Below are 57,671 nucleotides of genomic sequence, written 5' to 3'. Positions count from 1 at the left end.
CTTCTGCGGGAAGAACGTGTACATATCCAGCTTGGTCTCACGGGTGCCGTAAGCCGGAGCGGACTTGATGAAGCCAGCGGCGACAATACGGAAGATGAGGTTGATGAGGATCACAAACGCGCAGAACATGTGCACGCCACGAGCCATGCCCATCAGGCCGGGAACAACCGGGTAGTGAATCTCGATACCCGAGAGGATAAGGAGAAGCATGCAGATGAGGTTGACCCAGTGGGTAAAGCGGAAGACGAACGGATGTGCCTCAGGATAGTGTACGAGATGTGCCATGATTATCGACCTCCCCAAGGACTCGTGTGCATCTTGAACTCGCGACCCGTCTTGGGCTCGACGATATGGACCGCGCAGGCAACGCACGGGTCATATCCGTGGACGATGCGCAGGGCGTTGATCGGAGCCTCGATGTTGGCAACAGGGGTGCCGATGAGGCCCTGCTCGATGGTGCCAGGCACGCCGTACTCGTCACGCGGGGAGATGTTCCACGTGGTGGGGACGACCTCCTGATAGTGCGTGATCGTATTGCCGGAGAGGGTCTCGGTGTGGTAGAGAGCGCCACGCGGAGCCTCCCAGAAGCCCTCGCCCAGGCCCGTGTCACGGACACGCTCGGCGAACCAGGGGTTGCCCTCGACGGCGCCGGCCTCGATGAGGCCGAGGAGCTCGACGAGCTCGCCGCACCAGTCGATCATGTAGCCAGCGACAGCGGAAGCCTCGACGGGGCGGGCGGCCAGGCGGCCAAGCGCGGAGTTGAGGCCCATGATGCTGGCCGGGGTCAGCGGAAGGTTGAGGCCAGCGAGAACGGTGTTGACGCCGGCGATGATCTCCGGGTTGCCGCTCATGTAGGAGACGAGCACGCGAGCGAGCGGGCCAACCTCCATGGGCTCACCGTCGTAGCGAGGAGCCTTGGACCAGGTGTACTTGTCGTTGACGATTTCCTCGGCCTCGTTCTTGTAGTAGCCGGGGAAGGTCTCGGGGAGCTCGGTTACGCCAACCGTGGGATGCAGCGGCTCGCCGCTGTCCTTGTAGTAGGCATGCGTCGTGCCCTCGGTGATGTAGGCACCATCGAACGGCTCGAGAACCGGAGCGCCGCTCTTCATGCGGACGATGCCCGCGGGGAAGAAACGGTCTTCGAGCTCACGCGACGGACGGTCGAAGACGCCGTAGGCCATGAAGTTGCCATGCTTGTTGTTACCGATGGTGGCGACGTCATTGAGGTAGACGCTCGCGATGGCGATGGCGTCGGGGATCATGACGTTGTCGACCCAGTCCTTGAGCTTCTTGGCACGGAACAGGATGTCATCGAGCTTCTCGACGCTCGGGTACCAGGCGGTGCCACCGGGAATCGAGGTCTGAACGTGCGGCATCTTGCCACCGATGATCGCGGAGATCTCGTCGGCAGTTGCCTGCATGTCGATGGCCTCGATGTAGTGCGCCGTGGCGATGAGGTCGACCTCGGCCGGAAGCTTGTAGGCTTCGGGTGCCAGGCCCTCCATGAACCAGCCGCCGGACAGCCAGGAGTACTGGCCATTCTCGGCGAACTTCGCGAGGCGATCCTTGAGCGCGGCGAAGTCGGTCTGAGCAAGACCGAGGGTCTCGCACAGGGCATAGGTCTTGTTGACGTCAGCCTCAAGTGCGTGCAGCGGGTTGACGTAGTCGAGCGCGCTCAGCTGATAGAACCACAGGATGTGGCTGTGCATGAACTGCGCACCCTCGATGAGATTGCGGACCAGACGGCCGCCCTCGGGAATCTGGATGCCGTAGGCCTCCTCAGCCGCGAAAACGGAGGTGTGGCAGTGCGAGACAGGGCAGACGCCGCAGACGCGCTGGGCGAGCATGGCCGCGTCATAGGGATCGCGACCCTCGGCGATGAGCTCGAGGCCACGGAAAAGGCCGCCGGAGACCCAAGCGTCAGTGACGACGCCGTTCTCGACTTCCATCTCGACGCGCAGGTGGCCCTCGATACGATCAACCGGATCGATAATAGAATGCTTAGCCATGTTTACTTACCCTCCTCAATGTCAACGATGACCTGCTCTTCGACGACAGGTACGGTGGAGGGTTCCTTCTTGCCGTGCTTGACGTCCCACTCGCGCTCCTTCTCGAACGGAGCACCGCCCTTGGTGCGGCCCGTAGCCTTCATGCCGATACCATGGACGACGAGGGCGGCGGTCAGAAGACCGGTGACGCCGAGTGCGATCGGGGTCGGCTGGAATGCGATGCTGCCGAGCCTGAGGGTCTTGAGACGGCCCAGGAACGGGGAGTCAACGTCGATCCAGTTGCGGACCGTGACGCGCGGGTCGCCGTTGCAGCAGCCGATGCAGGGAGCACCAGAGGCGACGCACCAGCTCACGCGACGGTTCCAGCGAACCTGCGGGCAGTTGGCCTTGGTCTGTGGACCCTTGCAGCCGAGAGCGTACAGGCAGTAGCCCTTGGCCTCTTCTTCGCTGCCGAACTCGTAGACGAACTCGCCGTTCTCGAAGTGGCCGCGACGCTCGCAGTTGTCATGGATGGTCTGGCCATACATGGAGCTCGGCATGTTGAACTCGTTGAGACCGGCAACGACGGACTCGGCTCCCAGCAGCAGGTACTGAACGATGACTGCAACCAGGTTAGCGGGATTGACGGGACAAGAGGGAAGGTTGACGACGGGAGTCGACACACCATTGTCCTTGAGGTACTTCTGGATACCCTCGGCATTGCCCGGGTTGGGATATGCCGCGCAGAAACCACCGTCGACAGCGCAGGAACCTGCGGCGATGACGGCAGCAGCGTTCTTGCAGGTGTGGAGCAGGTGGCTCTCGTGCGGAGCGCAGGTGGGGGCACCCGCGATGCGCAGAATCTCGCCATCGTAGCGGGTCATGACAGCACCCTCGATGACGACGACGTACTTGCCCTTAGCAGCCTCGATCGTCTCCTCGCGAGCTTCCTCGAGGGAGTAGCCAGCAGCGGCAGAGAGGGTCTCGGCGTAGTTGAGCGCGAGATACTCGAGGAGCAGCGTTGCCGGATCGGGGTTATCAGACTGGGCAAAAGACTCGGTGCAACCGGTGCAGGAACCAAGCTCCATCCAGATGACTGGTGCGAGGCCGCCTTGGCCCAAACCTCCGTTCGTACCGATAAGGGAGTTGCTCTCGATGGCTTCGGCAACATCGGCAGCCGTTACGCCTTCAATGCCGATTGCAGCTGCAATCGTGCCACAGAAGCCGAGAAAGGCGCGACGTGTCAAACCACGCGACTCAAGCGACTCGATAAACGAATCTTGCATAGATACCTCCATCTTCCAATCAAACTCGCCGCGCGTGCCCCTCACACGAAATCGCAGCGAAGCTATGACACCGAACCTACTATAAAGAAACCTCATTCTGTTGCAGAGATAAAACGATTCGCAAACAATTTACGGGCGGTTTTGAGCCGTAAACGGGGGATAGTATTCTAGAATGGCTTACATGACGTACGGATAAACATGACAGGCGGACGGCACGTGAAAAAGGAACGGACATATATCGCCAAGAACCGTAAGGCACTACACGATTACTTCGTCGAGGATCGCGTCGAGGCTGGCATCGTACTTACTGGTACCGAAGTACGCTCGCTACGAGAGAACTCGGCGCAGCTGCGCGATTGCTTCATCACGATCCGCAAAGGCGAGGCCTGGCTCAACGGCGTGCACATAGCCCCTTACAGCAACGGGTCCATCTTCAACGTCGAGCCCGAACGCCGCCGCAAGCTTTTGCTGCACAAGAAGGAGATCCTCAAGCTCGAGCAAGAGGCCTCACAGCAAGGCTATTCCCTCATTCCGCTTTCCATGTATTTCACCGAGGAAGGCCGCGTGAAGGTCGAGGTTGGCGTCTGCAAGGGCAAGAAGCTCTACGACAAGCGTGCCTCCATCAAGGAACGCGACGCCAAGCGCGAGATCGCCCGCTCCATGAAGGCACGTAACCGCTGAGGCGATGTGCCAAGAAGCAACGCGCCTGACTGCAAAGTGCCAAGTTACCGGGTCACTGACTCGCATCTTTGGCAAGATGCCAGATAATCTGGTCACTGACCCGCATCTTTGGCACAAAGACGCTATAGATGGTCACTGACTATGCATTCTTGGCAGCGTGCGGATGCGAGCGAAACCGCATTGCCTGAAGATCGGGTGCTGCTAGATTACATTGTCGCGTACCTGTTGCTTGAGGTCCTCGTAAGCGGGGCGTATACTGGGAAATCCGCTTGAGGCGGGTGGACTTTGAAAAGGGTTTGAAACTGGGGGTGACTGGTTTCGACAGGATAGTTTGAGCGAAGGGCAGCAGGCCGTGGTCTCCTCGCCACGTTAAACAGGGGTAAAGCCAATTAACTGGCAAAGTTGTTTCTTTCAAGGGTGCGCAGGCTCAGCCTGTCGCCCTGGCTGCCTAATTTAGGTTCAGCCCTCCCAACCAGCTGCTAAACCTCTGGCATCTGCACGGGATCATTTAAAGGAGGTTGCTCCCGGGGACGTAGACGGTATGCCCCGGGCTAAGACCGAACCGACAGGAAACCGTTTTCGCTTGTCGATGTGCTTGGCGGTTTCCTACTGAACATCGACTGAGCTTGGAGACACCTTTCGCAGGATTATCGTGGACCGGAGTTCGATTCTCCGCACCTCCACCAGTACAAGAAGATGACGAGCTATCTTCGTATGGGGATAGTTCGTCTTTTTATATCTACAATGTCTTGCAACACCAAAAACATTAGGAAAGCGGTGAATCATGGCTTATCAATCGCGTGATGAAATCGACGAGCGCTATCGCTGGGATCTTTCCAGCATCTATGCCGGTGACGAGGCGTTCCTCGTCGCACTCGAGGAAGCGAAAGGCTATGCGGCCACGCTCGCTGCATTTCGCGGCAAGGTTTCGAAGTCGGCCGAGGATCTGCTTGCCTATCTGCGGCTGAGCGACGAGGTGGGCATCGAGCTCGGCAAGTTCGTGAACTATGCGCAGCGCAAGCTCGATGAGGACACGCGCAATGCCACCTATCAGGATTACTCCGCGCAGGTTATCTCTGTCTACACTGAGGTCTCGTCTGCCACGAGCTGGTTTGCGCCGGAGATTCTGAAGCTCGATGACGAGCAGATCGAACGCTTCTACGCTAGCTGTCCGGACCTCGTGCTGTATCGCCGCGCGCTTGACGTCGTGTTCCGCCAGCGCGGCCACATTCTGGGCGATGCCGAAGAAGAACTGCTTGCCCGCGCACAGGACATGGCCATGCAGCCCGAGCACATCTTCTCGCTCTTCAACGATGCCGACCTCACGTTCGAGGACGCCATCGACGCGCAAGGCGAGACCCACCCCGTTACCCATGGCAGCTACGTCCCGCTCATGATGTCGGATGACCGCGTGCTACGTAAGTCGGCCTATACCTCCCTGTATGCAGCGTATACGCAATTCCGCAACACGGCAGCCGCGACGCTGGGAGCGCAGGCAAAGCAGCTCAAGTTCTACACGGACGCGCGCAAGTATCCCACGGCACTCGAGTATTGCCTCGACCAAAACGAGGTGCCCACCGAGGTCTACACCAACCTCATCTCCTGCGTGCACGAGCATTTCGCGCCCATGCACAAGTACGTCGAGCTGCGCAAGCAGGTACTGGGCGTCGACGAGCTGCACTTCTACGACCTTTACGTGCCCATCGTCGAGGATGTCGACATGGAGTTCACCTACGAGGAGGCATGCGACCTCATCCTCGAGGCGCTTGCGCCGCTTGGGGAGGACTACCTGGCCATCGTGCGCGAGGGTCTGTCGCAGCGCTGGATCGACGTCTACGAGACGCCCGGCAAGCGCAGCGGCGCGTATTCTGCCGGTGGCTACGGCATGCATCCGGTCATACTCATGAACTTCCAGGGGCAGCTCGATGACGTCTTCACGCTCATCCACGAGATGGGCCATTCCATCCACACGTACCTGAGCTGCAAGGGCCAGCCCGCCGTGTATTCCGATTACGTGATCTTCGTGGCCGAGGTCGCTTCGACGGTTAACGAGGCTCTGCTCACCCAGCATCTGCTCAAGACACGCACCGATTCACGCGAACGTGCCTACATTCTTAATCATTTCCTCGAGCAATTTAAGGGTACGCTGTACCGTCAGACGATGTTTGCCGAATTCGAGCTCGCCTTCAACGAAATCGCCGCCCGAGGCGAGGGCATCACTGCCGAGGCATTGGGCGAGATCTACCGCGAACTAAACGCCAGCTACTATGGCCCGGACATTGTCGTGGATGACCAGATTGCCGTCGAGTGGGCACGTATCCCGCATTTTTACTACCAGTATTACGTGTATCAATACGCGACGGGCTTCTCTGCCGCCATTGCGCTGTCGAACCGCATCCTCAATGAGGGCGCTCCCGCCGTGGCCGACTATCTTGGCTTCTTGTCCGGCGGCTCAAGCAAAACGCCCATCGAGCTCCTCAAGGGAGCGGGAGTGGACATGACTACGCCCGAGCCGACGGCGGCGGCGCTTGCCTACTTCGATGAGCTTATCGATGAGCTAGCTGATGCGCTAAGATAACGGGGTTATGAACAACGCCCCGATTGGCATATTCGATTCCGGCTTTGGTGGTCTCACCGTCGCGCGCGCCGTCCACGAGCGCTTGCCACAGGAGTCGCTCATCTTCTTTGGCGACACGGCACGTTGCCCCTATGGTCCGCGCGATTTGCGCGAGGTGCGTGGTTTCGTGCATCAGATTGGCAGCTGGCTTTCCCAGCACGATGTGAAGCTCATCATCATCGCATGCAATACGGCAACGGCGGCCGGACTCGCGCTTGCTCAGATGGAGTTTGACGTGCCGGTCATCGGCGTGGTCGAACCAGGGGCGCGCGGGGCTGTTCGCATGACGCGCAACCGCCGCGTGGGTGTCATTGCTACGCAGGCGACGATTGATTCGGGTATCTATCCGGACACGATTCGCAATCTCGATGCGGGAGTGACCGCGTTTTCCACGGCAACGCCGCGCTTCGTCGAAATTGTCGAGGACGGTATCCGTCGCTCCAATAGTCCCATCGAGCGGCTCACAGCCGAGGCAAGTGACGTGTACCTGCGCCCGGCATTCCAGACGATCGCGCGCGATTATCTCGATCCCATCAAGAAGGCCGGCGTCGACACGCTTGTCCTAGGCTGCACGCACTACCCGGTGCTTGCCCCGCTTATTCAGCAAGCCGTGGGTGAAAACGTCTCCATCATTTCCTCGTCGGAGGAGACAGCCAAGGAGGTCGTCGAGACGCTTTCCTATCGTGGTCATCTGGCCGACGGCTCGATACCGCAACATAGCAGTTTCTATACCACGGGTGAGGATTTGGACGATTTTCGCACCATCGGTGGGCATATCTTCGGCCAGCCTATCGAGGACCTTACCTATGTGGGTGTCAACGAACTCTAGACAGGAGAGAATATGACGTTCAATATCGGTTTGGGACGCTCCTACGGGCGCGGTCCCGAGGAGAAACGCCCCACTAAGATCACGCGGCACTTTCTCGATAACGTCCCCGGCTCGTGCCTCATCGAGACGGGCGCGACTAAGGTTTTGTGTGCGGTCAGCATCGAGGAGCGTGTCAAGGCGTGGCGCAAAGGCGCCGGTGCCGGCTGGATAACCGCCGAGTACGCAATGCTTCCGGCGTCAACTGCCAAGCGCACGTCGCGCGAGCACCTTACGCGTAAGGGCCGTAGCATGGAGATCGAGCGCCTCATCGGACGCAGCCTGCGCTCGGCAGTCGATATGACCGGCTTGGGCGGCGAGGTCACCTTCACCGTTGACTGCGACGTGCTGCAGGCGGACGGCGGTACGCGCACGGCGGCCATCACGGGGGCGTGGGTCGCGCTGCACGACGCGCTCGAGATGTGGCAGAACGCCGGCAAGATCAAGACGAGTCCCATCATCGACCAAGTCGCCGCCATCAGCGTTGGCCAGGTGGACGGACGCATCCTGCTCGACCTGGACTACCAGGAGGACTCGCGCGCCGAGGTCGACCTCAACCTCATCATGAACGCGCGTGGCGAGATCATCGAGGTCCAGGGCACGGGTGAGCAGTGCTCCTTCGATCGCAGCAAGCTCAACAAGATGCTCGACGTCGCGACCATTGGCATTGAGGAGCTGCTCGCAGACCAAAGAAGAGCCTTGGAGGAATAGGCATGGCTACGAAGAAGGTCGTTATCGCAACGAATAACGCTCATAAGCTCGAGGAGATTTCTCGCATGCTCGCCCCGGTCACGGGATGGGAATTCGTGAGCTTCAAGGACTGCGGCACGTATCCGGAGCCCGTCGAAGATGCCGATGACTTCGAGGGGAACGCCCGCATCAAGGCGTTGGCCGCGCGTGATAACACGGGGCTTCCCGCACTTGCCGACGACAGTGGCCTGGTCGTCGATGCGCTCGACGGCGCACCCGGCGTCTTCTCGAGCCGCTTCGCAGGCGAAGACGCGACCGATGCCGACAACAACGCCAAGCTGCTCGAACTGCTGGCAGACGTGCCCGATGACGAGCGCACGGCGCGCTTCGTCTGCACGCTCGTCTTCGTCGATACGGACGATTCCGAAATCGTGGCGCACGGTAGCTGCGAGGGAAGGATTGGCTACGAGGAGCGCGGCAACAACGGCTTTGGCTACGACCCACTCTTCTATGCCGATGCCTTTGACGGCAAGCTCACCACAGCCGAGGTGCCCTCCGAGCAAAAGGATGCTATCTCCCATCGTGGCGAGGCGCTGCGCGCCTTCATCCGCGAGTTCGAGAAACGCGACTAAGGACAACAGGGACGTTTTTTGTGATTTCGTGTAATCACGGGGGATCAGCTGCACGTTTTTTTCGATTATGTGTGATGGTTCGGATTCAATTACATGTTTTTTTCGATTATGTGGGATGAATACGCAGCGGCTCCCACACAATCGAAAATTATCTACACGCTGTTGGCTCCCGATTACACATAATCGCATTTTTTCTGCATGTTGCTTTTCTCGGTTACACATAATCGAAAATTATTTGCCTGCTACAAGCGAGACAGCCACTTGATTCTGATAAAACCTCCTCGTTACCAATTGCCGGGTTTGTTCCCACAAACGCACATGAGTCTGATAGACTGTGCAACTGCGCGAAACGCGTAGGCCGATGTAGCTCAGCTGGTAGAGCACCGCACTCGTAATGCGGGGGTCAAGAGTTCGAGTCTCTTCGTCGGCACCATCAAAAACCTGGGGCCCGCGTCGCGGGCCTTTTTCTTCTAGGAGGCATCTATGGCGTTCACGCTCGACGATCTTGCGGCATATTACGCGCAGCTTCCCGAGGCAGGTGGCCTCGATAGTCGCTGCGAGATGTTCGTTCCCGGCGGCTTGAACGATCAGACCGTCCTCGACTTGGCATGCCGCCGCGGCAAGGGCGCCTACAAGCTCTCTGATCACGTGGGTCCGGCCGGTCACGTCATCGGCATCGATTGGCGCAAGCCCTTCATCGAGCGCGCCCGCGAGGGTGAGGCTCATGCAGTCGAGAAGAACAAGCTCACCGAGAGCAACATGGAATTCGTCGTCGCGTATCCTGAGATGATCGACCAGATCGGCATCGAGGAGGGCAGCCTCGATTACGTCTATGTCAATAGCGCCCTCAACCTTTTCTACGATCCGGCGTACGTCATCAAGCTCATCGGCCGCCTGCTCGTACCGGGCGGCAAACTCGTGTGTCAGACGGTGCTCGCCACGACACCGCGCGACAAGAAGGTCATCGCCGAGGCGCGCGCAATCGGAAACGTCGTCCAGGCGGCCCCGAATCGCAAGAACTTCGCGCTCTGGCTGCATAACGCCGGTATGGACATGCCCACCTACGAGACGCTCGAGGCGCGTCCCATCCAGCCCTGCGACGCCGTGGCCGCAGACGGGCAGGCGCCCATTGTCGAGACGGACGAGGAGGCGCGCTTCACGAGCTGCGTCGTGAACGTCGAGAAGCTCGGTGGCTTCGACTACCAGGCCTTCCTGCTCAAGGACATGAGCGATTTTCGCTAGAGATGGGCTGGGGTAGGGAAATGCCGGTTATGACTGGTGGCCTTGACGCCGAAGGCGACGAGGAGTTCTCGAGAATCAAGGAAGTGGCTGTCGTGGCTCTGAGCGATGGATTGAGAAGCGTCGAGGAAGTCGAGCGCATGCAGGAGATCTTCGCGCGCAACCACGACGAACACGAGCGTCTCGTTCGCGAGGATGCGGCTGCGTGCTCGGAGGAGCGCGCGCTCATGCTCGATGACGGTACGCTGTGGGAGTACGTGACCGTGCATGACGAGTACGTGCGCATCATCGGCTGCAAGACCGATGCCACCACGCTCGAGATTCCCGCCACCATCGAGGACAAACCGGTGGCCGAGCTAGCCGTCGATGCGTGCTCGTATCTCGAATCGGTGCGCGAGATCATCTGCTCGCCGCAGATCGAGAAGATCGGCAACTGCGCGTTTCGCTCGTGCATGAAGCTCGAGCGCCTCGTCTTACCCCGCAACGTCGAGACCTATGACTCGTCGTGGGTTCGCGGTTGTCGTGAGCTCGCGGAGCTCGTCTTGCCCGGCATGCTCGCGCGCGTCACTTCGAGCATCTTCGACGAGGGTCAGCTGCGCACACTCGTCATCGGCTTTGCCACCTACGACTTCGCGCCGGGTCTCTTTGCCCAGGGCAAGCTCGAGAGCATCCGCATCGATGACGAGAACCCCTACATAACGACCGACGGGCAAGCCATCTTCGCACACGAGGGTGCGCACCTGCGAGTGCTGGCGCTGTCTTGCGAGCGCTACGTCGTGCCCGATGGTTGTCAGGTCATCGAGAAGAAGGCCTTTGCGAATCGCTCCGAGCTCTACGAAGTCGAGCTCCCCGACACCATCACCACGATCGAGGACTACGCGTTCTCCTATTCGGGTCTCGAGAGCTTCACGTCTCCGCGCGACCTGCGCACCATCGGCGAGCGCGCCTTCTTCCGCTGCCGCAAGCTCACCCAGGTCACCCTCGACGAAGGGCTCGTGTCCATCGGCGACGACGCGTTCACCGGGACGGGTATCGAGACCTTGCGCGTGCCCGCGACGCTCGAGACGCTGGGCAATAGCATCGCGGCCGACACCAAGCTCGGCTTTTCCGGGGATGATGCGGGCTTTTCCATCGCCGCAGGTGGCATTCTCGAAATCGACCGCGAGGGCGGTCTGTATCGCAACACGCCCGAGGGCAAGCACTTCGTGCATCTGCTCGATGACAAGGCACGTGAGTACGCGGTGCAGCCCGGCACGATCGAAATCGAGCCGCATGCCTTCGCGCATCATGCGCACGTCACGAAGGTCACGCTGCCCGAGGGCTTGCTGCGCATCGGGGATGCGGCCTTCCGCGATTGCCACGAGCTTGCCATCGCCGACTTTCCCTCGACGCTCGAGGAGGTGGGCGACGAGGCCTTCCTCGACACCTCGCTTTCGCGCGCCTTCATTCCCCGCAAGCTGAAGCGCCTTGGCAACACCGCGCTCATCACGCATGGCGCGCACAACGGTGACGAGGCCCCTTCCCTCACGAGCATCGGCGTCGAGGAGGGCAACGAGCGCTTCTATTCTGTCCCCGGGCTGCTCATCGAGCGCCATGATGAGGGTGGCTCGCACGTCGTCGTCTATGCCGATGGCGTTGAAAGCGTGAGGATTCCCGAGGATGTGAGCGCCATCGATCCCTATGCCTTTGGCGGCGCTCGTCATCTGCGTGAGCTGTTTCTAAGCGATCGCATTCGGCACGTCGGCATGCGCGGATTGAGCCTCGATTGCTTTGTGGAGCACTTCCACATCGATCTGGACGAGCCCCATGAGGGCCATGCAAGCTTCGATTTCTACTTTCCGGATGCCCCGCGTAGCGCGCACGAAATCCAGCTTGCGTTTAACCTGAGCAGCTCGGTCGACCTGGCGCGCATTTTCAAGCACTACGACAGCGCGATTGTCAACATGCACGAATTCGACAAGAAGACGAGTGGTGCGCACGATGATTTCGACGTATACGGGCAGGCCAAACTCGCGATAGAGCGCCTGGCTGATCCCATCCTCATGAGCAGCACCAACAAGATTATGCTCACGCAAGTCCTTACCAAAAACCTTGAGGAAGTGTGCGAGGCGATTACGCGCCATGACGATCGCACGGCAATTGACGAGCTTCTTGAATTGGAGATTCTGAACAAGGATAATCTGCTTGATGTCATTGACCACATCGGCAAGCTTCAAGATGCGGCAATGACGGGATACCTTCTTGAGATAAAACGGCGGCTGTTCCAACGAAGCGCCGTGGACTTCGACTTGTAAGGGGACGCGGCGTGGCGCACATTACCGACGAGAAGACCGAGCGCTTCAATCGGGCTGCGCGTCTCGCCACCGATATCATCGAGGAATGTCGCGTCCAGCTCATGCTCAAGTTCCGCTTTCTCGACCTTGCGTTATGGCGCATGGAGCTCGTTCCCGTGCACGCGCATGCCCGCTATCCACTCTCGACGGACGGCAAGAACATCTATTTTGAACCTTACAGCGTGTTGGCGCGCTTTGAAGAGTCCTTCGACGAGGCGGTGCGTGATTACCTGCACCTGGTCCTGCACTGCATTTTTCGCCATCCGTATAATCGCGACTATCTACGCAACCGAGAGGCATGGTCGCTAGCCTGCGACGTCATCGTCGAAAGCGTTGCCATGGAGATGTGCGCGACGCGCTTCACAAGCGAGCAGGATGCGGACCGCGAGCAATATCTCTCGCAGGTAAGGCAGACCGTGGGCACGCTCATGCCGGCCAAGCTCTACCACCTGTTCGACCGCATCATGAAGAATCCGGAGGGGACGAGCTACTTCAGCTACTCGAAGAGCAACATCGTCGAGATGCAGGCACTGTTCGAACGCGACAACCATGAGTCGTGGCCAGCCTTCAATGACCAGGAGGGCGAAGAAAAGCCTGGTGATATCGAGGAGATTGGCGAGGAGGACGACAACGCCGACGAGGTGGCGGATACGAGCGACCAGAGCCTGCAGTCGACGAGCGATATGGACATGAGCCAGTCCGATCCCTCCTCCGACCAGAAACAAGAAGGTCAGGATGATGGTGATGACGAGCAGGCTTCCGAAGACGACGATGCCGAGGACGCGAGCTCTAACGTCGATGGCTCGGGGCTCGATACGAGTGATGACGAGCTTGAGGGTTCGAGCAGCGAGACTGACACGGAACAGCAGGTCAACGACGAGAATGCTCACGAGGAAAAGGAGTGGGAGGAGATCAGTCGTCAGATCGAGATGAACCTCGAGACCTTCTCCAAGGAATGGGGCGACGAGGCGCGTGATCTCATCTCGAGTTTGGCTATCGCCAACCGCAAGACCTACGACTACAGCGATTTCCTGCGTCGTTTCGCGACAGTGCACGAGGACATGCGCATCAATGACGATGAGTTCGATTACATCTTCTACACCTACGGGCTGGAACTCTACGGCAATATGCCACTTGTCGAGCCGCTTGAGTACAAGGAGACGAAGAGCGTGCGTGACTTCGTCATCGCCATCGATACCTCCGAGTCTGTGAGCGGCGATCTTTGCAAGCGTTTCATCGAGCACACCTTTGACATTCTCATGAACTCCGAGGAATTCGGTACCAAGGTGAACATCCACATCATCCAATGCGATGCGCGCGTGCAATCTGACACCAAGATCACGAACCCTGAGCAGCTCAAGGAGTACCTCGCCAACTTCTATGTGCGGGGCTTCGGCGGCACCGATTTCAGACCGGTCTTCGATTATGTGTCCGACTTGCAAGACCGTGGAGAGCTCGAAAACTTGCAGGGACTTTTGTACTTTACGGACGGTTTGGGCTATTACCCCGACAAGATGCCACCGTATGACGTGGCGTTCGTCTTCATCGACAACGGCGAGACGCATCTGCCAAGTGTGCCGCCGTGGACCATGCGCGTCGTGATAGATGAGGACGGCATCAACCGATTCAAGAGCGCCGAGCGCGCCCATTCGTGATAAGACGGTCTCGAAGAAAGGATCAAGGCCATGAACATTGCCGACGCAAAGGAACAGATCAAGGACTCCGTCGAGGCCTACCTTCTCAAGGATGACGCGGGAATGTACAAGATCAACCCCGCGCGCCAACGGCCAATCTTCCTCATTGGCGCACCTGGTATTGGCAAGACCGCCATCATGGAGCAGATTGCCCAGGAACTTCAGATCGGCATCGTTTCGTACTCCATGACACATCACACGCGTCAAAGCGCACTGGGCCTGCCACGCATCGTGCATAACGAGTTTGAGGGCTTCGAGTACGACTCCTCCGAGTACACGATGAGCGAGATCGTCTCGTCCATCTACGATTACATGAGCGAGACGGGCCTGCATGCGGGCATCCTGTTCCTCGACGAGATCAACTGCGTCTCCGAGACGCTATATCCTTCGATGCTCCAGTTCCTGCAGTTCAAGACCTTTGGCCGTCACCGCATTCCGCATGATTGGATCATCGTCTGCGCGGGAAACCCGCCCGAGTACAACAAATCGGTACATGAATTCGACATCGTTACGCTCGACCGCTTACGCGAAATCGAAGTCGAGCCCGAGTATGCCGCATGGAAGCGCTACGCCACGCAGAAGGGCATACATCCGGTGGTAACGACCTTCCTCGAGGCCAAGCCCGACTGCTTCTACCTCGTGCAGTCCAAGCCCGGTGGTGGCAAGAGCTTCGTCACCGCACGCGGTTGGGAGGATTTGGCCGAGGCCATTGCGCTCTACGAGGAAATGAGCAAGCCGATCAGCCGCGATCTCATCGGGCAGTTCCTGCGCGACGACGACATCGCCGATAGCTTCTCGGTGTACTACAACCTCTTCGACAAGTACCGCTCTGACTACCAGATCATGAGCATTCTCGCCGGTGAGGCGGGACTCGATATCATTAACCGTGCGCGTGGTGCCGAGTTTGATGAGCGCGTGGCGTTGCTAGGCCTCATGCTCGATGCAGTCTCTACGTCGTGTGCGCATGCCCTTGAGCAGGAGGAGGTCGTCATCGAGCTGCGCGACATCCTGCGCGATGCCAAGCCGAGATTGCTCGAAGGGGCAGCGGTGGATGATACCGTTGGAGTCGTCATCTCGGCGCGCGAGCAGAGCTTGGCGCGCAAGGTTGCTTCCGGCACTGCCAAGCCGAGCTTCGAGCGCAAGGAGGGTCTCGTCATCGCCAAGCTCAAACGCCTCGTGGAGCAGTGCAGACTTGCGGGTACGGTGGCTGGCGAGGATGCCTTCGCGACCATCAGCGATGCGTACCGCGATGAGGTCAACGCAATCGATCCGCTCGTCAAGACGGCGGACACGCAGATGACCAATGCGATCAAGTTCATCGAGGAGGCCTGGGGCAACGGACGCGAGATGCTCGTTGCGATCGCCGAGATTACGACGCGCCAAACGACCACTCAGTTCATCGCTCACTATGGCAATGAGGAGTATTACGCGCACAATGACGAGCTCCAGGTTGATGAACATCGCCGTAGCCTCGCTGAGCGCGTGCGTACGCTCGACATCAACGCCGAGGAGGCCATGCAGCCGGGCGAGACTGCCGCGACGGGTGGCCAGACGATCGCCGAGTACTACGGCGGCAAGCAGTTCGAGTATGGCTTTGCGTCCATGAGCAAGATGACCCTGCCCGATGCTGCGCAGCTCAAGGGCAAGACCGTGCTCGATGTGGCGTGCAGGCGTGGCAAGGGCTGTTTCAAGTTCAGCGCGAAGGTGGGCGGTACGGGTCACGTCATCGGCGTCGACTGGTCGCCGAGCTACATCGAGGAGGCCATTGTCGATTCCGAGAAGGCGTGGCGCAAGAACGGCCTCAAGGCCAATAACATGAGCTTCAAGGTTGCCTACCCCGAGGATCTCATGCAGGCTGGCATCGGAGAGGGGACTGTTGACGTCGTCTACATCAACAACGTTATGACACTGCTCTACGATCAGCAAAAGGCGCTCGAGGAGTTTTATCGCGTGCTCAAGCCCGGTGGCTTGCTTATCTGCGAGACGATCGTGTCGGACGTGACGCGCGACGAGGCAGTAGTCGAGGCTGCTCGCAACATCGGCAACAGCATCCAAGCGGCACGCCCCGAAGATCTGCTGCGTAGCCAGATGGAGGCCGCGGGATTCGCGGATGTCGAGGTCGTCGACTTGTATTCGGTCGAAGCCGATCGCGGCTTCACCTCGAGTACGGTGGTCGAGACCGTTCCAACTACCGAAACGGTCCGCTTCGAGGCAGTGGCGTTCAACGCACGCAAATAGCCCCGCTGTCATTTCGAGCGGAGGGAAGCGGAGTCGAGAGATCTCCTCGCTCAACCGGAGCTTCGCCTCGCCTACTCCGGCTGACGAGGCGATATCTTCGAGAGCCGTATCGCATGCGTTGCCAGGCGCAGCGCTGCGCGCGTATTGGGGTCATCGAGATCCATGCCCGTAATTTGCTTGATCTTGCGTAACTTGTCGAATGCTGTCGTGCGCGAGCAATATTCTGCCGCAACCGTGGGCTTCATCTGGAAGTCATGCTCGATATAGCTATCGAGGAAGTGCAGCAGTGAACTCGTGCGCGCCTGGCCATGCTCGTAATTACGCAGGCGGCTGTACCCTGGTGGAAACAGCGTCGTCGGTGGGCACGTCTCCAGTAGATGCAGCGCCACGAAATCAAGGAAGCGGTCGTGAAAGATCGACACGTCCTCGTCGGCGCTCAACGCGATGCTCATCTGCACGGCTGACTTGGCCTGCTGGCCGTAGTAGTAGAGATCCTGCAGCTCGCTGAATGGATTGCTCGCCCCAACGCGCGCTTCTTTTGAGAGTGCGTGCAGGCGAACGGCAATCTCGGATGCCGCCTCGCGATACCCCATCTTGGCATGCGTGAGATTCACGACGACGACTAGATACTCCTCTTGAGGCAAATACACCTGCGCAGGTGTATTGTCCGTCGCCTCGGGTTGAATGGTTGCGAGCATTGAGCGAAACGCCCCGTCGGGAATTGTGCTCGTTACGCAAAGGTACTCATCGAGCAGATCCCAACCCCAATCGGCAATGGTGTCCTCGAGCAGTTGCCACGAGGTTATGTTGCGATGCAGCAGTAAGTTAAGTTGCTCGGCCAAGGCGCTCGGATCGGCATCCTGCGTCGGTTCATCATGCAGACAATAGCGCAAGAGCGCAGCCGCACGGCGCATCGCCTCCTCGTCGCCACGCTCAACAGCATCGGCAAGGTTCGTAAAGCCGTCCGCATACCAGGCGATGGCCTCGGCGCAGTCTTTGAGGGCACGATCAAAGTCACTTTCCGGCGCATCGAGTATCAGGACGTTGAGCGCTTCGCATGCAAGCAGGTCTTCTTCATCAGGAATGCCCACACACAATAGGTTGGTGCCATCCTTAGCCCGGGACGCGCAACTTGCAAGTTCGTTTGCGCGCATGGCATACAAGGCGGTGGCATCATCAAGCGGCAGAGCGCCAGCAGGTGTCACATAGCGAATCTGCCTGCTCCCTTCCGCATTGCGCACATGTGCAGACGCATGCCATTGTGCAAGGTCGCCTGCCAGTATCTCCATGCTCAGGAACATACCATCTCATTTCACTTATTCCGTACGATTGGTACGGAATCGAACGCACGGACTCTCGGTAAAATTATAGCTATCACCTGGAAATATCCGTAGACACTTGTACTCGGAGGCAGGAAAATGTTGTCTAATCCGTACTCTGAGTACGGGTCTCATCGCAACTGGCCGCAGCGTTCGGGTCTGTCCAGCCATACGGCACCACGCGATAGCTTTTCGGTACCCCTTCACGCTCATATGCTTGCGTTATGGCGAATCATTGTGCATTTCGAGCGAGAGGAGCAGGACATGGCGTTAAGAAAGACCGCGTCGCCAGCTGTCAAGCTGGACAGTCTCTCTGACGTGAACGACCTGGGTAAGCCCTGGAGGTTCACAGATGAGGACACGGGGCTAACCGTTACGAGGAGCTGCGTGTGGTCACCACCGGGTTGTCATCCGGTTGGCTGTGGTCTCAAGCTCTATACCGACGAGAACGGGCGCCTCGTCAAGGTCGAAGGAGACGAGAACCATCCCGTCACCCAGGGGCGCCTCTGCGTACGCTGCATTGCGCTGAAGGACTACGAGTACAACAACTCCCGCATTCTGCATCCGATGAAGCGTGATCGCGACAAGCGCGGGCAGGCAGACGCGTGGGAGAAGATTACCTGGGATGAGGCGCTTGATCTCATCGAGAAGCGCTACACCGAGATCACGAGCAAGTACGGCAAGGAAAGCTTCGTGAACTTCGGAGGCACTGGGCGCGAGGGCGGCGTCTCGTGCATGACCTACACTGCGATGGTGTGGCAAACGCCCAACGCCTGCTATACGCAGTCAGGGTACGCGTGTTATTTCCCACGTCTGGCTGCTGGCACCATGTCTGCTGGCTTGGTCTACCCTGAGATGGACTACGCGGGTTGTCTGCCTGGCCGCTACGAGGATCCCGAGTACCACATCCCCGAGGCAGTCGTGCTGTGGGGCAAGGTGCCCACGGTATCGAATCCGGACGGTGCGTTTGGTCACGCGGTTATCGACCTCATGAAGCGTGGCAGCAAGCTCATTATGGTCGACTCGCGCGTCAACTGGCTCACGACGCGCGCGGCCTATCACCTGCAATTGCGCCCCGGCACCGACACGGCCATTGCCATGGCGATGCTCGACGTGATAATCCGCGAGGGTCTCTACGACCATGAGTTCGTTGAGAAGTGGTGTTACGGCTTCGAGCAGCTCGCCGAGCGTGTTGCCACCATGCCGCCCGAGAAGGCTGCCGAGATCTGCGGCATTCCCGCCGAGGACATCATCGGAGCGGCGCGCATGTACGCCAACGCCGAGGCCGCCACGATCCAGTGGGGTCTTGCGACCGACCAGAAGACCAACGGCATGCAGCAGGCGCAGTGCATCATCGCCCTCATGGCCATCACGGGTAACATCGACCGTCCCGGCGGTCAGATAACCACAGGCGGCGCTGTCGCGCTCGACGCCGACACCGAGGAAGACGACGAGTACATGCCCTACATGGCACTTGACGACGACGAGCTGCGCGCCAAGATGATAGGTCTCAAGGAGTACCCGGCATACTGCGGCATGAGCCAGAACTCGCACGCCGACCTCACGCTGCGCTGCATGGAGACCGACGATCCGTATCCTCTGCGCATCGGCGCCTTTGCGGGCAACAACCTGCTTGCCTGCACGTCGGCTGAGCCCAAGCGTTGGGAAGCGGCCATCAACCGCTCACTCGAGTTCGTCATCGGATTCGACTGCTTCATGACGCCGTCCATCCAGGCAGTCTGCGACATCGTCTTGCCGCTGGCCACGGTCGTCGAGCGCGACAGCACGGTGGCTGCCGCATATGGATCGGCGCCCCTGTACTTCGGCACGCAGAACAAATGCGTTGACGAGGGCGATTGCCGCGGTGATCTCGAGCTGCTCTACATCCTCGGCAAGCGTCTCAACCCCAAGCGCTTCGAGGAGTTTGATAGCTACTATGACCTGTTGCAATTCCTGCGTTTCGGCAAGAGCCGCACGTTCGAGGAACTGCGCGAGCAGGTGTGCATCCAGAGCAAGAACGAGTACTACAAGTACGAGAAGGGTCTGATGCGTCCTGACGGCGCACCTGGCTTCAATACGCCGACCGGCCGCGTCGAGCTCTACAATCTGGGCTTCCAACAGTTCGGCGACGACCCGCTGCCGTATTACGAGGAACCCGATTTCAGCCCCATCAGCACGCCGGAGCTCCTGAAAGACTATCCGTTCGTGCTCACGACTGGTGCGCGCACCTACGCGTTCTTCCACTCGGAGCATCGCCAGATTCCGCGCCTTCGCGAGTTGAACCCCAATCCGCTCGTGGAAATTAATCCCGAGACGGCCAAGAAGCTTGGCATCGTTGATGGGCAATGGTGCCGTGTGTACAACCAGTTCGGCGAGGCCTATCTCAAGGCGAAGCTGACGGTGTCCGTGAAGCCCGATGTGATTCATGCGCAGCACGGCTGGTGGTTCCCGGAGGAGGACGGTAATGCGCCGCATAACTACGGTGTATACCGCTCCAACATCAACAATCTCATCCCGAATTTTCATGTCGGTAAGCTGGGCTTCGGCGCACCGTTCAAATGCATGCTCTGCAATATCGAAGGCACGGATGAGAACTTTGATACGGACATGCAGCTTATCCAGGATAAATTCGGGGAGTTGAGGTAGCCATGGAAGCAACGGGACTGCTTATCGATTACGAACTGTGCACGGGTTGCCAATCATGCGAGGTGTCATGCAAGGAAGAGCACGATTACCCCGTGGGCAAATGGGGCATCCGCGTGCTTGATGATGGCCCATGGGAGATTGAGCCCGGTCACTACAACTGGAACAAGATTCCGGTGCCGACGGATCTGTGCGACTTGTGCATCGATCGCACGAGCCGCGGCCGAGAGCCCATTTGCGTGCATCACTGTCTGGCCAACGTGATGTATTACGGGCCAGTCACCGAGCTTGCGCAGAAGATGGACGGACAGCGACGTCAGGTCATTTTCACGCCGGTCTACAAACCATACGAAAAGCTGAGGGAATAGAAACGAAGACGGAGTGTCATTGAAAGGGGCACTCCGTCTCTGCAAGGAGGTCTTTATGACGCTTCCTAATATCGAGCGGTCAGGGAAGACGGCGCACGTGCGTTATCGAGGTGGTGTACAGGGGCAACCTCCCGAGGATGTCTGCTGGGATGAGCCCACGACCATCCGCATGGGTGTGGGTGAGGTCATACGCGGCATCGACGAGGCACTCTATGACATGGAGATCGGCGAGGTGCGCACCGTCGTAATCGAGCCCGAGAAAGCCTACGGAGAGCATGATCCGGCTGGCGTGCAGCGTTTTCTGCGACGTGATTTTCCCAATGGTGACGACATCTACGAAGGTTTCGTGGGCAGTTGGGTCAATCCGGTTTCCCAGCGCAGGATTCCGGCCATCTGCACGAAGGCGACAGAGGACTTCATCCAAGTCGACTTCAACCATCCCTTTGCCGGCAAGACGCTCGAGTACGAAATCGAGCTGCTCGGGATAAGCGACGATTGATCTTCCCCCTGTCATTTCGAGCGAAGCGAAGCTGCCTTGTCATTTCGAGTGAGCGAAGACATCCCCTCTTGTCATTTCGAGCGGAGCGACCGAAGGTCGCGGAGTCGAGAAATCTCCCGAGAGATCTCTCCGTTCCGCGGCCTGGCGGCCGCTCCAGTCGAGATGACAGAGCATCAAAAAAAGGGGCGGCCCTTATGTGCCGCCCCTGCGCAACTGCCGAGTCAGTGAGCTGCGTCTTTAGAACTTCGCGTACTTCTTGAGATTGCCCTCGAGCTTCTCGATGAACTTCTTGGCCGTGTCGGAGAGCTTCACGCCCTTCTTGATGATGTAGCCCAGATGCAGCGTCACGTCCGTGTCGAGACGTACCGTGGCGAGAGAGGCGCCATCCGAGATGCCGACGAGAATGCCGCTCGTCACCGTATAGCCATTGAGCGCGACGATGAGCTCGGAGAGCGAGGCGCGGTCCGTGCAGGCGATGCTCTTATGCCGCGCTTCGTCGGCAAGGGCCTCCTCGGCAAAGCACACCGGGGCGTCCTCCTCCTGCTCGAAGTAGATGTACGGATAGTCCTCGAGCTGATCGAGCGTGAGCGATTCGGCGTTCACGAACGGATGGCTCTTGGGCAGGGCGACGCGCGGCGTCGATTCGATGAGCTCGACGAACTCCACGCCTGCCTCCGCGAAGGCCTCCTCGAGGCCGGCCGCCGAGCGTGTGGTCTCAACGAGCACACCGATCTCGCTCTCGCCATTCGCGACGTCTTCGATGACACGCTTGGTCGTGCGGTCACGCAGCGCGTACTCGTAATCATCGCCGCCAAGTGCGAGGACGAGCGCCGCGAAGGATTGAACATCGAACAGATAGTGCTGTCCGGAGATTGCGAATTTCTTGGTCATAGTTGATCCCCTGCCTTCCTACGCGTTCTGGTGGCGCTCGTCGATGAAGCGCTTGGCCTTGTGCTCACTTGAGGTGCCCAACTTGTCGGTGTCGAACACGAGAACCTTGGCCGGACGTACGCCTGTATGGGTCTTGAGTTCGTTTTCGACGCGCTTGGCAATCTCATCGTACGCCTCGTCGGAGCCAAACGCACGCTCGACGGAGACTTCGTAACGCGTCGTGTAGTTCTCGTCGTACACGCGGATGAGGTACTCGCCCGACAGCCCCTTTTCGTTGCGGACGATGTATTCGATATCGCTCGGGAACACGTTGACGGCGCTCACGATGAACATTTCATCCTTGCGACCCTGGATGTAGATGCGGGTCATGGTGCGGCCGCACTCGCAGGTCTCGCGGTTGACGTGACCGATGTCGCCGCTGCGGAAGCGGATCATCGGACGGGCGCGCTTCTTAAGCGTGGTGTAGACGATTTCGCCGCGTTCGCCATCGGGCAGGACCTCGCCCGTGACGGGGTCGACGACCTCGACGAGAATCTGGTCCTCGATGATGTGCAGGCCGTCCTTGGCGTCGCACATGGCGGCGCAGGCGCCGTAGATGTCGGAGAGGCCGAAGAAGTCGTAGACGCTCGCGTCCCAGATCTCCTCGATGGCTTTGCGCGTTGACTCGATGGAGCCGCCGGGCTCGCCGGATATGATGATGTGCTTGAGCGAAGCGAAGTCCGTCTTGGGGTCATAACCCTTCTCGATGGCCTTCTGGCCGAGCTGCCAGGCATAAGAGGGCGACGACCAGAAGAACGTGGGCTGATACTGCTTCATCGCCCACAGCAGGCGATCGCTTGGAACAGCGCCGACCCAGATGCCGAGCGCGCCGAGCTCCTGGGCGCCGATGACGCAAGGGCCGCCGACGTAGAGCGCGAAGTTCATGCCGTGCAGGTAGCGATCGTTGGGACGCATGCCTGCCTGCCAGAACAAGCGGCTTTCGGCTTTCATGAAGTCCTCGAAATCACCTTGGGTAAAGGGGCTCATCGTGGGCACGCCGGTCGAACCCGAGGAAGTGGCCATGTAGACGACGTCGTCTTCGGGCACACCGCACAGCTCGCCGAAGAAACTGCCGACACCTTGCGTGTCACGCTCCGTCTGCTTGTTGATGAAGGGGAACTTCTGCAGGTCGGCGAGGGTCTCGATCTCGGGCGAGACGCCGGCCTCGTCCCAGGCGCGCTTGTAATAGGGGCAGTTGTCGTAGGCGAATTTCAGCTCGTCTTTGAGATAGCCAAGCTGCAACTCCTCAAGCTGCTCGCGCGGCATGGTCTCGATCTCTTTGTCGTAGTACTCCTGGTCATATGGAACGTTCTTCTTTGCCATGCCGAGCTCCTTTCGTGTGGTATCGATCTTGCTCTCGGATAGACGTCCGCTATTTCACCACTCTTCGACTTCGTTGCATAGAGTTTTGCCCATGCGTAGTTTCGATACCTTGCTATTGATAAAATAGATTGACAAGCAATATATACGATTGAAGGAAACCATGACCCTCCAACAGCTTCGTTATCTCATCGCAATTGCCGAGACCGGATCCATGAGCGCAGCGGCCAAGCACATGTACGCATCTCAATCGAATCTTTCGATTGCCGTCAAGGAACTCGAGCGCGAGTTTGGCATCGAGATATTCACGCGTACCAATCGTGGTGTGGCACTCACCAACGAGGGAAACGAACTGCTTGCCTACGCGCGACAAATCGTCGAGCAGGCAAACATGCTCGAGGAGCATTACGCGAGCAAAAGCCACGAGGCGCGTTTCTCGGTCTCGACACAGCATTACGCGTTTTGCGTCCGCGCGTTCATCGACACGGTGGATAGCTGCGATGACGAGGAATACGACTTCATCATGCGCGAGGCGGCGACTGGCGAGATTATCGATGACGTGCGCACGCATCGCTCTGACATCGGTATTCTCTACATTGACCGGCACAATGCGCGCGTGCTGCGCAGCGCCTTCGAAGATGCCCAGCTCGTGTTCACGCCGCTCTTCGAGGCACCCGTCAACGTTTTTGTGGGCGAGCACCATCCACTGGCGCATCGTGAGATGCTTACGCTCGATGAGCTGGAAGATTACCCGCGCTATTCGTTCGAGCAGGGCGTCGCCAACTCGTTCTTCTTCTCGGAAGAACCGCTCTCCGAGGTGCCGCACAAGCGCAAGATTCGCATTTCCGATCGCGCGACGCTCACGAGTCTGCTCACTGACTTCGATGGCTACACGCTTTCGACGGGCATACTCACGCCCGAGATGCAGGACGGCATCGTCTCCATTCCGCTTGATACTGATATCACCATGACTGTGGGATATCTCATCCATAGGGATCGTGTGCTCGACGGTCTGCTCGCGTCTTACATCGACAACCTGCGTGCCGTCATCAAGAGCAATCCGCTCGTTGCGAGGTATCTGGGTGAGTGAGTTGCGGTACCATATCGGGTTAACTACAACGTCAACGAATGAGGCTGTCATGAGCGACCAATTCGACAATCGCGAGTTAATCATCGAGTACCTCGAATCGGGGTGCAAGGGCGGTGACATGGGCTACATCGGCGTCGAGATCGAGCAGTTCGTGCTCGACGAGGACGGCGATCGTGTACCCTACATCGAGAAGCACGGCCGTCTGGGCGTGCGCGACATTCTCGAGCAGCTAAGTCCGTACTATTCCGAGGTCGTGCGCAACGAGGAGGGCGACATCCTGTCGCTGTTCCGCCTCGATTCCAACGTGACCATTGAGCCTGCGGCGCAGCTTGAGGTCTCCATATCGCCTATGCTCTCGCTAGCAGATGTCGAGCACGAGTACGACAACTTCGCCTTGCGCATGAAGCAGATCCTCAAGCCCTTCGACTACACGCTCGTCCCACTGGGCTACGACCCCAAGAATCATGCGGCAGATCTCCCCATCATCCCCAAGCCGCGCTATCACTTCATGGACGAGTACTTCTCGAAGCTACCTGGCATGCACGCCGAGCGCATGATGCGCGCGACCACCTCCATGCAGGTTTCCATTGATTTCGCGAACGAGGCCGACGCCGTGCGCAAGCTGCGCATCGCCACTTTGCTTGGTCCCGTCTTCTCATATCTGCTCGATAACGTTCCTGTCTTCGAAGGCGAGCCCAACTCTACGCCGCTTCGTCGCATGAAGGTGTGGCGTGAGGTCGATCCTGCTCGTTGCGGTGCCATTCCGGGCCTCTTCGACGAGGGATTCGGCTTTGCCGCCTACGCGGATTGGCTGCTCTCCGTTCCGCCTATCTTCATCACGCGCCCTGACGTGCATTCCACGGGAACGATGACCGCGGCCGAAGCCTATGCGGATGCGCCTATGGACAAGGCCGATATCGAGCACCTGTTCAGCATGGTGTGGCCAGACGTGCGCCTCAAGCGCTACGTCGAGATTCGTCAGGGCGACTCGGTGCCTTTTGACGTTGCGCTCGGATATGCCGCGCTCATCAAGGGCATTTTCTATGGCGAGACCAATCTCGACATCATTGAACGCGCGCTCGGAGTGGGCGAGGATGGCATTTGGCCCTATACCGAGCAAAGTGTCGAGGATGCCATCGATGCTGTGATTACCGATGAGCTCGATGCCGTGATCTATGGCCGTACGCTCGAGAGCTGGATTGGGCTGCTCTTCCAGATTGCACCCGATGGCCTGGGCGTCGAAGCGGATTATCTCGAACCGCTCATGGACTTCAAGGGGATCTAACATGGCGGGAACCTTCACCGATCAGGTTCGCATACAGGTCAAATCTGGCAACGGCGGTGCCGGATGCACCTCGTTTCGTCGCGAGGCCCATGTTCCCAAGGGTGGTCCTGACGGCGGCGATGGTGGCCGCGGTGGCGACATCATCATCGTTGCGGATGCCACGGTTTCCACGCTCATCGACTATCGCTACAAGCACCATTTCAAGGCGCAGAAGGGCACGCATGGGCAGGGCAAGCGCATGCACGGCGCAAACGGCGAGGACCTCATCCTCAAAGTGCCCGTGGGCACGGTCGTGCGTCTGCTCGATGAGGATTTGGAGCCATGCGAGGAAATCGCCGACCTCACCCATAACGGCGAGCGCGTCATCGTCGCCAAGGGTGGCCGTGGTGGCCGTGGCAACACGCACTTCGTCACGCCCACGAGGCGCGCCCCGTCGTTCTCCGAGCTGGGCGAGCCGACCGAGCCGTTCTGGATCGAGCTCGAGATGAAGCTCATGGCAGATGCCGCGCTTGTGGGCATGCCATCGGTGGGCAAGAGCTCGCTCATCGCCTGCATGTCGGCCGCACGCCCCAAGATTGCCGATTACCCGTTCACTACGCTCACGCCCAATCTGGGCATGGTTCGCTACGGGGACCTGAGCTTCACGGTGGCAGACGTCCCCGGTCTCATCGAAGGTGCCGCCGAGGGCAAGGGCCTGGGTCACGAGTTCCTGCGTCATGTCGAGCGCACGGCCCTCATCTTGCACGTCGTCGATTTGACGGGCGGCCTCGAGGGACGCGATCCGGTCGAGGATTACGAGATCATCAAACGCGAGCTGGCTCTGTACGCCCCCGAGCTCGCCGACCGCCCCGTCATCGTCGTGGGCAACAAGGTCGACGTGCCCGGGACCGAGGAGAATCTCGAGCGCCTGCGCGCGCACGTGAAGGCCGAGAGCGAGGAGCTCTCCGAGCGCCTGCTCGACGACGGCATAGACATTCCCAATCCCATCCCGTTTTTCGCGGTGAGCGCCGTAACGCAAACGGGCATCGACTCGCTCATCGCGGCAACCGCGACCGAGGTCCATCGCTTGCGTGAGCAAGCGGCCGAAGACCCAATGCCCGAGTACGACCAGATTTGGGAGCACAAGCGCCTCGAGCGCGATCGCGCCATCGAGGTCGAGGAAGAGGGGCCGCATGCATGGCGTGTGCACGGCAAGGGCGTCGAGCGCATGGTCGTCCAGACCGAGTGGGACAACGACGAAGCCGTCGCCTTCCTGCAGCGCCGCATGGAGCGTGCTGGTGTCGAGCGCGCGCTTACCGCAGCGGGGGCGCATGCCGGCGACGAGGTGCGCATCATGGACATCGCCTTCGAGTTCGAGCCTGCGGGCTGGGGTGATGATGAGTTCGATAACATCATTGATCGAGAGGGCTAGGCGATGAAGCGCGTGGTAATCAAGATCGGTTCGTCCACTCTCGTGAAGGATGGCAAGGTTGATGCCGTCTTCGTGGGGCATCTTGCCTCCGAGTGCGCCAACCTCATACATGACGAGGACGTCCAACCCATCATCGTGTCTTCGGGATCTATCGCGTTGGGTCTCGAAGTGCTCGGCATTCACGGCGAACGCCCCGATGACATGCCCACCTTGCAGGCCGCTGCTTCCATCGGCCAGGTTGGCCTCATCCGCCAGTACACCGACACCTTCGCCTGCTTTGGCGTGACGGTGGGACAGATCCTCATGACGCGCGCGACCACCGGGCAGCGCGAATCGTACTTGCACGCACGCGACACGATCGAGCGTCTGCTCGAGCTGGGCGTGGTGCCCATCATCAACGAAAACGACACCGTTGCCGTCGAAGAGATTCGCTTTGGCGACAACGACACGCTCGCGGCCATGGTCGCGACATCCATCAACGCCGACCTCGTGGTGCTGCTCAGCGACATCGACGGCCTGTACACGGCTGATCCGCGCAAGAACGAGGACGCCGAGCTGCTCAACACCGTGAGCAAGATGAGCGAGGAGATCGAGAATGGTGCCGGTGGCGTTGGCAGCCGCAGCGGTTCGGGCGGCATGCTCACCAAGATTGCCGCCGCGCGCGTGCTCATGGCAGCAGGCATTCCGATGGTCATCTGCGAGGGGCATCGTCGTGGAGCCATTACCGATGCGGTGCATGGGCGCCAGGTCGGAACGACCTTCTTCGACGAGAGCTCGAACGGTCTTGCGGCACGTAAGTCGTGGATTGCACTCGGTGGCAAGGTGAAGGGCCGCGTTACCTGCGATGATGGCGCTTGCAATGCGCTGCTCAATCACGGCGGCTCGCTGTTGCCCGTGGGCATCGTCGCGGTTGAGGGCACGTTCGAGGCAGGTGATCCGGTCGACGTCGTCGATTTGCAGGGACGCATCATTGGGCGTGGTCTTGCTGGCTATGGTGCCGACGAGCTCGAGGGTTTGCTCGGGAAGCACGGGGCCCGCGAGTTCATCAATCGCGACGAGCTCGTTATCTTCTAGGACTCAATGCGCAGAAATCGCCAAAGTCTAGGATTTGCAGTGGCCATTCGAGTTGCCAGAGCGAATCGTGCGCAAAAAGCCCGGAAGTCTAGGATTGCGCATGTGAGAATGCGCATTTCTTGCGGATGTCTAGGAGTTTGCTCCTGCAAAGGGCTGCAAACCCTAGACTCTCGCAGAAAATGCGCATATGAATTCGTGGCATCCTAGACTTCCGGGCTTTTTGCGCGCTCAACATTTATCCCGCCTGCCGAACGATTGCGGCGAGACCAAAGTAGCACCGCTATACTTATGTCGTTATGTAACCTTTCAGGGAAGGTGAATCTGGAATGTCTCTCAAAATCGGCATCAATGGCTTTGGCCGCATCGGTCGTCTGGTCTTCCGTCTTGCAGAGCTTGATCCGGACGTCGAAGTCGTCGCCATCAACAACCCGAGCGATCTCGAGTGCGCGGCGTATCTGACCAAGTACGATTCCAGCCAGGGCCGTGTCTTCGAGGAGTGCTACGCCAAGGAGGGCGCGCTCGTCGTCGAAGGTCACGAGATCAAGGCGTTCCAGACGCGCGAACCCAAGGAGCTCGACTGGGCTTCCGTTGGCGCAGAGGTCGTCATCGAGTCCACGGGTCGCCTCAAGACCGGCGAAGCCTGCCAGGTGCATCTCGATAACGGCGCCAAGAAGGTCGTCATCTCCGCTCCGGGTACGGACGTGGACGCCACCATCGTTATGGGTGTCAACCAGGACATCTATGATCCGGCGACGATGAACATCGTCTCCAATGCGTCGTGCACCACCAACTGCCTTGCGCCGTTTGCCAAGGTCCTCAATGATTCCTTTGGCATCAAGCGTGGTTTGATGAACACCATTCACGCATACACCAACGACCAGAAGATCCTCGATGTGCACCACAAGGATTTCCGTCGCTCGCGTGCTGCTGCGCTTTCCATGATTCCCACCTCCACCGGTGCCGCCAAGGCTGTCGGCCTGGTGCTTCCCAGCCTGCAAGGCAAGCTCGACGGCTTCGCGACCCGCGTTCCCACCCCGACGGGTTCGATGGTCGACCTCACGGCCGAGCTCGAGCGCGACGTGACCGTCGACGAGATCAACGCCGCCATGAAGACCGCTGCCGAAGGCCCCATGAAGGGCATTCTCGAGTACTGTGTCGACCCCATCGTCAGCTGCGACATCATCGGCGACCTGCATTCCTCGATTTTCGACTCCAGGCTCACCAAGGTGCTTGGCGGCGAGGGTAACTTCGTGAAGTGCATTTCCTGGTACGACAACGAGATGGGCTATTCCGCACGCTGCATTGACCTTGCCAAGTTCCTGGTGGCATAAGTGCCGAATCCATGAAAATGAGACAGTTGCTCTGAGCAACTGTCTCATTTTATTTGCAGGCGACGATGACCGGAAAGCTGATCATAGTGCCCACGCCGCTGGGCAACCTGGGCGACATGACTGCCCGTGCGCTCGAGGCGCTCGAGCAGGCCGATGTCGTCTGTGCCGAGGACACGCGCGTGACCGGCAAATTGCTGGCGCATTTCGGTATCGAGAATCGTCTCGAGCGCTGCGACGAGAACGTCATCGCCGCCAAGTCTCCCACTCTTGTCTCCCGCATGCTCGATGGCGAGACAGTGGCGTTTTGCTCGGATGCGGGCATGCCGGGCATCAGCGATCCGGGCTGTGTGCTCGTCGACGCCGCGCGTGAGGCGGGCGTGCCGGTGGATGTCTTGCCGGGGCCGTCGGCCGTGACGACCGCACTTGTTGCCTCGGGATTCAAGTACAACGCCTTCTATTTCGGAGGCTTTTTGCCACGTAAGGAGGCCGAGCGCACCGCGCTTCTCGAATCGCTGGCAAACCTCGATGCCGCGCTCGTCTTTTACGAATCGCCCCATCGCGTCGCTGCGTCCGTCGCGTCTATCGCACAGGCATATGGCTCCCGTCCGGTTGCACTGTGCCGCGAGCTCACCAAGCTTCACGAGGAGGTATTGCGCCTTCCTGCTGACGAACTTGCTGCAAACCTCGTCACCCGTGATGTGGTCAAGGGCGAGATTGCCCTGGTCATCGCACCGCCAGATGTCCGCGCGCAACAGGCGGCCTCGCTTGATGATCCCGCCTTGCACGAACGCATCGCCGCCGAGCTCGCCGCTGGCACACCAAAATCCGCTCTCGCCAAGCAGCTCGCCCGCGAACTTGGCCTTCCCAAAAACAAGCTCTACGAGCTGATTTTAGGGATGTAGCAATAACGGCTGCTTAACAGATGGGATAACAAGTGATAAAGCTCAAAACTATAATCATGCAGCTCATTAACAGTGATCCGGAGGGCATTCGGATCTGCCGCGTCGAGGGCGAATCACTTATGACCATTGTCATACCGCGAGCTATGCTCCCTGAAGCCAAGCGACTTCCCGACATTCCCTCGCGCGGCATCTACTATCTGCTTGATGAAGATCATGGAGTGATTAGTAGCGTGTATGCCGGACAGACCGTGCAGGGCATCAGACGTCTTGATGACCATAAGGCGAAGAAAGACTTCTGGAACAAAGCCGTCATGTTCCTGACAGATAACCAGAACCTCAGCCAGGATGCTCTCAACGGGCTCGAAGCAAAGGCGATTGCATATATTCTTGAGCATGGTTCATACAGCTCGGTGAATTCGGAAGTTCCCAAGCCTTACGTGAGCCCATATTCCGAAGACTACATCGAGAGATTGCACGATGACGTGTTGTTCCGGATGGCCGCTTTGGGCCTCGACCTTGATCGGGTTTATGCTGGTCCTGAGATTAGCCCGGTATTCCATACACGACGCAATGGCATCAAGGGCATCGGTAAATATGACAAGAACTCGGGTCGGTTTACAGTCCTAGCTGGTTCCCAGATTGACCTTACCCATGCGATAACGAAAAATACCGGTGTGGATGAGAAACGCAAGCAGATTTTCGGCAATGCGGACGAAGTCGTCACGCACGAGGAGGACTATGAGTTCCCGAGTCCAAGCGCCGCTGCTGTCTTTGTGCTTGGGGGCAGTCAGAATGGCTGGATTGAGTGGGTAAACGATCAGAACCAAACGCTCGACAGCGTGTATCGCCGTGAGGAGAAGTAACGGTTTGGTTTGAGTAAGTAAAGACGACGTCTTGTGCAACGGATTTCGGATGCTCAACGAGTGCCAAGAGAGCAAGAAAGCGCCCGAGGAAGGTACAATATGCACCGTTCGAGCGCTTTGACATTACGTAGTCTAACACGGGTTATCTGATTGTCACAACTTCCCCATAGCGATTGATATAGATTAAATGCCTCAGTGATTTCAAGTCATGGGCGCGTGCGCGTACTTCACGCTCTATTATCTGGTTAGGCAAATTCTTCATGCGGCGAGCATCAAAAACAACACAGCAGGATTGATGGAGCGCACGACGCAAGTTCTTTAAAATCATATCTGTCTTTCCTGATTTAGGCGCTTTCATTTCCCACTGCACGCCATCAATTAGCACGTCTGCTGTCTTTTCATATTCGACATCGCTTTTACGAATAAACTCGACGGTATAACCAGCGGCGGCTAGTGCTTCTGCTGTTTTGAGTTCGTGCGGCCAGATATTCAGCCCTGGTTCGATAATTATTTTCCCTTTCGGATTTACCATAATCCATTCACCATTCAAGGATGAGGGCACGTCTATCCTGTATATTGACTGCGTTTCGCGCGTTTTACCAGCAGTCTTTCGAGTGCCTGCGGCAATCCAGTTCATGCCAATTCGTATATTAATAGAACTGAAGATGCATCCGTATGTCCATACGGGCTGATTTGCAATTTTCAATCGGTCATTTCTCTGCATCGGAGCAGGCTATTCCTGTCGCATAGCATGTAGTCGGAGTGCACCATTCGCGCGTTGGAGTTTGATACCAGTCGTTCGTATCGGCTAGCAGTAGAATCACGAAGTATAATCGCAAGATATCAGCATTTTCTCGGATTACGATAATGCGCTGTAACGCGCCTTTGTTTCGAGCGGATTGTTGCGTGAGGAGCACCATGCAGATTAAGGGCGTTGACTACGCATACAGCAAGATGCCAATAAACGAAGAGTTCTTCGAGGACGTCGTGATTGAACACCTACGAGATAGGCTCGGCTATACTTACCTTCATGGCCCAGACGTTCGTAGAACCAGTGATAAATACGATGACGTTTTTCTTCCGGATGTCCTGCCACGAGCGCTTTCTCGCATCAACAAGGGTGTACCAGAGGCCGCGATTCAAGAAGCCATATTGAAGATCTTGAATGTTGAGGGCGATTCGCTTCAGCACAGAAACGAAACCTTCATGGATTACCTTCAGAACGGCGTTGAGGTTCGCTATTTTGATGGCAAAGAGGAACGTGACGATATCATCTACCTCATTGATTACAGCGATCCTGAGAACAACGACTTCCATGTAGTAAATCAGTGGACATACGTCGAATATTCGGAGAAGCGTCCGGATATCATTGCGTTCGTCAACGGAATGCCTCTTGTCATATTCGAACTCAAGAGCCCATCGCGCGAAGAGACGGATGCTTCCGAGGCATACCTGCAGCTTCGCAACTACATGCAACACATTCCGGGCCTTTTTGTGCCCAACGCCTTCTGCGTGATGAGCGATATGGCAGAGACGAGAGTGGGCACGATTACAGCTGACGAAGACCGCTTCGTCGCTTGGAAATCTGTTGACGGAGATTATTCCGAAACCGCATTGGCTACATGGAAAACCATGCTCGATGGCATGATGTCGAAATACCGCCTTTTGGATATTGTCAAAAACTTCATTTGCTTTAGCAATACTTCGAGGCAGGTAATCAAAATTCTCGCTGCCTATCATCAGTATTTCGCTGTGAAGAAGGCGGCTTTGAGAACCGAAGAAGCTGTCGAGGGTGATGGCAAGATTGGCGTTTTCTGGCATACGCAGGGGAGCGGTAAATCGCTTTCCATGGTCTTTCTTGCGCACTTGCTTCAGGAACGACTTGATAGCCCGACAATTGTCGTTATCACAGACAGAAACGACCTTGATGACCAACTATATGGTCAATTCTCCCGATGCAGTCAGTTCTTGCGCCAGCAACCTGTTCAAGCAACGAGTCAGGCGAATCCGAAGGATCAGACGAGCCTGAAGAAGCTACTTGAGGGGCGCGAAGCAAATGGCATTATCTTCACCACCATGCAGAAGTTTATCGACAGTGATGAGCCTCTTTGCGACAGACCAAACGTAGTTGTCATGGTTGATGAAGCACATCGAGGCCAATATGGACTCACTGAGCGCATGGATGTCGAGGGAAACATCATCGTGGGAGCGGCGAGGGTCGTGCGAAAGGCGCTTCCCAATGCTTCCTATATTGGTTTTACAGGCACGCCCATCTCAACGGAGGATAAGAACACTCGCGAGATATTCGGCGACTACATCGATGTGTACGACATGACACAGTCCGTCGAGGACAATTCCACCAAACCGGTGTTTTACGAAAGCCGCGTTGTCGCTCTAAGTCTCAATGAGGATGCGCTCAAACAGCTTGATAACGCCTATAACGAGTTCACCGCCGAGGCAGATGAGGTAAGCGTCGAGAAGGCAAAGCGCGACCATGTCGGATTGGATGCGCTGTTCGACACGCCGGAAACCATCGAATCTCTCTGTAAGGACATCGTTGAGCATTATGAGAACAATCGCGAGGATATTCTGGCCGGAAAGGCACTCATCGTTGCCTATAGCCGTCCTATTGCAATGAAGATATACCATCAGATCCTTGCATTGCGGCCTAATTGGAAAGAGAAAGTCGGCGTCGTGATGACGATGTCTAACCAAGACCCGGAAGAGTGGTTCGAAGTTTGCGGCGGGACAACTCACAAGAAAGAAATGGAACGAAAGTTCAAGACCGACGATGATCCTCTGAAGATTGCCATCGTCGTCGATATGTGGCTTACCGGATTTGACGTGCCGAGCCTTTCCACGATGTACGTGTTCAAACCCATGTCCGGACATAACCTCATGCAAGCTATTGCGCGCGTTAATCGTGTGTGCAAGGGCAAGGAGGGTGGTCTTGTCGTCGACTACATTGGCATTGCCAACGCGCTCAAACGAGCGATGAAGGACTATACGAATCGAGATCAGGCCAATTACGGTGATATGGACATCGCCCTTACGGCTCTTCCGAAGTTCCAAGAGAAGCTTCGCGTTTGCCGGGATCTTCTGTTTGGCTTCAAGTACGAAACACAAATATTCAGCGGAAGCAAATCAGATCTTGCGATGGCAATTGCCGATGGTACCGACTGGCTACTCAATCCAAAGCGTGAGTATGATAAGGAAGATTTCATCAGGCAGTGCCAGCTTATGAATCAGGCCCTGAGCCTTTGCAAAAGCCTCGTAGATGAGAAAGATCAGCATGAGGCTGCCTTTTTCTCTGTTCTGCGCGTGCAGATTCTGCGTATCGAGGGCCGAAATGGCAGCGGTGGCAAGGGCATGAGCTACGCAGAGTTCAACAAGCGCGTTACCGAGATCATGAACCAAACGGTTAAAGTCGAAGGTGTCATCAATCTCTTCGACAAAGACAAAGTCGAGATATCGCTTTTCGACGAGGCGTTTTTACGCGAAATCGCAGACATGAAACAGAAGAACGTCGCCCTCGAAAGTCTGAAGCGTCTTATCAAGGAGCAAGTGAAGACATACCAACGCACGAGTGTCGTCAAGTCGGAGAAATTCAGCGACATGCTCCAAAAAACACTCAACGCCTATCTAAACGGGATGCTCACCAATGCCGAAGTCATAGAAGAGCTTCTGAAGATGGCACGCGAGATGATGCAGGATCGATTCGACGCCAAGGCGCTGGGACTTACCGATGAGGAGATGGCATTCTATGATGCCATCACCAAACCACAGGCCGTCAAGGATTTCTACGACAACGATCAGCTTGTCGCGATAAGCCGCGAGTTAACGGATACGTTGCAGAGAAGCGCGACGATAGACTGGCAGAAGAAGGAGAGTGCGAGAGCGGGCATGAGGCGTGCTATCAAGAGGCTGCTGAAAAAGTACAAGTACCCACCTGAGGAAGCGGCAGGCGCCCTCGAGACCGTCATGGCCCAGTGCGAGCTTTGGGCTGATAACAAGATTCACGAGTAAGGACGAGCATGGCAAAAAAGAGCGAGAATACCGCGGAGATAGGTTTCGAGGAGCAAATTTGGAAGGCGGCCGACAAGCTTCGCGGCAACCTAGATGCTTCGGAGTACAAAAGCGTTATCTTGGGTCTAATCTTCCTGAAATACATTTCCGACAAGTTTGACGAACGCTATCAGGAGCTTGTCGACGAGGGCGATGGTTTTGAGGAAGACAGAGATGAATACAGCTATAGAAACATTTTCTATGTCCCCGCAAGCGCTCGCTGGTCTGAAATAGCCGCAGCTGCGCATGAGCCGGAGATTGGCAAAGTCATCGACGAGGCCATGCGCCAAATCGAAGCCGAAAATCCGAAGCTCAAGAATATCCTTCCCAAGAACTTTGCCCGGCAAGAACTGGATAAGCGCCGCCTTGGCGATGTGGTGGACCTTTTCACCAATGTTCAAATGGCTGAGAAAGGCGATACGAGGGATATTCTTGGTCGAACTTATGAGTACTGCCTGAGCAAGTTTGCCGAAGCCGAGGGAAAGAACGCTGGCGAATTCTACACGCCGGCGTGTATCGTGAAGACGCTCGTCGAGATTATCGAGCCCTATCATGGGCGCGTATACGACCCTTGCTGTGGAAGTGGCGGGATGTTCGTGCAGTCGGCCGAGTTCGTCAAGCGTCACCAAGGCAACATTGACGATTTGTCTATTTATGGTCAGGAGAGCAATCCGACCACTTGGAAAATGGCGACAATGAACCTTGCCATCAGGGGTATTGATGCGAACCTTGGACCAGCGAATAAAGATACGTTCTTTGATGATGTTCACAAGTTCGAGGACTTCGACTTCATCCTGGCTAACCCTCCGTTCAATTTGAAAGATTGGGGAGGCAAGGAACTTGCGAATGATCCGCGATGGGAATTTGGCACCCCTCCTGAAGGAAATGCGAACTTCGCATGGGTGCAGCACATGATTCACCATCTTGCCCAAGGCGGCCGCATGGGAATGGTGCTTGCCAATGGCTCATTATCGAGTCAATCGGGCGGTGAAGGTGACATCAGAAAAGCCATCGTCGATGCCGATTTGGTTGAGGGTATCGTAGCCATGCCTGACAAGCTTTTCTACAGCACGGGCATTCCCGTTAGTCTCTGGATCATTTCGAAGGGAAAGTCTCGACCAGGAGAGACGCTTTTCATCGATGCCCGCGAGATGGGCACGATGGTGAGCCGCAGGTTGCGTGAGTTTACCGATGAGGATATCGCGAGAGTCGCCAGAGCATTCGACGCTTTCAGGGAGGGCAAGCTTGAAGAAGAAAAGGGCTTCAGTGCGATAGCCACTATCGATGACATCGCAAAGCAGGATTACATCCTTACGCCCGGGCGTTATGTGGGCATCGCCGATGTCGAAGATGATGGTGAACCTTTCGAGGAAAAGATGGAACGCTTGACCGGCGAGTTGGCGAAGTGCTTCGAAGAATCCAATCGCTTGCAAGAACAGATTAAGAAGAATCTGGAGGCGATTGGGTATGGGATGTAACATTTCCTTGGGAGATGTTGTTGAGATTTGCGACTCGCTCAGAGAGCCACTTTCTGCAAGGCAGCGCGAAACGCGAGCTGGAATATATCCATACTATGGAGCACAGGGCATTGTTGATTATCTAGATGACTACTCGTACGAAGGCGAGTATTTGTTGGTTGCGGAAGATGGGGAGAACCTTCGTTCTAGAAAACAGCCTATTGCCAATATGGTCGCTGGTAAATTTCGCGTCAATAATCATGCGCACGTTGTTCAAGGGACAAGCAAGGGATCATGTCCCAAATGTTGGTGTAAGAACCGTTTCGATTGAAACATAAGAAACGGTCATCGCCTAGAATCTTGAATTGCTGAAGTTCGAGATGAAAGGGATGACCGCAATGAACAGTTTAGAGCAGCAGCAAGCACTTTGCCAAGATTTACCGAGATTCGATGACGGGATGGTCAACATCCAAGAGCTCATCCGCATCATGGCCGAATCGCTTGTAAACGAGATAATGGACGCGCAGGCAGAAGACGCCTGCGCCGATGGCAACCGGAGAAACGGATATCGCGAGCGGATGCTTCACACCAGTGTTGGCACGATCAACCTGCGCATCCCAAAACTCAGGCGAGGCAGCTATTTCCCAGAGGATCTGATAGTGCGTTATTCACGGGTGGATCGTGCGGTAATCGCGGCGATATCGGAAATGGTGACAAATGGTGTGTCAACAAGGAAGGTCGAGCGCGTAGCTCACACTATGGGCATCGAGCGCATGAGCTCAAGCCAAGTGTCGCGGATCTGCGAGTCCTTGGATGACATCGTGGCCGATTTGCAGAGCCGCGATCTTTCGGAGGTGGCATATCCCTACATCTGGCTCGATGCCACCTATATCAAATGCCGTGATGAAGGTCATGTCTCCTCTTGCGCCCTCGTTACCGCGATTGGTGTCGGCGCTGATGGTTATAGGCGCCTGCTGAGCCTTGATGCCATCGATACGGAGACCTATGCAGGCTGGATCTCATTCTTGAGGTCGCTTCGCGAGAGAGGGGTAGACGGTGTAGCCTGCGTGACCTCCGATGCCCATGAGGGACTGAGGCGTGCGATAGAGGAGGTCTTTCCAGGAGCTGCTTGGCAACGCTGCATCGTGCACTTGATGAGGAATGCCGCATCAAGTGCACCCACGAGGCAAAAGAGGGCGGCTGTGCTCGCCATCCTGCACGCCGTCTTCGACGAGCGCGACCCGGATCTCGTGCGCGAGCTCTACCATCTTGCATGCGAGGAGGTCTCCAGCTTCTGTCCGAAGGCGGCGGAGCTTTTGGAGGAGGCAGAGGCGGATGCCCTCGCCTATCTCGATTTTCCCTATGCCCACCACAGGCGCCTTCGCACCAACAACGTGCAGGAGCGTGCCAACCGCGAGCTCAAGAGGAGGAGCCGCGTAGTGCAGGTATTCCCATCCAGAAAGTCGCTGATCCGGATGCTGGGAGCCGTGTTCTCCGAGATGGACGAGGATTGGGCGAGCAGGAGATGGTTCACGGAGGAATCGATCGCTCAGGCAACGGCTCCGTCAAAGCCGACCGCTCCTGCGCCTGCATACGAGGGAACCGCCGAAGAGCATGCGAGGCGGATCATCGATGTCGTGGTCGCCGATAATCCGATTGGAAGGAGGGCCGCCTAGATGATGGGCTAGAATACGAACCAGATTCTAGGTGCCTACACCAACATTCGGGACACTACCCTTATAAACAATGAATTCCGTTGAACAAACCGCTTTGTCTGATACACAAGGTGGTACCCACATTCGCTTCATAGATGGATTCAGCTTAGATATCAGAATGCAATCAGTGTCAATAATGTACTTATTGCTTTTGATGTTTTCTGCCGGCTCAAAGACAGGCCAATGGCTCTCATCAAAGGCGGGGATACTGTAATGTTCCCATATCTCACCTGCACAGCCGCGCGGGTTTAGAGTTTTCGTCGAAATGGCAAGAACTTCACCTAGTGGAGCAGTTGGCGTATTTGCCGTAAATCTCTGAGCAAATTCGCTTGAAAGCAACGCAGCTAAATAATCATTTATCTGGTTGCCTTATAACAATGCTGATATGCTGCCGCTCGCGAAGTCGATACAATACGCGTAGTCCTGAGGAGCCTCATGTCAAAAACTCTTATCGTTGGTGATATGCACTGCAAACAAAGGATAGTCCTCCCTTTGGTGGATGAGGTAGTCTCATGTTTTGAACCAAGCAGAATCATCTTCCTGGGTGATTACGTAGATGAGTGGAATACGACGGCAAAAGACGTAATAGACGCACTTGATGTTCAGGCACGGTGGATTAAGTTAGCCGCGACTAGAGATATCGAGGTCATTCTTGTATTGGGCAATCACGACTTTGAGTATTTGCTTGGTGAGGGATGCTCGGGTACCCATCTTGAAGCGATGGACAGTATCCGTGAGCTTCTCGGCCAATTTAAAATGTGCGCTGCAATTTCCTGCGATGGGCATCTCATCACGCATGCGGGGGTGACTGAAGAATGGAGGAACGAGTACGCGCCAAGAGCTGACAATACAGAGAGCTTGGCGACAAGAATCAATGAAATGTATTTCGATGGGTCATACTACGACTGGCGGGCACTTGCATCTTGTGGTCCATCAAGGGGAGGTTGTGAGCTGCCATCGCCGCTTTGGGCCGACAAACGCGATCTGCAGGCGGACGCTGCATCTCGAGTGAACCAAATTGTGGGGCACACGCCTGTAGAAACATGTATGAAGCTGCGGTCAAAAAGAGATGATATATGGCTGTGCGATACCTTCTCACTTACTAGTCGCATGCAACCAGTCGGGGATGGCTCCATGTTAGTTGTTGAGAATGGAGTAGCTGAACGCGTCAGAACCAACTGGCTCGATAAGTGGGAATACCGATTGAGATAGCAATGCATCGTGCTCCTCTATGGCCGCTAGCGGGCGGCGGACAGGCCGTGAGTGTTGAATGCCCAAGCTCATCGGACATGCCCACGTTTCATCTAAGCATTTTGCATTCAATCTAAACAGCCTGCGCCCTGCGCAAGCCGCTATAATCTCCTCCAGCACACCCGTACGAGTGAGGACCGATATCCCATGACCAAAGACAGCTTCTACGTCACCACACCCATCTACTACGTCAACGGCGAGCCGCACATCGGCACCGCGTACACCACCGTCGCGGCCGATGCCACTGCGCGCTTCGCACGCATGGACGGGCGCGACGTCTTCTTCCTCACCGGCATGGACGAGCATGGCGAGAAGGTCGCCGAGGCGGCCGCCGAGCACGGCATGACGCCGCAGGAGTGGTGCGACAGCCAGGTCACGCAGTTCACCGACCTGTGGCACGAGCTCGACATCACCAACGACGACTTCATCCGCACGACGCAGCCGCATCACGTTAAGGGCGTCCAGGACTTCATGCAGAAGCTCCATGACAATGGCTATCTCTACAAGGGAACCTACGACGGCTACTACTGCACGCCGTGCGAGACGCAGTTCACCGAGGGCGATCTGGTTGACGGCAAGTGCCCCGATTGCGGGCGTGAGGTCAAGGTCATCCACGAGGAGAACTGGTTCTTCAAGCTCTCCGAGTTTGGCGACAAGTTGCTCGCGTACTACGACGAACACCCCAACTTCATCCGCCCGCAGATTCGCGAAAACGAGATCCGCTCCTTCATCGAAGGCGGCATGCATGACCTGTCCGTGAGCCGCACGGCGTTCGACTGGGGCATCCCGCTGCCGTTCGACCCCGAGCATGTCACCTACGTGTGGGTCGACGCCCTCATCAATTACCTCACCGCGCTCGGCTACGGCAGCGACGACATCACGCTGCTCGAGCGCTTCTGGCCGGCGAACTTCCACTTCGTCGGCAAGGACATCATCCGCTTTCACTGCGTGATTTGGCCGGCCATGCTCATGGCCGCCGGCATGGAGTGCCCGCGCCACGTCTTCGCGCACGGCTTCCTCATGGCGGCCGATGGCTCCAAGATGAGCAAATCGAAGGGCAATGCGCTCTATCCGCGCGACCTCATCGAGCGCTACGGTGTGGACGCCTATCGCTACTACTTTCTGAGTGACGTGACCTTTGGTTCCGATGCCAATATTGGTCACGATCGCATCACGCAGGTTTACAACGCCGACCTGGCCAACACCTACGGCAACCTCTTCAGCCGCGTGAGCAATATGGTCATCAAGTACTTCGACGGACAGGTGCCCGAGGTACCCGCCGAGTTCGGTCTGGAGGAAAATCCGCTCTCGGAGATTGCCGAGGGGCTCTACGAACGCTACGCCGCGTGCATGAACGACATCGACTTCGGTGGGGCGTCCGCTCATGTCATGGAGCTTCTGCATCGCGCAAACCTCTACGTCGAGGAAAGTGCGCCATGGAATCTCGCCAAAAGCGAGGAGACCCAGGGCGAGCTAGCGTTCGTGCTCTACAACGCACTGGAGACCTGCCGCATCGCCGCGCTGCTCCTTGCCCCCTTCATGCCCAATACGTCGACGGAGCTGTGGAGGCGCCTGGGCTTGGAAGACCCGTGCGCTGTCGACAACGCCGCCGAGCTCGCGCTGTGGGGCGGGCTTCCTGCCGGCAACGAGGTCACCAAGGGTGATGCTCTCTTCCCGCGTCTCGAGAAGTAATGGGCTACAACGACTTCAAACACTTCGACGAACGTGACGCGCTCTTTCGCAACTCGAAGGGCAAGGTCAAGTCTGCTCCCGAATTGCCGTACGGTACGCTTGTTGCCGACACGCATTGTCACCTGGGCATGTTTCCCGAACCGGGGCTCACGCTTGCGCAGGCAGCGGCCCATGGCGTCGACTTCATCTGCTGCATGACCGACCCGACAAGACCCGAGCTTGACGGCGACGACGGAGACGTGACGCGACGGACGGCGCGTGATACCTACGACGGGCTCGGCTCGTGGTTTGATGATGCCGCGGCATTGCTCGAGGAGTGGGGGATGGCGCAGGCCGTCATGCCACGCGTTCGCTTTGCCTGTGGCGTGCATCCGCACAACGCCAAGTACTTTGATGATGCGCGTGACGAGCTCGCCGCCCTGCTTGCCCGTCCCGAGACGAGCTGCCTGGGCGAGGTGGGGCTCGATTACCATTACGATTTCAGCCCGCGTGACGTGCAGCGCGAGGTCTTTGCCGCGCAACTGCAAACGGCACAGGAGCACGGGCTTCCAGTAAGCCTGCATCTGCGCGAGGCCCATGATGACGCGCTCGCCATCTTGCACGAGACGGGCGTCCCCAAAGCTGGCTGCATCGTGCACTGCTTCAACCTTGACGCCCAAACGCTGGCCCCGTTTCTCGAACTCGGCTGCTACGTTGCCTTTGGCGGGCCGCTCACTTTCAAGAAGAGCTGGGAGACGCGTGCGGCTGCCCTCGACGTGCCACTGGACCGTCTTCTTACCGAAACCGATGCTCCCTACATGGCTCCCGAGCCCTTGCGCGGCACGGTCTGCACGCCGAGTCAGACCGTCTTCACCTTGCGCGAGCTGCTCGATTGCTTTGGATATGCGGGGGCTGAGCGCGCCTTCGGGCTTCTGCAGCCGCGCCAAAGCGACATCGACAAGGGCGCCGTGGCGCCGGTGACGTCGATGCCAGACTACGCGGTCCTGCAACGGGGGCTCACCGAGGCGCAGTTCGCCGAGCGCGTTTTCCAGAACGCTCACGATTTGCTCGATGCCAAGCGTGCTTGAGGAGGGGGTATGGCAAAGAAGTCGCGTCGACAGAAGCTCCCAACCGAGAAGGACCTCGAGAAGCTGAGTGCCCCCAAACCGGGTGAATCGGGGGACGCCCCCGATTCTCATTCCGACCGCAGCGAAGCATCTGATTCCCATTCCGACCGCAGCGAAGCGCCCCACTGTCATTTCGAGCGAAGCGAAGCGGAGTCGAGAAATCTCGCCACCGAGGACACGGCCCGATCCACATATAACGTCGATGGTGGCATATCGGTTTCGCTTGCCGGAGATGTCACCGGCACCGGAAACGTTGATGATGACGAAACGCCTCCTGAAGGTGCCCTGGACGAGGAAAGCTTCGAGGAGCTCTTCGGAGAGTCACCCCAGAGCTTCCTGAATCAGGTCAACGCGAAGCCCCTTACCCAGCTCAACGACGAACCTGTCGTGCATACCTCTGATGCGGGCAGCACCGGCGTAGATACCGAGGGCGTCCCCGTTCGCCCCGACTCAGAGCCCGAACCCGACTCAGAGCCCGACGACGCCTCCAGGCCGCCCGAGGTGCTCATTCTCGTGGGCTCTCCGCATCGCGATGGTAAGTCGGCCCTCTTCGGTCGCAAGCTCAGGGAATATCTGCGCCTATCAGGTTTTGCCGTCACGCTGTTCGAGATTTCGAAGTATCCGATTGCCGCTTGCACGGGTTGTGGCGTGTGCAGCCAGACCGGTGAGTGTTGTATCAAGGGCGATTCGTGGAACGTGCTTTCGCGGCACATGAACTCCTGCGCGGCGCTCGTCGTCATTGCGCCTGTCTACTTTGCGGGACCTTCCGGTTGGCTCAAGGCCGCCCTTGACCGTTGCCAGATGTACTGGGCGCGCAAGTACGTGCTCAGGAATTGGATTCCGCGCAAGCGGCCGGCCCACCTCGTCGTCATCGGCGATGGCGGAGACCCCTTTGGCACCGAGCCCCTCGAAACCATATGCACCTCGGCCCTCAACTGCGCCGATTTGCGTATCGAACCCCAGCGTATCCATCGCCTTATCGGCGACGCCTTTGACTTGTCCTATGCCGTCCAGGTGGCCGGTGCCGTGCGGGCCGACGTACCGAGGAGTCGCTGATGTCGTACTCGTCGCTGGCGAATCCCCGGGCGACCAGGGGCGTTTTGCAGGAGTTCGGCCTGAGCGCCAAGCATGCGCTTGGCCAGAACTTTCTGGTGGATGATAACGTCATCGGCAATATCCTGCACCTCGCGCATCTCGATGACCCGCAGCCGGACGAAGAACTGCCCACGCTGCTCGAGATTGGACCGGGTATCGGCACGCTCACCATCGCACTGCTCGAACGGGCCAAGCTCATCGCTGTCGAACGAGACCGTGATCTTCTCGATGTGCTCGCGCAGACGACCGCCGACCTTTCCCATCGTCTTGTCCTTATCGAGAAGGACGCATTGAAGCTGACGCGTGACGAGGTCGAGCTAGCCGCCACGGCCCTTGATGCGCCCTTACCGCACCAACTCGTCTCCAACCTGCCCTACGGTATTGCCGCCACGGTGGTGCTCGATTGGCTCGAGCGCTTCGAGTTTCTCGATGCCATGACGGTCATGGTGCAAAGCGAGGTCGCCGATCGCATGTGCGCCGAGGTGGGCACCAAGAACTATGGCGCCTACACGGTCAAGCTGCGCCTGCGTGCGCACGTAACCGATCGCTTCCAGGTGCCCCCAGGTTGCTTCATGCCCGCGCCGCACGTCGAGAGTGCCGTCATTCGCATCGAGCGCAATGAGGATGCACCGGCCCCCGAGCTACTCGAAGTTGCGAGCACTCTGGCCGATGCGGCCTTCGCCCAGCGACGCAAGACCATCCGCAACTCCATGAGCAGCCGCTATCCCAAGGATGTCGTCGACCGTCTGCTCGCCGAATGCGACATCGCCCCCACGGTGCGTGGCGAAACCCTCGCGCCCGATGTCTATTTGCAAATGGCCCACGCGTTCTTAGAACATAATTCACAAAAATGAAGGTGAGCAAATGCGGACATCTCGAGCATAGCCGCGCTGAGCTCGATATGGCTCTAAGGGAACTATCTGAGCGCGCTGGCAAGCTGCAAAGCGGAGGTCCAAGGGAGCGCGCCGTAAAGACCGCGAAGCGGGCTGTCGGGAAGCGACCGTCGGAGCGATGCAGCTTGCCAATGCGAGCTACAACTTACAAAAATGAAGGCGAGCGAATTGCGGACATCTCGGGCAGAGTTGCGCTGAGCTCGATGCGGTCTTGCGAGGACTGTCTGAGCGCACCGGCAAGCTGTAAAGCGGAGGTTCAAGGGAGCGCGCCGTAAAGACCGCGAAGCGGGCTGTCGGGAAGCGACCGTCGGAGCGTTGCAGCTTGCCGGTGCGAGCTGCAACTCGAGTGCGAAGCGCAACTCGGGTGCGAGAGAAAGTTCACAATTTGCTCACCTGAATGCTCCCTTAACATCCCGTGCACAAACTGTGGAGCGATTGGCGCTTGCTAACAGCTTGCATTACAATGCAACAACGAATCTGCAGACAATACCTGGAGGGGTACCGCAGCGGGAATATGGCGACATTCGTCAACACCTTTAACCTGTTTCTGTTCTTCGTATTCAGCCTTTGCTACATGTATCAGGCCGTCTATGCCGTCATTGTCTTGGTAAAGGACCATCGACGCAAGATCACGCCCGTGCAAGACGAGCCGCTGCACAAGTTTGCCGTGATGATTGCTGGTCGCAACGAGGAGGCCGTTATCGGCGAGCTCGTGCGCAGCATCAAGAACCAGGACTACCCCGAAGAGCTCATCGACATCTTCGTCATTGCCGACAACTGCACCGACAACACGGCGCAGGTAGCCGAGGAGGCTGGCGCCGAGGTGCTCGTACGCAACGACCGCCTGGTCGTCGGCAAGAGCCATGCGCTCGACTTCGCGCTCAATCGCATCCGCGTGCTCTACGGCGATTGTTCGGGGCGTACGGATTATGACGCCTACTTCGTCTTCGATGCCGACAACGTGCTCGATCCCGGATTCATCGCGGCGATGAACCGCGGCGTGAATCGCGGCTACCAGGTGCTCACCTGCTATCGCAACTCGAAGAACTACGACTCCAACTGGATCTCCGCTGGCAGTGCCCTGTGGTTCTTGCGCGAGGCCAAGTTCCTCTCCAATGCCCGCTACATGATGGGTAGCTCGTGCGCCATTAGCGGCACGGGCTTCATGATCAGCGCCGATATCCTCGAATCCAATGGCGGATGGATTCATCATCTGCTCACCGAGGACATCGAGTTCTCGACGGATTGCATCGCGCATGGCATCCGCATCGGCTACTGCGCCGATGCCTACGTCTACGACGAGCAGCCCACGACGATGAAGGATTCCTGGCGTCAGCGCATGCGTTGGGCCAAGGGCTTCTACCAGGTGCTACTCAAGTACGGCTCCTTCCTCTTCAACGGCATTTTCCGTGGCAAGCAGGGCCGTTTCGCCTGCTACGACATGTTCATGACCATTGCGCCGGCCATGCTGCTCACCTTGGCCGGCGTCGCCGTCAACCTCGTCTTCTGCCTCACCGGCATCGTGCAGATGGCAGGCATTGCGGCATCGGTGCAAACGGTTGCCGCGAGTACCTCGGGGGGCGCTGGTGTCGTGGCGAGCGACCCCAATTGGTTCTCGATGGCCACGGGCATGATGAGTGGCTCCGTCTTCGAGGGCGACCCGCTGAGCTCCTTCAACATCAGCCAGGTTTCGACCGTGCTCGCCTATGCCGAGGCACGCGCGACCATCGTTACCTCGGTGCTCTCCCTTGCCGGCTGCTTCCTGAGCTTCGCGGTCGTCATGCTCGTGTTTGGCACGCTTACGACGATCACCGAGTGGAATCACATCCACGCGAAGAATTCCGATAAGATCAAGTATCTGTTCACCTTCCCGATCTTCATGCTCACCTACGTCCCCATCGCCCTCATTGCCGTCTTCAAGAAGGTCGAGTGGAAGCCGATCACGCATAATGTCGTGCGCTCGGTTGCCGACGTCGTGAGCAAGGGATAATCGGCTCTTTGCGAGGCGAGGAGGCACGATGAGCAAGCTCAGCCATATCGAAGACGTCGAGCGTCGCGCACAGCAGGCACGGCAAACCGTGACGCAGACCGTCGCACCAGAGCCTGAGGCTGCAGTGCCAGAACAGCCCGTTTCCGAGCAAGGCGACATGAGCGCCGAGCAGGAAGAGGAGTTCCACGGGCTGGCATCGACGCCGCCCATGGGAGCTGGACACAAGGCGTTGATTGTCGTCGCAGTCGTCGTCGTAATTGTCGCAATACTGTATATTGTTAATAGCTGGGTTCACTTCGTATAGGGACGCATATGGATAAGCGCGAGAACGACGAGCAAAACGAGGTCGAGGTCCACCTCTTCGCGGAGGAGGACTTTAACGACGGTCGCCCTGCCGAGGAAACTCCGCAGGGAGAGATCACGGTGGATTTCGGCGAGGCCGCCGAGTCCATGCTCGATGACATCAAGTCCGATAGCCTCTATGGCATAAGCGCTGCAGCTGCCGCCGATGCCGATGACTTCGATCCGGGGGATATGTCTTCCGATGCCGTCGTCAACGTAGACGACGTGGTCGCGGCTCGCAGCAAGGGGGACCGTCTCACTGAGAGCGCCGATCTTGACGAGCTTTCCGAGTCCATCAACATTACCGAGCAGGAAACGGTCGAATATGTCGAGGACGATGACGAGTTTTCTGCCGAACGCGCGATGCGTAGCAGACGCCGTCTGCGCAACCTGCTCGTCTTCTTCATCATCATCCTGCTTGTCCTTATCGCCGTCATCGGCCTGTTCATCTGGCGCAACAGCACACCGCCGGGCGTTAAGCAGCCGGACTCCGATGTTCTGCAAACCTCGACGGCGGGTACAAACGCCGCGCAATTCCAGGCAATCGATGCTGCGCGTATCCCCGATCTCATCACCTACTTCGGCATGACGCCCGAGGCCGCTGTCGAGGCAAGCGGCAACTCGATTGCTCTCGATGCCGAGGCGACGGCTGCCTCGGATGCGACGCTGCCCAATGTCGTGAGGACGCGCAATGGATGGCTTGTCGGCCCCAACGGCGAGACGCTTGCGAGCATCACCTTCGGTCTCAATGCGGCGGGCGACATCGATTACATCTTCGCATCATTCGACCTCGATGCCTTTGGCGTCGCCGATGCGAAGTTCGACGAGCTCATCGCCTCCAAGGTGGTCGCCTCCTCGATTCTCGCGGGCATCGGCCTTGATCCTGCCGCCGTCGAGTCCGCACAGCTCACTATCGTCGAAAACCCCCAGGCGGTGCTCTCGCGCGACACGAGCGCCCAGGAGGTGGCCGAGTTCACCGGCCCCACCAACATCGAGGGCGTTCCCGGCACCTGGAAGGTGACCGAGACGTACGATCACACGGCTGGCGTTACGGTGGGTGATAACAGCGTCATCCGCACGCTGAGCGTCGACCTACGCTAGAAATACTTCTTGCATGTGCCCGTGGGCACGTGTAAACTATGCGTCCGTATCTACGAAGTGAAGGTGCGCAAGCTACCTTCCACCTTTCGACGAGCAAGCGCTCAGTTGTCTGGTCACTTACAATTCGCTCTTCGGGGGTCTTTGTGTGTGCCTGTCGGCTGAATGCAGCTCGGCAGGTTTTTTATTAGGAGGTGTTTGTCATAGCAGCTCAGGACACACGGATCAACGGTGAGATTCATGCGCCGCAGCTCCTCGTCATCGGTGTCGATGGCACCAAGTACGAGATGGCCAACGATGCGGCACAACGCTTTGCCGAAGACCAGGGTCTCGATCTGGTAGAGGTCGCTCCCAATGCCGATCCGCCCGTTTGCCGCGTTATGGATTACGGCAAGTACAAGTACGAGCAGGCGGTCAAGGCCAAGAAGGCGCGCAAGAACCAGACCAAGATCGAGGTCAAGGAGATGAAGTTCCGCCCCAAGATCGATACGGGCGACTACGAGACCAAGAAGGGTCACGTGCTTCGCTTCCTCGGCAAGGGCAACAAGGTCAAGATCACCATCATGTTCCGCGGTCGCGAGATGGCCCACCCCGAGCAGGGGCTGACCATTCTCGAGAGGCTTGCCGACGACCTCAAGGACCTCGCCGTCGTAGAACAGCAGCCAAAGATGGAAGGGCGCAACATGCACATGATGGTGGCGCCGCTTCCCAAGGACGCACGCAAGAATTCCGGCAAGGAAAACGAAGACAAGGAGTAGCACCATGCCTAAGATGAAGACCCACAAGGGCACTGCCAAGCGCTTCCGCACCACGGGGTCGGGCAAGATCATGCGCGGCAAGGCTTTCAAGAGCCACATCATGACCAAGAAGTCCCAGAAGCGTAAGCGTAACTTCCGTCACGAGACGGTCGTCGCCGAGGCCGATGTGAAGGTCGTCAAGAAGAATCTGGGCAAGGCGTAAAGCGCGCAAGCCCGTATCCGTTTCAGTTGTTAGTAGGAGTTGATAAACATGGCACGTGTCAAGCGCGCAGTTAACGCCAAGAAGAAGCGTCGTACCGTATTCAAACGCGCAAAGGGTTACTACGGTGCTAAGTCCCGTCAGTATCGTGCGGCTAAAGAGCAGGTCCAGCATTCGCTGCAGTATGCCTATCGCGACCGTCGCAACAAGAAGCGCGAGATTCGCCGTCTCTGGATCACCCGCATCAACGCGGCTGCTCGCATCAACGGCCTGTCCTATTCGGTCTTCATGCATGGCCTCAAGACGGCTGGCATCGAGCTCGACCGCAAGGTGCTTGCCGATATGGCCGTCAATGACCCGCAGGGTTTCGCCGAGCTGTGCAAGATTGCCCAGAAGGCTGCTGCATAAGCGCTGCTTGTCATTTCGACCGAAGCCGAGCGATTCTTCTGTCATTTCGAGCGAAGTCGAGAAATCCCACCATCAAAGGGGAGGCCTGTGCCTCCCCTTTATCATTTCGAGTGAAGTCGAGAAATCTTTCCATCCAATCGTGTTTTCACCTTGACCTGGATATAGTGTCTGGGTTTAAAGTGCCCTGCGAGGAGGTGAAGCATGGACGAAGACAATGGCAAACTGCTTACGGTGGCGCAGGTACACGAACTTACCGGAATCACTGCCGCTCAACTGAAGAACTGGGATAAGGAGGGCGTTCTGGTCGCACGGCGCTCGGGCGAAGGGATTGCGAACAATCGCAAGCTTTACACTATGGATGACGTTCGTAGGGCCCAGGGGATCCTCCTATATCGCAAGTTGGGCTTTAGTCTTGACCGAATCAAGGAAGTTCTTGCTGCTCCCGAGACGGAACGTGCTTCGCTCGTGGCAATGCGCACAAACGAGCTCAAGGAAGACTATGCCCACATCCAAAGGAAGATAGAACTGAGCTCGGCCCTCGAAGTTGTGGGTCCTGAATCGCTGATGGACGAGCTCGTTGGCATTGAGGGTCCTGACAGACTCATTGATGCTTACGAGAGGGACAAGAATCTGAGACAGTGGATTCGCTGGTCTCGTAGCCATACCGATCGCGATATCGAGAAAATCAATGCTGAGCTCCAAGACACGCTGGAGGGCCTTGTCCAGGTACCAGCCGATGCGCCGTGGGAGCTAGTCAAATCTCATATCGCCCGCTTCTGCGATGCGTGGAGCAAACCATTTGGATGGCCCACTGTGGGACAGATGCTTGCATTCCACTTTACATTTGCCGAAATGACAGAAAATGGGGAGAACGCAGACGGCCTTTTTGATGCCGAAGCGTGCGAGTCCCTCGCCGAGGCCTTTCGTCTTGCATGGGCATCAAGTGCCCTCAAATGCATGGAGGACGTTCTCGCGGTCTTGTATTGGAATGCCTGCGGGGGTGTGTCGCTAGAACCAGTACACGAGACAGCGAAGGTGCTACGAGCGGCTGTTGCGGAATTTTCATATCGTCCCCATATGTCAGATGGGAAGCTGACGCCGGAACAGAGCACGGAATTCGTTGAGATCGCTCAAGCGGTATTCGAACTTCTGGAGGAAGTGGCCCTTGACGAGAGACTCGAGCGTTACTTACATCTCGATGAGTTCTATGCCGTGGATGGCCCCGGTCTTGAGACTGCGCGACATATAACCGAAGCTTGGGTCGAGGGGCGCCTCGAGTCATGGCTTTCGGATGGTGGCGCGTCGGAGATTGAGCAGAGGATCGATGAGTGGATTGACGCATTGCGGTTGCAATGGGAGCGTATGACGCATGGTGGTTCTCAAGTGGACTGTCCTGGATTATTGGACGAAAAAGAGCAGATTGAGCGCTTTTCCGCATGGGTCGAGGAGCATTATGCATGCACTTTCGCCGACCCTCCCGAAGCTCGTTGGTCAAGCGAGGAAGAGGATTGCGCGGTGGAGAAGAGGACGCGCGATTTCGCGCAGCGGATGGTGTCAGAGGGAAAGATGACTACGCCTGACTAGAACTCGACAAGTGATTTTACGCTGACGCCAAGGGCATCGGCGATGCAGGGAAAATGATTATTTAGCTGCGTGACGTCGACTTTCGAAACGTCGATTTCGCCAGACATGAGCTTGGGTAATAATGCGTCTCTGGTTTGCCCTAAGGACTTCGATTCGCGCAAGTTGTTTTCAATCAAGGCAAATATCGGTGCTGCGGAATCTGTAAGCTCTCTCGCCCGGTCTGAATCAATCGATGGAATATCGAACTGCCGAAGGAGTTTACCCGACATGCTTCCCCTAGTTGAGGTCGAATCTGACCATGCCCTCAACGAGTCGTACTGCGAAGCCAACATAAGCAGCAAATATGCGCCATAGAATTGTTTTGGCCGCATAACAACGACCGACTGATTTACGTACGTATCGAAGAACAGCATCGACGTTTGGCCTCTGGTAAAACCCTGGCCAGCCGAGGCCATCACAACATCGCCAGCCTTTGCCAGTTTAGTAGACGATTCATTTACACCAAGTTCTGTAATGGTCTTCTCTGTATCAATAATGAATCTCGATCTAGTTTCGCCTGACGACAGCCATGGAAGACCGCCGTCCCAATATGCTGGCTTTTTTGTTGACGGTGTCCCGCCGCTGTAAATCGCATCGCAGCAATCATCAACGGTTATAGTTCCTGTCGACTCAGCGACTATCTCTTGCATCTTTGCCGTGCAACACTCGTACAAATAATCATTTATCTGATTGTTAATGGCAATCTTATCTAGAAACTTCTCGATTACAGAGGCGATAGCCTGCTGAGTTTCAAATGAGGGAAGCTCGATGTCTAAATTCTCAATCATGCCTTTTGTCAACGCGTTACGCGTTGCACCGGAGGAGGCGAGGTTGAGCAGATATGACTTGATATGTTGCAGAAAACAAAGAAGGTATATCGGATTAAGCATTTCGTTAGGCCGGATTATCAAGACATGTTGATTCACGCGCGCCGGGGTATAGTGTTGTGGAACCATGCAAGACCGCGCGACAGAATCGCCAGTTATGTTGAGAAGGATATCGCCCGGCATTACTTCAGCATTTGACAAAGAATTCGCCTGCGTTTCGTCCAAAAAAGCCAAGCCGTCACTACTGAATGTCCAATCGTGAATATTTTGGCTCCTTATAATAGGAATGCCGAATGACCTATAGGATTTTTTGCCACCTCGCGGGGTGGCGCCGCTGCCAATCTTTATACACAGTTCGCCAAGTTTCATTCCAAATACCTTCTATGCGAAGCTTTAACGTTATTCTGGTTTACCATTGCATAATGCATGGTCGTGTCTATTCTTGCATGACCGAGGAGCTTTTGCACTTGTTCGACAGGCATTCCCTTGTCTATTGCATTCGTGGCAAGTGTTCGCCGGAATTTGTGAGGGTGAACGCGTTGGGGGAGCAGTCTTCTTCCTAGTTGCCTCAAGCGCAGTTCGACTCCGCTAATGCTCAGACGCTCGCGTCTTCCACTCAAACTTACGAAGAGAGCAGGATTATCATCAGTTCGTGAGGCGAGATAGTTCTTCAAATGCAGTTTCGTTCGCGCATCGAAGTAGACCGGACGTTGCTTATTTCCCTTTCCAAGAACCAGACATTCTCGTTCGTGTAAATCGAGATCTGCCCTGTCGAGGCGAACGAGTTCGCCAACGCGCATTCCTGTAGAGGCGAGCATGTCGATAATGGCAAGATCACGATCGCATCTGCATCCATCGCGTAGCGTCTCTAGATCTTCATCGCTTAATGTTTCTTTGACAAGAGCAGGTGTTTTTACATGATGAATACGTCGTGCGGGGCTTTTCACAATGTAGTCTTCGTCTTCGAGCCAAGAGAAAAAACTTGAAAAGATGCGTCGGATATTGTCTATGGTGACCTTGCTTGAGCCTCGTTCATTTTCGTAGTCGCTGAGATATTTGCGAAGATCATCTGTGGTTAGTTGCGTATAAGGCTTGGCGAGCGCAGCATTCATTTTGCTAATTGTTTTTTCGTAATACACAAGCGTTTTCGGCGAGCATCCTTCAACTTCTTTAGCGGTGAGAAAGAGTTCCAGCAAATCGCTATCGTTCTTATGCGCAACATGAGAGCTCTGCATTGCCTGAAGCTCCGCTTTCAAAACCTTAAGCTGCGTGCATGAGAGGACCCTGCTCATGCGCTGTAAGATGTCCTCTATCATTAAATCTGTCACGTTCGTTCCTTTCAACGCCTCTGCCAGAAGAGAATGAATATGACAGCTGTTTGGGCTTAGCGGAGAGGGGGTATACATGCCTGCGTGGAAAGTGATTGGCATGAAACCCAGTGATTATTGCACTGAAATGGTGGCGGCGATGGACGCAAGATTGTATATATCAGCACTAAACAACGCACTTATTCTCCCCGATGTGTGCGCTTCTTCTCTTGATGGTAATTGCCGTACGAATGCTGAAAAGTACATGGGATGGACTGACGACTATCTGATGCCCATCATTAAAAACGACCCGTCTTATCATGATGAATGCAACAGCATTGGCAGTAATGACATTTATCAAATTAGAAATGCTGTACTCCATAATGGTTCATTAGCATTGGATGCTGGGAAGCTCACTCACTATCACAATGTCCGATTCCATGTTTTCTCATTCGAGAATCCCCTGGTTGTCGGCTATGGGGTATACAGCACGAAGGACAAAGAGAATAAAGAGAAGGAAGGGCGGCACCTTACCCTAAATCTCACACGCTTTGTTTCGTATGTTGAAAGTGCGGTCCAATCTTTCCTTGAGGAGCATCCTGAATGTGATAGGACGATTGATAAAGGTGCCATTGCATATGGAGGCATGGCGTGCTTTGTCAGTGAAAACGAACACGAAGAACGGTCAGCTAAATGTTTATTTGAATGTCGCCAAACATCTAAGCTGGAGGCGGGGGAGGGGTAGATGCCCCTCCCCTTGTCAAACTTGATTATCTTTTACCCTTGCTTCTTTCTTTTCTAATAGTGTCTATTCTTTTATCGCTGCGTGTTTTACGTCCGTTGTCGTTTCGAATTGTTCCAGAGGGCAAGCCATGTTTTTCTTCGAAAGTACCAACTCTGCAATCGCCTCTCGTTTTTCTTACCATAGCCACTTCCTTTGTTTTAAGAGTTTCGCCTGATCAATAAGTTTTATGGCTCTATACCTCCGTTTCCATCTTGATGGATAACTACTACCCCACTCCATACCAACTCACGCCTTCGTCTTGCCAGCCTATAGACAGTAGAAAGTCACGTTCTGCAGCGCTCGTGGTGTAGTGATGGTTGTTGGCATACTCGTTGGGGTTGTAGATGCGGTATAAGGGAATGCTTTGTGCAGAATCAGAGTACCAGCCGATGCCCTCGTCGTTCCAGCCCACCGAAACCAACATGTCGCGCTCGGCGGCTGACAGGGTGTAGTGATGCTCGCCGGCATATGGGTTGTACAGGCGGTAGACCGCGTTGCCAGATGCCGGAGCGATCCACCCCGTGCCCTCATCTTGCCAACCCAGCGAGACCAGGTGGTCGCATTCGACGGTCGACGAGCTGTAGAAGTGCTCGCCGGAGTTTGGGTTATACAGGCGGAACATGGCATTGGTGGGCGTCGGCTCGGGCTGCGGCTCTGGCGTGGGAACCGGATCGGGTTTCGGCTCCGGGGTCGGCGTTGGTTCCGGATCAGGATTCGGCGTGGGGGTGGGATCGGGGTCGGGCGTAGGCGTGGGGTTCGGTTTGGGTATGGGCGTTGGGTCTGGTGTCGGCTTGGGGGCGGCGACGATCTCGTAGCTCGCCTTCAGCGTGCCGGCGTAGTTGCCCTTGCCGGTGACGGTGACCTCCTTCTTGCCCACGTTTGTGACGTCGGAGGGCCAGACGGCGTCGTAGTCAGTGCCCGCTGCGAGGGTCTTGCCGCCGCACTTCACGGTGACGGTCGGCCTCTTCGCCGAACCGTCGTGGTCGTAGCGCGTCGCGGAGAGCGAGACGTCGGTGATGGTGGCAGGGGTAATCTCGAACGTCGCCGTCTTGGTGCCCGCGTAGTTGCCCTTGCCCGTGACGGTGACGGTCTTCACGCCGGCGCTGGTGACGTCGGAGGGCCGGGCAACGGTGTAGTCCGCGCCTTCGGCAAGCGTTTTGTCGCCGTGCTTTACGGTGACGGCGGGCCTCTTCTGGGCGCCGTCATAGGCGAACTGCGTCTCGTCAAGCGCAACGGCGGTGATGGGGGCGGGGGCTATCTCGAACGTCGCCGTCTTCTTGCCCACGTAGTTTCCCTTGCCCGTGACGGTGACCTCGTGCTTTCCGGCCGCAACCGTATCCGCTGGATACGCGACGTCGTAGTCGACTCCCTCGGTGAGGAGCATGTCGTTTGACTCTGCGGTAACTGCCGGACACTTGGGGTTGCCGTCATAAACGTAACGAGAGGCCGAGAGGGAGACGGAGGTGACAGGGGCGGCGATGATCTCGTAGCCGGCCTTCAGCTCTCCCGCGTAGTTGCCCTTGCCGGTGACGGCAATCTCCTTTTTGCCTGCGTTGATCATGTCCATGGGCCAGGACACAGCGTAGTCTTCGTTCTCGGTGAGCGCCATGCTGCCAGATTTTACAGTGATAGCGGGAGAGCCCCTCATTCCGTCGTAGGTCCGGCTGGTGGCGGAAAGCGCGATGGAGTCGAGAGGGGCTGGCGTTACCTCGTACGTTGCAGCTATGGTTCCGGCGTAATCGCCGGTTCCGGTGATGGTTATCTCTTTTTTACCGGCATCCAACGTGTTAGATGGCCAGGAGAGGATGTAATCTCTGTTTTCTTCCAGCTTGTTGCCCAAGTGCGTAACCGTTACTTTAGGCTTGCTCTCAACACCGCAATAAACAAATGTGCTCGAACTGAGGGCGACGGTTGCGTATTCAATGGAAGACGGCTCGGCCTTCATATAGGTGTCGGCAATGCCGAATCGCGAGGCGTAGATTTCATCTGTGTTGTACCATTTTCCATCTGCCTTGGAATACCAATCGATATGATTATTGATTCTATGTGCAGGTAATTCTATGTGTGTCCTTTCGCCAACAGAGATACAGGTCAAAGAGAGAAGCATATCGAGCATACCGTTCATGTTCGTCACTCTCGAGGTGTCGAATGACGAGAGGTTCAGAGATGTCAGTGAGCCGCAGCTCCAGAACATATAGCTCATGTTCGTCACCTCCGACGTGTCGAATGACGAGAGGTCCAGGGAGGCGAGCGAAGAACAGCCGCTGAACATCCTCCCCATGTTCGTCACTCTCGAGGTGTCGAATGACGAGAGGCCGAGGGCGGTGAGCAGGCTGCATCCACTGAACATGCTGCTCATGTTCGTCACCTCCGACGTGTCGAATGACGAGAGGTCCAGGAAGGCCAGCGAGGAGCAGCCTACGAACAGACCCTCCACACTAGCCACTCTCGAAGTGTCGAATGATGAGAGGTCCAGGGACGCCAGCGACGAACAACCCGAGAACATGAAACTCATGTTTGTTACGCTTGACGTGTCGAATGATGAGAGGTCCAGGGACGCCAGTGACGAGCAACCCGAGAACATGAAACTCATGTTTGTTACGTTTGATGTGTCAAATGACGGAAGGTCAAGGACGACGAGCGAGGAGCACTCGGAGAACATATGACCCATGTCCGACACATTTGACGTGACGAATGACGAGAGGTCCAGGGACGTCAGCGACTTGCATCCATAGAACATATAGCTCATGTTCGTCACCTTACGGGCGTCAAATGACGAGAGGTCCAGAGACGCCAGCGAGGAGCAACCGATGAACATATTATTCACGTTCGTTACGTTCGAGGTGTCAAAGGACGAGAGGTCCAGAGAGACAAGTGAGGAGCAACCATGAAACATATCGCGCATGTCTACAACGCCCGAGGCGTCGAAAGAGGTGAGGTCCAGGGATGCCAGCGACGAGCAGCTTGAGAACATGCAGCTCATGTCCGTCACGATCGATGTATCGAAGGACGAGAGGTCCAGGGATGTTAACGACTTGCAGCCGAAGAACATATGAGCCATATTCGCGACGCTTGAGGTATCAAACGGAGATAGATTCAAGGAGGTGAGCGAAGAACAACCTCCGAACATAACGCTCATGTCCGTCACGTTCGATGTATCGAAGGACGAGAGGTCCAGGGATGCCAGCGACGAGCAGCTTGAGAACATGCAGCTCATGTCCGTCACGTTCGATGTATCGAAGGACGAGAGGTCCAGGGATGTTAACGACTTGCAGCCGTAGAGCATAAAATGCATATCCGTTGTTTTAGCGGTGTCTAAACCTGAAAGATTAAGAGACTCGAGCACGGGATAGTTAGAAAAGGCATTGTTGAGGCTATTCCCGGCTATAACCCCTGGCAGGACTTCTATTGAGACAATAGTGTTTTTGTATTGTGCCCAAGGAGACGAAGATATATTGGGGCCTAATACCCCCTTTGATCCTGTTTCCGGATAAATAGTCAATTTGTTATAAACTTGATATAGAAAATCCGATTATCCGCATAAATACAGCATTTAAGGGCTGTTCATCACTTGAAAAAATAAGTGTTTTACCACGAATTTACCATAATTGAATATGAGTCTTGATATGACGAAGTATAAAGGGAGATTGCACGTATAATAAAACCGCGTATCTCCCTTTAACAAACTATCTAAAGTTTTCTACATTTATAACTCTGGAAAAACAATCGCACAAATTCATGTTGTGAGTGACCATGATTATAG

General features: G+C 56.9%; 46 protein-coding genes, 1 tRNA gene and 1 other RNA gene (1 of these 48 running past the window's edge). 37 read left to right on the top strand and 11 right to left on the bottom strand.

The window, feature by feature from the left end:
* The 3 genes in view from DBY20_08525 to DBY20_08515 are tightly spaced (at most 2 nt apart) and all read right to left on the bottom strand, a layout consistent with a single transcriptional unit that may run on beyond the window.
* Positions 1-285, bottom strand: partial view of a cytochrome B gene (locus DBY20_08525; GenBank protein PWL77818.1) — the beginning only. 447 nt of this gene lie to the left of the window's left edge; the window shows 285 of its 732 coding nt (coding positions 1-285); the start codon lies at positions 283-285; its stop codon lies beyond the left edge, outside the window.
* Between the two features lie 2 nt (positions 286-287).
* Complete coding sequence (locus DBY20_08520; protein ID PWL77817.1) at positions 288-2,009, bottom strand: nickel-dependent hydrogenase large subunit; 1,722 nt, start codon at positions 2,007-2,009, stop codon at positions 288-290.
* Between the two features lie 2 nt (positions 2,010-2,011).
* Positions 2,012-3,286 (bottom strand): hydrogenase, encoded by a 1,275-nt coding sequence (locus tag DBY20_08515; GenBank protein PWL77816.1) that lies wholly within the window; start codon positions 3,284-3,286, stop codon positions 2,012-2,014.
* 186 nt (positions 3,287-3,472) lie between these two features.
* On the opposite strand from DBY20_08515, the gene DBY20_08510 reads away from it, so the two are divergent.
* From DBY20_08510 to DBY20_08460, 11 genes are all read left to right on the top strand, one after another.
* Complete coding sequence (locus DBY20_08510) at positions 3,473-3,955, top strand: SsrA-binding protein (protein PWL77815.1); 483 nt, start codon at positions 3,473-3,475, stop codon at positions 3,953-3,955.
* A 304-nt stretch (positions 3,956-4,259) separates the two neighbouring features.
* Positions 4,260-4,641, top strand: a transfer-messenger RNA (tmRNA) gene (ssrA, locus tag DBY20_08505).
* Between the two features lie 98 nt (positions 4,642-4,739).
* A complete protein-coding gene (gene pepF / locus DBY20_08500) occupies positions 4,740-6,533 on the top strand; it encodes an oligoendopeptidase F (GenBank protein PWL77814.1) in 1,794 nt (597 codons plus the stop codon).
* A 7-nt stretch (positions 6,534-6,540) separates the two neighbouring features.
* On the top strand, positions 6,541-7,401 hold the full coding sequence (locus DBY20_08495; GenBank protein ID PWL77813.1) for a glutamate racemase: 861 nt from the start codon (positions 6,541-6,543) through the stop codon (positions 7,399-7,401).
* 12 nt (positions 7,402-7,413) lie between these two features.
* On the top strand, positions 7,414-8,148 hold the full coding sequence (locus tag DBY20_08490; protein ID PWL77812.1) for a ribonuclease PH: 735 nt from the start codon (positions 7,414-7,416) through the stop codon (positions 8,146-8,148).
* Between the two features lie 2 nt (positions 8,149-8,150).
* A complete protein-coding gene (gene rdgB / locus DBY20_08485; GenBank protein ID PWL77811.1) occupies positions 8,151-8,759 on the top strand; it encodes a non-canonical purine NTP pyrophosphatase, RdgB/HAM1 family in 609 nt (202 codons plus the stop codon).
* A 357-nt stretch (positions 8,760-9,116) separates the two neighbouring features.
* Positions 9,117-9,192: transfer RNA gene (locus tag DBY20_08480), tRNA-Thr, on the top strand.
* Positions 9,193-9,242: 50 nt separating this feature from the next.
* Complete coding sequence (locus tag DBY20_08475) at positions 9,243-10,001, top strand: hypothetical protein (GenBank protein ID PWL77810.1); 759 nt, start codon at positions 9,243-9,245, stop codon at positions 9,999-10,001.
* Between the two features lie 2 nt (positions 10,002-10,003).
* Complete coding sequence (locus DBY20_08470) at positions 10,004-12,292, top strand: hypothetical protein (protein ID PWL77809.1); 2,289 nt, start codon at positions 10,004-10,006, stop codon at positions 12,290-12,292.
* Positions 12,293-12,303: 11 nt separating this feature from the next.
* On the top strand, positions 12,304-13,986 hold the full coding sequence (locus DBY20_08465) for a hypothetical protein (protein PWL77808.1): 1,683 nt from the start codon (positions 12,304-12,306) through the stop codon (positions 13,984-13,986).
* Positions 13,987-14,016: 30 nt separating this feature from the next.
* Positions 14,017-16,263 (top strand): hypothetical protein, encoded by a 2,247-nt coding sequence (locus DBY20_08460; GenBank protein PWL77807.1) that lies wholly within the window; start codon positions 14,017-14,019, stop codon positions 16,261-16,263.
* A 71-nt stretch (positions 16,264-16,334) separates the two neighbouring features.
* Here DBY20_08460 and DBY20_08455 read toward each other — a convergent pair whose 3' ends face one another.
* A complete protein-coding gene (locus tag DBY20_08455; protein ID PWL77806.1) occupies positions 16,335-17,564 on the bottom strand; it encodes a hypothetical protein in 1,230 nt (409 codons plus the stop codon).
* A 282-nt stretch (positions 17,565-17,846) separates the two neighbouring features.
* On the opposite strand from DBY20_08455, the gene DBY20_08450 reads away from it, so the two are divergent.
* Genes DBY20_08450 through DBY20_08440 form a run of 3 tightly spaced genes read left to right on the top strand, consistent with a single transcriptional unit; the run spans position 17,847 to position 21,092 of the window.
* Positions 17,847-20,228: a dehydrogenase gene (locus DBY20_08450; GenBank protein PWL77805.1), complete on the top strand. Its 2,382-nt coding sequence runs from the start codon at positions 17,847-17,849 to the stop codon at positions 20,226-20,228.
* A 2-nt stretch (positions 20,229-20,230) separates the two neighbouring features.
* Positions 20,231-20,593 (top strand): oxidoreductase, encoded by a 363-nt coding sequence (locus DBY20_08445; protein ID PWL77804.1) that lies wholly within the window; start codon positions 20,231-20,233, stop codon positions 20,591-20,593.
* 55 nt (positions 20,594-20,648) lie between these two features.
* Positions 20,649-21,092 carry a peptidylprolyl isomerase gene (locus DBY20_08440; GenBank protein PWL77803.1) on the top strand — a complete coding sequence of 148 codons (444 nt, stop codon included), beginning with the start codon at positions 20,649-20,651 and terminating at the stop codon, positions 21,090-21,092.
* A gap of 237 nt (positions 21,093-21,329) precedes the next feature.
* Here DBY20_08440 and DBY20_08435 read toward each other — a convergent pair whose 3' ends face one another.
* Together DBY20_08435 and DBY20_08430 are read right to left on the bottom strand one after the other, a co-directional pair.
* Positions 21,330-21,983, bottom strand: a complete 654-nt coding sequence (locus DBY20_08435; protein PWL77802.1) for a LysR family transcriptional regulator — start codon at positions 21,981-21,983, stop codon at positions 21,330-21,332.
* Positions 21,984-22,001: 18 nt separating this feature from the next.
* Positions 22,002-23,345 (bottom strand): CoF synthetase, encoded by a 1,344-nt coding sequence (locus DBY20_08430; GenBank protein ID PWL77801.1) that lies wholly within the window; start codon positions 23,343-23,345, stop codon positions 22,002-22,004.
* Positions 23,346-23,505: 160 nt separating this feature from the next.
* Between DBY20_08430 and DBY20_08425 the strand changes: the two genes are divergently transcribed.
* The 7 genes from DBY20_08425 (at position 23,506) to DBY20_08395 (ending at position 31,298) form a co-directional block, all read left to right on the top strand.
* A complete protein-coding gene (locus DBY20_08425) occupies positions 23,506-24,432 on the top strand; it encodes a LysR family transcriptional regulator (protein ID PWL77800.1) in 927 nt (308 codons plus the stop codon).
* Positions 24,433-24,481: 49 nt separating this feature from the next.
* Complete coding sequence (locus DBY20_08420) at positions 24,482-25,717, top strand: glutamate--cysteine ligase (protein ID PWL77799.1); 1,236 nt, start codon at positions 24,482-24,484, stop codon at positions 25,715-25,717.
* Between the two features lies 1 nt (position 25,718).
* On the top strand, positions 25,719-27,128 hold the full coding sequence (locus DBY20_08415) for a GTPase CgtA (protein ID PWL77798.1): 1,410 nt from the start codon (positions 25,719-25,721) through the stop codon (positions 27,126-27,128).
* 3 nt (positions 27,129-27,131) lie between these two features.
* A complete protein-coding gene (gene proB, locus DBY20_08410; protein PWL77797.1) occupies positions 27,132-28,202 on the top strand; it encodes a glutamate 5-kinase in 1,071 nt (356 codons plus the stop codon).
* 326 nt (positions 28,203-28,528) lie between these two features.
* A complete protein-coding gene (gap, locus tag DBY20_08405) occupies positions 28,529-29,533 on the top strand; it encodes a type I glyceraldehyde-3-phosphate dehydrogenase (protein PWL77796.1) in 1,005 nt (334 codons plus the stop codon).
* Between the two features lie 65 nt (positions 29,534-29,598).
* Entirely contained in the window at positions 29,599-30,435 is an 837-nt protein-coding gene (gene rsmI / locus DBY20_08400; protein ID PWL77840.1) for a 16S rRNA (cytidine(1402)-2'-O)-methyltransferase, read from the top strand.
* Positions 30,436-30,467: 32 nt separating this feature from the next.
* Positions 30,468-31,298 (top strand): DUF4357 domain-containing protein, encoded by an 831-nt coding sequence (locus DBY20_08395; protein ID PWL77795.1) that lies wholly within the window; start codon positions 30,468-30,470, stop codon positions 31,296-31,298.
* Between the two features lie 142 nt (positions 31,299-31,440).
* Here DBY20_08395 and DBY20_08390 read toward each other — a convergent pair whose 3' ends face one another.
* Positions 31,441-31,935: a hypothetical protein gene (locus tag DBY20_08390; GenBank protein ID PWL77794.1), complete on the bottom strand. Its 495-nt coding sequence runs from the start codon at positions 31,933-31,935 to the stop codon at positions 31,441-31,443.
* 317 nt (positions 31,936-32,252) lie between these two features.
* On the opposite strand from DBY20_08390, the gene DBY20_08385 reads away from it, so the two are divergent.
* From DBY20_08385 to DBY20_08315, 15 genes are all read left to right on the top strand, one after another.
* Entirely contained in the window at positions 32,253-35,324 is a 3,072-nt protein-coding gene (locus DBY20_08385) for a type I restriction endonuclease subunit R (protein ID PWL77839.1), read from the top strand.
* A gap of 8 nt (positions 35,325-35,332) precedes the next feature.
* Positions 35,333-36,841 (top strand): N-6 DNA methylase, encoded by a 1,509-nt coding sequence (locus tag DBY20_08380; GenBank protein ID PWL77793.1) that lies wholly within the window; start codon positions 35,333-35,335, stop codon positions 36,839-36,841.
* 368 nt (positions 36,842-37,209) lie between these two features.
* Positions 37,210-38,496 (top strand): IS256 family transposase, encoded by a 1,287-nt coding sequence (locus DBY20_08375; GenBank protein PWL77792.1) that lies wholly within the window; start codon positions 37,210-37,212, stop codon positions 38,494-38,496.
* 474 nt (positions 38,497-38,970) lie between these two features.
* Positions 38,971-39,747, top strand: a complete 777-nt coding sequence (locus DBY20_08370) for a hypothetical protein (protein PWL77791.1) — start codon at positions 38,971-38,973, stop codon at positions 39,745-39,747.
* A gap of 186 nt (positions 39,748-39,933) precedes the next feature.
* Entirely contained in the window at positions 39,934-41,478 is a 1,545-nt protein-coding gene (locus DBY20_08365) for a methionine--tRNA ligase (protein PWL77790.1), read from the top strand.
* Positions 41,478-42,545 (top strand): TatD family deoxyribonuclease, encoded by a 1,068-nt coding sequence (locus DBY20_08360; GenBank protein PWL77789.1) that lies wholly within the window; start codon positions 41,478-41,480, stop codon positions 42,543-42,545. The genes DBY20_08365 and DBY20_08360 overlap by 1 nt, the downstream gene beginning before the upstream one ends.
* A gap of 9 nt (positions 42,546-42,554) precedes the next feature.
* On the top strand, positions 42,555-43,640 hold the full coding sequence (locus tag DBY20_08355; protein ID PWL77788.1) for a hypothetical protein: 1,086 nt from the start codon (positions 42,555-42,557) through the stop codon (positions 43,638-43,640).
* Complete coding sequence (locus DBY20_08350) at positions 43,640-44,533, top strand: 16S rRNA (adenine(1518)-N(6)/adenine(1519)-N(6))-dimethyltransferase RsmA (GenBank protein PWL77787.1); 894 nt, start codon at positions 43,640-43,642, stop codon at positions 44,531-44,533. The genes DBY20_08355 and DBY20_08350 overlap by 1 nt, the downstream gene beginning before the upstream one ends.
* 553 nt (positions 44,534-45,086) lie before the next feature.
* The gene (locus DBY20_08345; protein PWL77786.1) at positions 45,087-46,562 is read left to right on the top strand and encodes an N-acetylglucosaminyltransferase; all 1,476 of its coding nucleotides are present in this window, start codon (positions 45,087-45,089) and stop codon (positions 46,560-46,562) included.
* Positions 46,563-46,590: 28 nt separating this feature from the next.
* Positions 46,591-46,866, top strand: coding sequence for a hypothetical protein (locus DBY20_08340; GenBank protein ID PWL77785.1), 276 nt, complete (start codon positions 46,591-46,593; stop codon positions 46,864-46,866).
* 8 nt (positions 46,867-46,874) lie between these two features.
* Positions 46,875-48,005, top strand: a complete 1,131-nt coding sequence (locus DBY20_08335; GenBank protein PWL77784.1) for a hypothetical protein — start codon at positions 46,875-46,877, stop codon at positions 48,003-48,005.
* Positions 48,006-48,196: 191 nt separating this feature from the next.
* Positions 48,197-48,760, top strand: a complete 564-nt coding sequence (locus tag DBY20_08330; GenBank protein ID PWL77783.1) for a translation initiation factor IF-3 — start codon at positions 48,197-48,199, stop codon at positions 48,758-48,760.
* Positions 48,761-48,764: 4 nt separating this feature from the next.
* The gene (locus DBY20_08325; GenBank protein PWL77782.1) at positions 48,765-48,962 is read left to right on the top strand and encodes a 50S ribosomal protein L35; all 198 of its coding nucleotides are present in this window, start codon (positions 48,765-48,767) and stop codon (positions 48,960-48,962) included.
* Between the two features lie 48 nt (positions 48,963-49,010).
* The gene (locus DBY20_08320) at positions 49,011-49,367 is read left to right on the top strand and encodes a 50S ribosomal protein L20 (GenBank protein ID PWL77781.1); all 357 of its coding nucleotides are present in this window, start codon (positions 49,011-49,013) and stop codon (positions 49,365-49,367) included.
* Between the two features lie 201 nt (positions 49,368-49,568).
* On the top strand, positions 49,569-50,951 hold the full coding sequence (locus DBY20_08315; GenBank protein ID PWL77780.1) for a hypothetical protein: 1,383 nt from the start codon (positions 49,569-49,571) through the stop codon (positions 50,949-50,951).
* On the opposite strand, the gene DBY20_08310 is transcribed toward DBY20_08315, so the two are convergent.
* A complete protein-coding gene (locus DBY20_08310) occupies positions 50,948-52,186 on the bottom strand; it encodes a restriction endonuclease subunit S (GenBank protein PWL77779.1) in 1,239 nt (412 codons plus the stop codon). The two genes, DBY20_08315 and DBY20_08310, sit on opposite strands and share 4 nt — an antisense overlap.
* Complete coding sequence (locus DBY20_08305; protein ID PWL77838.1) at positions 52,183-53,109, bottom strand: integrase; 927 nt, start codon at positions 53,107-53,109, stop codon at positions 52,183-52,185. The genes DBY20_08310 and DBY20_08305 overlap by 4 nt, the downstream gene beginning before the upstream one ends.
* Positions 53,110-53,221: 112 nt before the next feature.
* Here DBY20_08305 and DBY20_08300 point away from each other — a divergent pair, with 112 nt between their 5' ends.
* Positions 53,222-53,869, top strand: coding sequence for a hypothetical protein (locus DBY20_08300; protein PWL77778.1), 648 nt, complete (start codon positions 53,222-53,224; stop codon positions 53,867-53,869).
* A gap of 265 nt (positions 53,870-54,134) precedes the next feature.
* On the opposite strand, the gene DBY20_08295 is transcribed toward DBY20_08300, so the two are convergent.
* Positions 54,135-57,410, bottom strand: coding sequence for a hypothetical protein (locus DBY20_08295; GenBank protein ID PWL77777.1), 3,276 nt, complete (start codon positions 57,408-57,410; stop codon positions 54,135-54,137).
* A gap of 184 nt (positions 57,411-57,594) precedes the next feature.
* A partial coding sequence (locus DBY20_08290; protein ID PWL77837.1) for a bacteriocin ABC transporter ATP-binding protein occupies positions 57,595-57,671 on the bottom strand: 77 nt, incomplete at its 5' end.

It is taken from the genome of Coriobacteriia bacterium (genome assembly GCA_003149935.1).
In the GTDB taxonomy this organism is placed as follows: Bacteria; Actinomycetota; Coriobacteriia; order Coriobacteriales; family QAMH01; genus QAMH01.
Note: the sequence above shows the minus strand (reverse complement) of the source record. Positions and strands in the feature narration are given on the sequence as shown.

Coding starts and splice junctions, on each gene's coding strand:
- DBY20_08510 (PWL77815.1), top strand. CDS start 3,473: ATGACAGGCGGACGGCACGTGAAAAAGGAACGGACATATATCGCCAAG.
- DBY20_08435 (PWL77802.1), bottom strand. CDS start 21,983: ATGACCAAGAAATTCGCAATCTCCGGACAGCACTATCTGTTCGATGTT.
- DBY20_08430 (PWL77801.1), bottom strand. CDS start 23,345: ATGGCAAAGAAGAACGTTCCATATGACCAGGAGTACTACGACAAAGAG.
- DBY20_08350 (PWL77787.1), top strand. CDS start 43,640: ATGTCGTACTCGTCGCTGGCGAATCCCCGGGCGACCAGGGGCGTTTTG.
- DBY20_08310 (PWL77779.1), bottom strand. CDS start 52,186: ATGAAACTTGGCGAACTGTGTATAAAGATTGGCAGCGGCGCCACCCCG.
- DBY20_08375 (PWL77792.1), top strand. CDS start 37,210: ATGACCGCAATGAACAGTTTAGAGCAGCAGCAAGCACTTTGCCAAGAT.
- DBY20_08450 (PWL77805.1), top strand. CDS start 17,847: ATGGCGTTAAGAAAGACCGCGTCGCCAGCTGTCAAGCTGGACAGTCTC.
- DBY20_08320 (PWL77781.1), top strand. CDS start 49,011: ATGGCACGTGTCAAGCGCGCAGTTAACGCCAAGAAGAAGCGTCGTACC.
- DBY20_08355 (PWL77788.1), top strand. CDS start 42,555: ATGGCAAAGAAGTCGCGTCGACAGAAGCTCCCAACCGAGAAGGACCTC.
- DBY20_08300 (PWL77778.1), top strand. CDS start 53,222: ATGCCTGCGTGGAAAGTGATTGGCATGAAACCCAGTGATTATTGCACT.
- DBY20_08305 (PWL77838.1), bottom strand. CDS start 53,109: ATGAGCAGGGTCCTCTCATGCACGCAGCTTAAGGTTTTGAAAGCGGAG.
- DBY20_08445 (PWL77804.1), top strand. CDS start 20,231: ATGGAAGCAACGGGACTGCTTATCGATTACGAACTGTGCACGGGTTGC.
- DBY20_08515 (PWL77816.1), bottom strand. CDS start 3,286: ATGGAGGTATCTATGCAAGATTCGTTTATCGAGTCGCTTGAGTCGCGT.
- pepF (PWL77814.1), top strand. CDS start 4,740: ATGGCTTATCAATCGCGTGATGAAATCGACGAGCGCTATCGCTGGGAT.
- DBY20_08335 (PWL77784.1), top strand. CDS start 46,875: ATGGATAAGCGCGAGAACGACGAGCAAAACGAGGTCGAGGTCCACCTC.
- rsmI (PWL77840.1), top strand. CDS start 29,599: ATGACCGGAAAGCTGATCATAGTGCCCACGCCGCTGGGCAACCTGGGC.
- DBY20_08415 (PWL77798.1), top strand. CDS start 25,719: ATGGCGGGAACCTTCACCGATCAGGTTCGCATACAGGTCAAATCTGGC.
- DBY20_08315 (PWL77780.1), top strand. CDS start 49,569: ATGGACGAAGACAATGGCAAACTGCTTACGGTGGCGCAGGTACACGAA.
- DBY20_08385 (PWL77839.1), top strand. CDS start 32,253: ATGCCAATAAACGAAGAGTTCTTCGAGGACGTCGTGATTGAACACCTA.
- DBY20_08420 (PWL77799.1), top strand. CDS start 24,482: ATGAGCGACCAATTCGACAATCGCGAGTTAATCATCGAGTACCTCGAA.
- DBY20_08490 (PWL77812.1), top strand. CDS start 7,414: ATGACGTTCAATATCGGTTTGGGACGCTCCTACGGGCGCGGTCCCGAG.
- DBY20_08340 (PWL77785.1), top strand. CDS start 46,591: ATGAGCAAGCTCAGCCATATCGAAGACGTCGAGCGTCGCGCACAGCAG.
- DBY20_08470 (PWL77809.1), top strand. CDS start 10,004: ATGGGCTGGGGTAGGGAAATGCCGGTTATGACTGGTGGCCTTGACGCC.
- DBY20_08520 (PWL77817.1), bottom strand. CDS start 2,009: ATGGCTAAGCATTCTATTATCGATCCGGTTGATCGTATCGAGGGCCAC.
- DBY20_08425 (PWL77800.1), top strand. CDS start 23,506: ATGACCCTCCAACAGCTTCGTTATCTCATCGCAATTGCCGAGACCGGA.
- DBY20_08440 (PWL77803.1), top strand. CDS start 20,649: ATGACGCTTCCTAATATCGAGCGGTCAGGGAAGACGGCGCACGTGCGT.
- proB (PWL77797.1), top strand. CDS start 27,132: ATGAAGCGCGTGGTAATCAAGATCGGTTCGTCCACTCTCGTGAAGGAT.
- DBY20_08360 (PWL77789.1), top strand. CDS start 41,478: ATGGGCTACAACGACTTCAAACACTTCGACGAACGTGACGCGCTCTTT.
- DBY20_08325 (PWL77782.1), top strand. CDS start 48,765: ATGCCTAAGATGAAGACCCACAAGGGCACTGCCAAGCGCTTCCGCACC.
- DBY20_08390 (PWL77794.1), bottom strand. CDS start 31,935: ATGAACTGGATTGCCGCAGGCACTCGAAAGACTGCTGGTAAAACGCGC.
- gap (PWL77796.1), top strand. CDS start 28,529: ATGTCTCTCAAAATCGGCATCAATGGCTTTGGCCGCATCGGTCGTCTG.
- DBY20_08380 (PWL77793.1), top strand. CDS start 35,333: ATGGCAAAAAAGAGCGAGAATACCGCGGAGATAGGTTTCGAGGAGCAA.
- DBY20_08365 (PWL77790.1), top strand. CDS start 39,934: ATGACCAAAGACAGCTTCTACGTCACCACACCCATCTACTACGTCAAC.
- DBY20_08345 (PWL77786.1), top strand. CDS start 45,087: ATGGCGACATTCGTCAACACCTTTAACCTGTTTCTGTTCTTCGTATTC.
- DBY20_08370 (PWL77791.1), top strand. CDS start 38,971: ATGTCAAAAACTCTTATCGTTGGTGATATGCACTGCAAACAAAGGATA.
- rdgB (PWL77811.1), top strand. CDS start 8,151: ATGGCTACGAAGAAGGTCGTTATCGCAACGAATAACGCTCATAAGCTC.
- DBY20_08455 (PWL77806.1), bottom strand. CDS start 17,564: ATGTTCCTGAGCATGGAGATACTGGCAGGCGACCTTGCACAATGGCAT.
- DBY20_08460 (PWL77807.1), top strand. CDS start 14,017: ATGAACATTGCCGACGCAAAGGAACAGATCAAGGACTCCGTCGAGGCC.
- DBY20_08495 (PWL77813.1), top strand. CDS start 6,541: ATGAACAACGCCCCGATTGGCATATTCGATTCCGGCTTTGGTGGTCTC.
- DBY20_08475 (PWL77810.1), top strand. CDS start 9,243: ATGGCGTTCACGCTCGACGATCTTGCGGCATATTACGCGCAGCTTCCC.